The 56,348-nt window shown below is 71.8% G+C and carries 54 protein-coding genes and 2 pseudogenes; 26 read left to right on the top strand and 30 right to left on the bottom strand.

Annotated features, from left to right (window positions below; genetic code table 11):
* Positions 1-96: 96 nt before the first annotated feature.
* From A6R01_RS05695 to A6R01_RS05680, 4 genes are all read left to right on the top strand, one after another.
* Positions 97-342, top strand: coding sequence for a DUF6458 family protein (locus tag A6R01_RS05695; RefSeq protein ID WP_292604397.1), 246 nt, complete (start codon positions 97-99; stop codon positions 340-342).
* Positions 343-521: 179 nt separating this feature from the next.
* A complete protein-coding gene (gene rpsO, locus A6R01_RS05690; protein WP_292604395.1) occupies positions 522-797 on the top strand; it encodes a 30S ribosomal protein S15 in 276 nt (91 codons plus the stop codon).
* Positions 798-1,057: 260 nt separating this feature from the next.
* Positions 1,058-3,301 carry a polyribonucleotide nucleotidyltransferase gene (locus tag A6R01_RS05685; RefSeq protein WP_292604393.1) on the top strand — a complete coding sequence of 748 codons (2,244 nt, stop codon included), beginning with the start codon at positions 1,058-1,060 and terminating at the stop codon, positions 3,299-3,301.
* 90 nt (positions 3,302-3,391) lie between these two features.
* Positions 3,392-4,753, top strand: coding sequence for a pitrilysin family protein (locus A6R01_RS05680; RefSeq protein WP_292604391.1), 1,362 nt, complete (start codon positions 3,392-3,394; stop codon positions 4,751-4,753).
* A gap of 50 nt (positions 4,754-4,803) precedes the next feature.
* Here A6R01_RS05680 and A6R01_RS05675 read toward each other — a convergent pair whose 3' ends face one another.
* The 3 genes from A6R01_RS05675 to A6R01_RS05665 form a co-directional block, all read right to left on the bottom strand.
* The gene (locus A6R01_RS05675) at positions 4,804-5,427 is read right to left on the bottom strand and encodes a hypothetical protein (protein ID WP_292604389.1); all 624 of its coding nucleotides are present in this window, start codon (positions 5,425-5,427) and stop codon (positions 4,804-4,806) included.
* On the bottom strand, positions 5,424-6,068 hold the full coding sequence (locus tag A6R01_RS05670; RefSeq protein ID WP_292604387.1) for a transposase: 645 nt from the start codon (positions 6,066-6,068) through the stop codon (positions 5,424-5,426). The genes A6R01_RS05675 and A6R01_RS05670 overlap by 4 nt, the downstream gene beginning before the upstream one ends.
* Before the next feature lie 64 nt (positions 6,069-6,132).
* Positions 6,133-6,648, bottom strand: coding sequence for a trans-aconitate 2-methyltransferase (locus A6R01_RS05665; RefSeq protein ID WP_292604385.1), 516 nt, complete (start codon positions 6,646-6,648; stop codon positions 6,133-6,135).
* Between the two features lie 136 nt (positions 6,649-6,784).
* Between A6R01_RS05665 and A6R01_RS05660 the strand changes: the two are divergent.
* A pseudogene (locus A6R01_RS05660) lies at positions 6,785-7,412 on the top strand (dihydrodipicolinate reductase C-terminal domain-containing protein).
* 306 nt (positions 7,413-7,718) lie between these two features.
* Here the strand turns inward: A6R01_RS05660 and A6R01_RS05655 are convergent.
* Genes A6R01_RS05655 through A6R01_RS05640 form a run of 4 tightly spaced genes read right to left on the bottom strand, consistent with a single transcriptional unit; the run spans position 7,719 to position 9,887 of the window.
* Complete coding sequence (locus tag A6R01_RS05655; protein WP_292604383.1) at positions 7,719-8,033, bottom strand: AzlD domain-containing protein; 315 nt, start codon at positions 8,031-8,033, stop codon at positions 7,719-7,721.
* On the bottom strand, positions 8,030-8,728 hold the full coding sequence (locus A6R01_RS05650) for an AzlC family ABC transporter permease (RefSeq protein ID WP_292604381.1): 699 nt from the start codon (positions 8,726-8,728) through the stop codon (positions 8,030-8,032). The genes A6R01_RS05655 and A6R01_RS05650 overlap by 4 nt, the downstream gene beginning before the upstream one ends.
* The gene (locus tag A6R01_RS05645; RefSeq protein ID WP_292604379.1) at positions 8,725-9,279 is read right to left on the bottom strand and encodes a GNAT family N-acetyltransferase; all 555 of its coding nucleotides are present in this window, start codon (positions 9,277-9,279) and stop codon (positions 8,725-8,727) included. The genes A6R01_RS05650 and A6R01_RS05645 overlap by 4 nt, the downstream gene beginning before the upstream one ends.
* Positions 9,276-9,887 carry a DUF3043 domain-containing protein gene (locus A6R01_RS05640; protein WP_292604377.1) on the bottom strand — a complete coding sequence of 204 codons (612 nt, stop codon included), beginning with the start codon at positions 9,885-9,887 and terminating at the stop codon, positions 9,276-9,278. Before A6R01_RS05640 ends, A6R01_RS05645 begins: the two co-directional genes overlap by 4 nt.
* 180 nt (positions 9,888-10,067) lie before the next feature.
* On the opposite strand from A6R01_RS05640, the gene A6R01_RS05635 reads away from it, so the two are divergent.
* The 4 genes from A6R01_RS05635 to A6R01_RS05620 all read left to right on the top strand — a co-directional run bounded on the left by A6R01_RS05635 (position 10,068) and on the right by A6R01_RS05620 (position 13,752).
* On the top strand, positions 10,068-10,862 hold the full coding sequence (locus A6R01_RS05635; protein ID WP_292604375.1) for a PspA/IM30 family protein: 795 nt from the start codon (positions 10,068-10,070) through the stop codon (positions 10,860-10,862).
* Between the two features lie 42 nt (positions 10,863-10,904).
* The gene (gene htpX / locus A6R01_RS05630; RefSeq protein WP_292604373.1) at positions 10,905-11,831 is read left to right on the top strand and encodes a zinc metalloprotease HtpX; all 927 of its coding nucleotides are present in this window, start codon (positions 10,905-10,907) and stop codon (positions 11,829-11,831) included.
* Between the two features lie 13 nt (positions 11,832-11,844).
* On the top strand, positions 11,845-12,423 hold the full coding sequence (locus A6R01_RS05625) for a hypothetical protein (protein ID WP_292604371.1): 579 nt from the start codon (positions 11,845-11,847) through the stop codon (positions 12,421-12,423).
* A 126-nt stretch (positions 12,424-12,549) separates the two neighbouring features.
* Positions 12,550-13,752, top strand: a complete 1,203-nt coding sequence (locus tag A6R01_RS05620) for a GAF domain-containing sensor histidine kinase (protein ID WP_292604369.1) — start codon at positions 12,550-12,552, stop codon at positions 13,750-13,752.
* A gap of 40 nt (positions 13,753-13,792) precedes the next feature.
* On the opposite strand, the gene nadA is transcribed toward A6R01_RS05620, so the two are convergent.
* From nadA to A6R01_RS05605, 3 genes are all read right to left on the bottom strand, one after another.
* Positions 13,793-14,968 (bottom strand): quinolinate synthase NadA, encoded by a 1,176-nt coding sequence (gene nadA / locus A6R01_RS05615; protein WP_292604367.1) that lies wholly within the window; start codon positions 14,966-14,968, stop codon positions 13,793-13,795.
* A gap of 112 nt (positions 14,969-15,080) precedes the next feature.
* Positions 15,081-16,973 (bottom strand): VWA domain-containing protein, encoded by a 1,893-nt coding sequence (locus A6R01_RS05610; RefSeq protein ID WP_292604365.1) that lies wholly within the window; start codon positions 16,971-16,973, stop codon positions 15,081-15,083.
* A 42-nt stretch (positions 16,974-17,015) separates the two neighbouring features.
* Positions 17,016-17,906: a GNAT family N-acetyltransferase gene (locus tag A6R01_RS05605; RefSeq protein ID WP_292604363.1), complete on the bottom strand. Its 891-nt coding sequence runs from the start codon at positions 17,904-17,906 to the stop codon at positions 17,016-17,018.
* 35 nt (positions 17,907-17,941) lie between these two features.
* Between A6R01_RS05605 and A6R01_RS05600 the strand changes: the two genes are divergently transcribed.
* Positions 17,942-19,030, top strand: a complete 1,089-nt coding sequence (locus A6R01_RS05600; RefSeq protein ID WP_292604361.1) for a glycerate kinase — start codon at positions 17,942-17,944, stop codon at positions 19,028-19,030.
* A 93-nt stretch (positions 19,031-19,123) separates the two neighbouring features.
* Positions 19,124-19,480, top strand: coding sequence for an iron-sulfur cluster insertion protein ErpA (gene erpA, locus A6R01_RS05595; RefSeq protein WP_292604359.1), 357 nt, complete (start codon positions 19,124-19,126; stop codon positions 19,478-19,480).
* Between the two features lie 85 nt (positions 19,481-19,565).
* Here the strand turns inward: erpA and A6R01_RS05590 are convergent, their stop codons facing one another.
* Positions 19,566-19,790, bottom strand: a complete 225-nt coding sequence (locus A6R01_RS05590; protein WP_292604357.1) for a hypothetical protein — start codon at positions 19,788-19,790, stop codon at positions 19,566-19,568.
* A 133-nt stretch (positions 19,791-19,923) separates the two neighbouring features.
* Here A6R01_RS05590 and A6R01_RS05585 point away from each other — a divergent pair, with 133 nt between their 5' ends.
* A complete protein-coding gene (locus A6R01_RS05585) occupies positions 19,924-20,856 on the top strand; it encodes a carbohydrate kinase family protein (RefSeq protein WP_292604418.1) in 933 nt (310 codons plus the stop codon).
* 12 nt (positions 20,857-20,868) lie between these two features.
* On the opposite strand, the gene A6R01_RS05580 is transcribed toward A6R01_RS05585, so the two are convergent.
* Both A6R01_RS05580 and A6R01_RS05575 read right to left on the bottom strand, forming a co-directional pair.
* Positions 20,869-21,138 carry a sulfurtransferase TusA family protein gene (locus tag A6R01_RS05580; RefSeq protein ID WP_292604355.1) on the bottom strand — a complete coding sequence of 90 codons (270 nt, stop codon included), beginning with the start codon at positions 21,136-21,138 and terminating at the stop codon, positions 20,869-20,871.
* Positions 21,138-22,265, bottom strand: coding sequence for an aminotransferase class V-fold PLP-dependent enzyme (locus A6R01_RS05575; protein ID WP_292604353.1), 1,128 nt, complete (start codon positions 22,263-22,265; stop codon positions 21,138-21,140). Before A6R01_RS05575 ends, A6R01_RS05580 begins: the two co-directional genes overlap by 1 nt.
* Positions 22,266-22,376: 111 nt before the next feature.
* On the opposite strand from A6R01_RS05575, the gene coxB reads away from it, so the two are divergent.
* From coxB to A6R01_RS05555, 4 genes are all read left to right on the top strand, one after another.
* Complete coding sequence (gene coxB / locus A6R01_RS05570; RefSeq protein WP_292604352.1) at positions 22,377-23,309, top strand: cytochrome c oxidase subunit II; 933 nt, start codon at positions 22,377-22,379, stop codon at positions 23,307-23,309.
* Positions 23,306-25,054, top strand: a complete 1,749-nt coding sequence (gene ctaD, locus A6R01_RS05565; RefSeq protein ID WP_292604350.1) for a cytochrome c oxidase subunit I — start codon at positions 23,306-23,308, stop codon at positions 25,052-25,054. The genes coxB and ctaD overlap by 4 nt, the downstream gene beginning before the upstream one ends.
* Positions 25,051-25,467, top strand: coding sequence for a cytochrome c oxidase subunit 4 (locus A6R01_RS05560; protein ID WP_292604348.1), 417 nt, complete (start codon positions 25,051-25,053; stop codon positions 25,465-25,467). Before ctaD ends, A6R01_RS05560 begins: the two co-directional genes overlap by 4 nt.
* A gap of 206 nt (positions 25,468-25,673) precedes the next feature.
* A complete protein-coding gene (locus A6R01_RS05555; protein ID WP_292604346.1) occupies positions 25,674-26,315 on the top strand; it encodes an Ig-like domain-containing protein in 642 nt (213 codons plus the stop codon).
* Positions 26,316-26,415: 100 nt separating this feature from the next.
* Here A6R01_RS05555 and A6R01_RS05550 read toward each other — a convergent pair whose 3' ends face one another.
* The 4 genes from A6R01_RS05550 to A6R01_RS05535 all read right to left on the bottom strand — a co-directional run bounded on the left by A6R01_RS05550 (position 26,416) and on the right by A6R01_RS05535 (position 30,822).
* A complete protein-coding gene (locus tag A6R01_RS05550) occupies positions 26,416-28,059 on the bottom strand; it encodes a ubiquinol-cytochrome c reductase cytochrome b subunit (RefSeq protein ID WP_292604417.1) in 1,644 nt (547 codons plus the stop codon).
* 98 nt (positions 28,060-28,157) lie between these two features.
* Positions 28,158-29,273 carry a ubiquinol-cytochrome c reductase iron-sulfur subunit gene (locus A6R01_RS05545; protein ID WP_292604344.1) on the bottom strand — a complete coding sequence of 372 codons (1,116 nt, stop codon included), beginning with the start codon at positions 29,271-29,273 and terminating at the stop codon, positions 28,158-28,160.
* Entirely contained in the window at positions 29,270-30,067 is a 798-nt protein-coding gene (locus tag A6R01_RS05540; protein ID WP_292604342.1) for a cytochrome c, read from the bottom strand. The genes A6R01_RS05545 and A6R01_RS05540 overlap by 4 nt, the downstream gene beginning before the upstream one ends.
* Positions 30,068-30,201: 134 nt before the next feature.
* Positions 30,202-30,822 carry a heme-copper oxidase subunit III gene (locus tag A6R01_RS05535; RefSeq protein ID WP_292604415.1) on the bottom strand — a complete coding sequence of 207 codons (621 nt, stop codon included), beginning with the start codon at positions 30,820-30,822 and terminating at the stop codon, positions 30,202-30,204.
* Between the two features lie 91 nt (positions 30,823-30,913).
* On the opposite strand from A6R01_RS05535, the gene A6R01_RS05530 reads away from it, so the two are divergent.
* From A6R01_RS05530 to trpD, 3 genes are read left to right on the top strand one after another with little or no spacing between them, the layout of a single operon-like run.
* Complete coding sequence (locus A6R01_RS05530) at positions 30,914-31,861, top strand: cytochrome c oxidase assembly protein (RefSeq protein WP_292604340.1); 948 nt, start codon at positions 30,914-30,916, stop codon at positions 31,859-31,861.
* Positions 31,862-31,887: 26 nt separating this feature from the next.
* Positions 31,888-32,310, top strand: coding sequence for a hypothetical protein (locus A6R01_RS05525; RefSeq protein ID WP_292604338.1), 423 nt, complete (start codon positions 31,888-31,890; stop codon positions 32,308-32,310).
* A gap of 7 nt (positions 32,311-32,317) precedes the next feature.
* The gene (gene trpD, locus A6R01_RS05520; protein WP_292604336.1) at positions 32,318-33,343 is read left to right on the top strand and encodes an anthranilate phosphoribosyltransferase; all 1,026 of its coding nucleotides are present in this window, start codon (positions 32,318-32,320) and stop codon (positions 33,341-33,343) included.
* A 22-nt stretch (positions 33,344-33,365) separates the two neighbouring features.
* Here the strand turns inward: trpD and A6R01_RS05515 are convergent, their stop codons facing one another.
* The 3 genes and pseudogenes from A6R01_RS05515 to A6R01_RS05505 form a co-directional block, all read right to left on the bottom strand.
* A complete protein-coding gene (locus tag A6R01_RS05515) occupies positions 33,366-34,754 on the bottom strand; it encodes a hypothetical protein (protein WP_292604334.1) in 1,389 nt (462 codons plus the stop codon).
* Positions 34,755-34,761: 7 nt separating this feature from the next.
* Entirely contained in the window at positions 34,762-35,040 is a 279-nt protein-coding gene (locus tag A6R01_RS05510; protein ID WP_292604332.1) for an Lrp/AsnC ligand binding domain-containing protein, read from the bottom strand.
* Positions 35,041-35,066: 26 nt separating this feature from the next.
* Positions 35,067-36,779 (bottom strand): annotated as a pseudogene (locus A6R01_RS05505) (DEDD exonuclease domain-containing protein); the annotation flags it as partial.
* 141 nt (positions 36,780-36,920) lie between these two features.
* Between A6R01_RS05505 and A6R01_RS05500 the strand changes: the two are divergent.
* The gene (locus A6R01_RS05500) at positions 36,921-38,207 is read left to right on the top strand and encodes an NYN domain-containing protein (RefSeq protein WP_292604330.1); all 1,287 of its coding nucleotides are present in this window, start codon (positions 36,921-36,923) and stop codon (positions 38,205-38,207) included.
* Here A6R01_RS05500 and A6R01_RS05495 read toward each other — a convergent pair.
* Positions 38,175-39,497, bottom strand: coding sequence for a hypothetical protein (locus tag A6R01_RS05495; RefSeq protein WP_292604328.1), 1,323 nt, complete (start codon positions 39,495-39,497; stop codon positions 38,175-38,177). The genes A6R01_RS05500 and A6R01_RS05495 overlap by 33 nt on opposite strands.
* Positions 39,498-39,621: 124 nt before the next feature.
* Here A6R01_RS05495 and A6R01_RS05490 point away from each other — a divergent pair, with 124 nt between their 5' ends.
* From A6R01_RS05490 to A6R01_RS05475, 4 genes are all read left to right on the top strand, one after another.
* On the top strand, positions 39,622-39,864 hold the full coding sequence (locus A6R01_RS05490; RefSeq protein WP_292604326.1) for a hypothetical protein: 243 nt from the start codon (positions 39,622-39,624) through the stop codon (positions 39,862-39,864).
* A gap of 191 nt (positions 39,865-40,055) precedes the next feature.
* Positions 40,056-41,075: an NlpC/P60 family protein gene (locus tag A6R01_RS05485; protein WP_292604324.1), complete on the top strand. Its 1,020-nt coding sequence runs from the start codon at positions 40,056-40,058 to the stop codon at positions 41,073-41,075.
* 151 nt (positions 41,076-41,226) lie between these two features.
* Positions 41,227-42,324 carry a hypothetical protein gene (locus A6R01_RS05480; protein ID WP_292604322.1) on the top strand — a complete coding sequence of 366 codons (1,098 nt, stop codon included), beginning with the start codon at positions 41,227-41,229 and terminating at the stop codon, positions 42,322-42,324.
* Positions 42,321-43,523 carry a M48 family metallopeptidase gene (locus tag A6R01_RS05475; RefSeq protein WP_292604320.1) on the top strand — a complete coding sequence of 401 codons (1,203 nt, stop codon included), beginning with the start codon at positions 42,321-42,323 and terminating at the stop codon, positions 43,521-43,523. The genes A6R01_RS05480 and A6R01_RS05475 overlap by 4 nt, the downstream gene beginning before the upstream one ends.
* A gap of 38 nt (positions 43,524-43,561) precedes the next feature.
* Here A6R01_RS05475 and A6R01_RS05470 read toward each other — a convergent pair whose 3' ends face one another.
* From A6R01_RS05470 to A6R01_RS05430, 9 genes are all read right to left on the bottom strand, one after another.
* Positions 43,562-43,786, bottom strand: coding sequence for a Flp family type IVb pilin (locus A6R01_RS05470; RefSeq protein WP_292604318.1), 225 nt, complete (start codon positions 43,784-43,786; stop codon positions 43,562-43,564).
* 166 nt (positions 43,787-43,952) lie between these two features.
* Positions 43,953-44,609: a response regulator transcription factor gene (locus tag A6R01_RS05465; RefSeq protein WP_292604316.1), complete on the bottom strand. Its 657-nt coding sequence runs from the start codon at positions 44,607-44,609 to the stop codon at positions 43,953-43,955.
* On the bottom strand, positions 44,606-46,186 hold the full coding sequence (locus A6R01_RS05460) for a sensor histidine kinase (protein WP_292604314.1): 1,581 nt from the start codon (positions 46,184-46,186) through the stop codon (positions 44,606-44,608). Before A6R01_RS05460 ends, A6R01_RS05465 begins: the two co-directional genes overlap by 4 nt.
* A gap of 23 nt (positions 46,187-46,209) precedes the next feature.
* Entirely contained in the window at positions 46,210-47,130 is a 921-nt protein-coding gene (locus A6R01_RS05455; RefSeq protein WP_292604312.1) for a type II secretion system F family protein, read from the bottom strand.
* Position 47,131: 1 nt separating this feature from the next.
* Positions 47,132-49,075, bottom strand: a complete 1,944-nt coding sequence (locus A6R01_RS05450) for a type II secretion system F family protein (RefSeq protein ID WP_292604310.1) — start codon at positions 49,073-49,075, stop codon at positions 47,132-47,134.
* Complete coding sequence (locus tag A6R01_RS05445) at positions 49,075-50,571, bottom strand: CpaF family protein (RefSeq protein ID WP_292604308.1); 1,497 nt, start codon at positions 50,569-50,571, stop codon at positions 49,075-49,077. The genes A6R01_RS05450 and A6R01_RS05445 overlap by 1 nt, the downstream gene beginning before the upstream one ends.
* A gap of 3 nt (positions 50,572-50,574) precedes the next feature.
* On the bottom strand, positions 50,575-51,780 hold the full coding sequence (locus A6R01_RS05440; protein ID WP_292604306.1) for an AAA family ATPase: 1,206 nt from the start codon (positions 51,778-51,780) through the stop codon (positions 50,575-50,577).
* A 9-nt stretch (positions 51,781-51,789) separates the two neighbouring features.
* A complete protein-coding gene (cpaB, locus tag A6R01_RS05435) occupies positions 51,790-52,527 on the bottom strand; it encodes a Flp pilus assembly protein CpaB (RefSeq protein WP_292604304.1) in 738 nt (245 codons plus the stop codon).
* 216 nt (positions 52,528-52,743) lie between these two features.
* Complete coding sequence (locus tag A6R01_RS05430; RefSeq protein ID WP_292604302.1) at positions 52,744-54,534, bottom strand: long-chain fatty acid--CoA ligase; 1,791 nt, start codon at positions 54,532-54,534, stop codon at positions 52,744-52,746.
* A gap of 161 nt (positions 54,535-54,695) precedes the next feature.
* Between A6R01_RS05430 and A6R01_RS05425 the strand changes: the two genes are divergently transcribed.
* Together A6R01_RS05425 and A6R01_RS05420 are read left to right on the top strand one after the other, a co-directional pair.
* Positions 54,696-55,133 carry an SRPBCC family protein gene (locus tag A6R01_RS05425; protein WP_292604300.1) on the top strand — a complete coding sequence of 146 codons (438 nt, stop codon included), beginning with the start codon at positions 54,696-54,698 and terminating at the stop codon, positions 55,131-55,133.
* 10 nt (positions 55,134-55,143) lie between these two features.
* A partial coding sequence (locus tag A6R01_RS05420; RefSeq protein WP_292604298.1) for an ArsA family ATPase occupies positions 55,144-56,348 on the top strand: 1,205 nt, incomplete at its 3' end.

Raw genomic sequence — 56,348 nt, 5'->3', positions numbered from 1 at the left:
TGAGAGATCCGTCGGCCGCACCGGGCACAAGAGTCGAAGGCATCACCCCACACGCCTGACGGGCGCACGCCGCGCCCGCACCGAGAGGAGAACACCATGGGTTACGGAGCCGGAGGCTTCCTCGTCGTCGTCGGACTGATCCTGGCGTTGGCCGTCCAGGACGCCGTCGAGGGCGTGGACCTGCAGATGATCGGCTGGATCATGACCATCGTCGGCGTCGCCCTGCTGGTGCTGACCGCCGTCACGCTCAACCGCCGTCGCGAGTCGGGCACGGTCGCCACGACCACGCACCCCGACGGGTCGGTCACCGAGCGCCGCACCTCCTCGCACCACGACGTCTGACCCGCAGCGCGGGCCATGGGCCCCGTGCGGGCGAGGATTTCCACCCTCGCCCGTGCGGGGCCTATTCTCGTCCGGTTGCCGTCCAACGGCCGCGGATCGAGAGTGCCCGGGTGAACAGGCCCCGGCGCGCCGCGCAGCGAACAGGCCCAGGGGAGACCCGGAGCCGGAAGGAGACCCGTATGTCGATCGGTACCGACGCGGAGACCAAGAAGAAGATCATCGCCGAGTACGCCACGACCGAGGGCGACACCGGCTCGCCGGAGGTGCAGATCGCTCTGCTCTCGCACCGCATCTCCCACCTGACCGAGCACCTCAAGCAGCACAAGCACGACCACCACAGCCGTCGTGGCCTGCTGCTGCTGGTCGGCCAGCGCCGCCGCCTGCTGAACTACCTGAACAAGAGCGACATCGAGCGCTACCGCTCGATCATCGAGCGTCTCGGCCTGCGCCGCTGACGCACCCCTCAGACCTCGAGGGCGGAGCGGTCGCCCGAACGCGGGCGGCCGCTCCGACGCATTTCCGGCCCCGACCACTAGGCTCGGCGTCGTACAACTGAACAACCATCCACACCAGGAGTGACCCGCTCGCCCGGCTCGGTCCTCGGTAGTGGCTCTCAGAGCTCGCACCCGTGCGACGCGACTGCGGGCCTCGATCGAAGACCGGCACCTCTTCGCGGGACGCAGCGGGATGCTCTGCAACCTCAGAAGGAACACTCTTGACCGAGTCCCACACGGCTGAGCCCGTGATCTCCGCCGTCGAGACCGTCATCGACAACGGCTCGTTCGGCACCCGTACCGTCAAGTTCGAGACCGGCCTCCTGGCCCGCCAGGCCGCCGGCTCCGTCACGGCCTACCTCGACGACGAGACGATGCTGCTCTCGGCGACGACGGCCGGGAAGCACCCGAAGGACCAGTTCGACTTCTTCCCCCTCACCATCGACGTCGAGGAGCGGATGTACGCCGCGGGCAAGATCCCCGGCTCGTTCTTCCGCTCCGAGGGCCGCCCGGGCGAGGACGCGATCCTCACCTGCCGCCTCATCGACCGTCCGCTGCGCCCGACCTTCAAGAAGGGCCTGCGCAACGAGGTCCAGGTCGTCATCACCGTCCTGGCCCTCGAGCCCGACACCCCCTACGACGTCCTCGCGATCAACGCCGCGTCGATGTCCACCCAGCTCTCCGGCCTGCCGTTCTCCGGCCCGGTCGGCGGCGTGCGCGTCGCCCTCATCGACGGCCAGTGGGTCGCGTTCCCGACCCACTCCCAGCTCGAGGACGCCGTCTTCGACATGGTCGTGGCCGGTCGCGTCACCGACGCCGGCGACGTCGCCATCATGATGGTCGAGGCCGAGGCCACCGAGACCGCCTTCGGCAAGATCTCCTCCGGTGCTCAGGCGCCCGACGAGACCGTCGTGGCCCAGGGCCTCGACGCCGCGAAGCCCTTCATCAAGCAGCTCTGCGAGGCCCAGTCCGAGCTCGCCGCCGCCGCGGCCAAGCCGGTCCAGGACTTCCCGGTCTTCCTCGACTACGAGGACGACGTCTACGCCGCGGTCGAGTCCGCTGCCCGCGAGGACCTCGCGGCCGCGATGAAGATCGCGGACAAGCAGGAGCGCCAGGACCGCACCGACGAGATCAAGGACGCGCTGCTCGACCGCCTCGCCGGCCAGTTCGAGGGTCGCGAGAAGGAGCTCGGCGCGGCGTTCCGCTCGCTGAACAAGGCGCTGGTGCGCGAGTCGATCCTGCGCGACAAGGTCCGCATCGACGGCCGCGGCCTGGCCGACATCCGTCCGCTGCACGCCGAGGTCGGCCTGATCCCGCGGGTGCACGGCTCGGCGCTGTTCGAGCGCGGCGAGACCCAGATCCTGGGTGTCACCACGCTGGACATGCTCAAGATGGAGCAGCAGCTCGACACGCTCTCCCCGGAGAAGCACCGCCGCTACATGCACAAGTACGTCTTCCCGCCGTTCTCCACCGGTGAGACCGGTCGCGTGGGCTCGCCCAAGCGCCGCGAGGTCGGCCACGGCGCCCTGGCGCGCCGCGCGCTGCTGCCGGTGCTGCCCGACCGCGAGGAGTTCCCCTACGCGATCCGTCAGCTCTCCGAGGCCATGGGCTCCAACGGCTCGACCTCGATGGGCTCGGTCTGCGCCTCGACCCTGTCGCTGCTGCAGGCCGGTGTGCCGCTCAAGGCGCCGGTCGCCGGCATCGCGATGGGCCTGGTCTCCGGTGAGATCGACGGCCAGACCACCTACGTGGCCCTCACCGACATCCTCGGTGCCGAGGACGCGTTCGGCGACATGGACTTCAAGGTCGCCGGCACCCGTGAGTTCGTGACCGCGCTGCAGCTCGACACCAAGCTCGACGGCATCCCCGCCGAGGTCCTCGGTGCCGCGCTCAAGCAGGCCCGGGACGCCCGCCTGACCATCCTCGACGTCATGGCCGAGGCCATCGACGCCCCCGAGGAGATGTCGCAGACCGCGCCTCGGATCATCACCATCAAGATCCCGGTCGACAAGATCGGCGAGGTGATCGGTCCCAAGGGCAAGGTCATCAACCAGATCCAGGACGACACCGAGGCCTCGATCTCCATCGAGGACGACGGCACCATCTACATCGGTGCCACCAACGGTGCCGCCGCCGAGGCCGCTCGGTCGGCGATCAACGCGATCGCCAACCCGACGATGCCCGAGGTCGGCGAGCGCTACCTCGGCACCGTCGTCAAGACGACGAACTTCGGTGCGTTCGTCTCGCTGATGCCCGGGAAGGACGGCCTGCTGCACATCAGCAAGCTGCGTTCGCTCGCCGGCGGCAAGCGTGTCGACGCCGTCGAGGACGTCGTCTCGGTCGGCCAGAAGATCCAGGTCCAGATCGCCGAGATCGACGACCGCGGCAAGCTCTCCCTGACCCCCGTGGTCGAGGAGGAGGGCGCCGAGGGCGAGGCCGCCGAGGAGGCCGCCTCCGAGGAGTGATCCTCACCAGCACGCCGTGACCGACCCGCCCGAGCCACCGGCTCGGGCGGGTCGGTCGCTTCACCGCCACGGACAGACCGGAGCGACCCGATGAGCACCAGCACGAGCACCCCCGCCGGCACCCCCGGCACCCCTGGCAGCCCCGAGAGCACAGCGCACCTGACCAGCACGCTGTCGGAGACGACCGACGACGACGGGCTGGTCACCTCCGTCGTACGCCGCACGCTGCTCCCCTCGGGGCTGCGCATCGTCACCGAGCAGATGGCCGGGGTGCGCTCGGCCAGCATCGGGGTCTGGGTCGGGGTCGGGTCCGCCGACGAGGACGAGACGCTGCACGGCTGCTCCCACTTCCTCGAGCACGTGCTGTTCAAGGGCACGGGGAGCCGCTCGGCGATGGACATCTCGGTGGCCCTGGACGCCGTCGGGGGCGAGTTCAACGCCTTCACCGCCAAGGAGTACACCTGCTTCCACGCACGGGTCCTCGACGTGGACCTCGACCTGGCGGTGGACGTGCTCGGCGACATGATCACCGACTCCCTGATCACCCCCGAGGACGTCGCCGCCGAGCGCGACGTCATCCTCGACGAGATCGCGATGCACGACGACGACCCCGACGACGTGGTGCACAACCTGTTCGCGGCCCAGGCCTTCGGGGAGCACACCGCGCTCGGACGTCCGATCGCCGGGACCGTCGAGTCCATCACCGCCATGACCCGTGACCAGGTGGCGCAGTTCCACCGCACGCACTACCGACCCGCGACGATCGTGGTGTCGGTGGCCGGCAACGTCGAGCACGACCACGTGGTCGCGCAGGTCGAGGCCGCCTTCGGTCGCAACGGGTTCCTGGACCGCACCGAGGCGCCGGTCTCGCGCCTGGGGGAGGGCGCGCCCGCGCCCGTCCACCCCGGCACCGCCTCGACGATCCGTCCCTTCGAGCAGGTCAACCTCGTGCTCGGGATGGAGGGCATCGCCCGCAACGACCCCCGCCGCTTCGCGCTGTCGATCCTCAGCACCGCCCTCGGGGGCGGGACCTCGTCGCGGCTGTTCCAGGAGGTCCGGGAACGTCGTGGCCTGGCCTACTCGGTCTACGCGTTCGCCTCCCACCACGCCGACTCCGGGCTGGTCGGCGTCTCCGTCGGGTGCCTGCCCGCCAAGCAGGACGAGGTGCTCTCGGTCGTCCGCGAGCAGCTGGGGCTGGTCGCCCGGGAGGGGATCAGCGCCGAAGAGCTCGAGCGCGGCAAGGGCCAGCTGCGGGGCGGGCTGGTGCTCGGCCTGGAGGACTCGGGGTCGCGCATGGCCAGGCTGGGGAAGTCCGAGCTCGTGCACGACCGGTTGCTCACCCTCGACGAGGTGCTGACCCACATCGACGAGGTGAGCATCGAGGACGTGCGCGCGGTGGCGGCGGAGATCTTCTCGCGACCCGAGGTGCTCGCGGTGGTCGGCCCGGCCTGACCGCCAGCCCGACGTACCGGCCCGCTCGCCGGCTGCGCGCGGCTGCGCCGTCAGGCAAGCACCACGCAGGCTGCGCAGGATGCGGCCCACAACACGCTGGTGAAGGTGCCGATGATGAAGCGCTCGGCCACCGCGCCGGTGCCGGCGTTGCGCAGCTCGGGGTAGCGCCCCAGCCCCTTGAGGGCCAGCACGACGGCCAGTCCCTCGGGCCAGCCCGCGACCAGCGCGGCCACGACGCCGGCACGCTCCAGGACACCGATCCACGCGCCGCCGCGCAGCAGCTGACCGGCCCGCTCGAGGGTGTCGGCGTCCTGGGCGGAGTCGGAGTCAGGGCCGGTCCCTGTGTCATGTTCGGCGTCTCCCTCGACGTCACCCTCGAGGTCACCCCGGGCATGACCCTCGGCATCGACCAGGGCGAACAACGAGGTGGTCACCGGTCCGCCCCCGAGGACCGCGAGGGCGCCGGCGAGCGCGACCAGCAGCGAGCGTGGCGCGTCCCCGGCCAGCGTCAGGTCGGCGGCCCCGGACCAGGCGAGGGCCGCAGCCAGCAGGCCCAGCGCGGCAGGTGCCCACACCCGACGGCCCCGCGGCGCCCAGGCCCAGGACGCGGCGACCAGCGCGGCCGTCAGCAGCACCAGCAGCATCGCCCCGCCGGCGTCGACCTCCCACGTCATCGGACGTCCTCCCTCGCGCGTGCGAGGGCCGTGCCGGCCAGGTGCGCCACCAGCTCGCGGGCCCGCTCGCCCTCGACCACGCCGGCTGCCCGTGCCCGCTGGGTGACCGCGCTCTGGGAGATCCCGAGATGACGCGCTGCCTGCTCGTGGGTGCGCCCGGCGTCGAGCAGGTCGACGACCTCCCAGCCACGGTCGGTACGCCGGTCCAGCAGCGCGGCCCACAGCCAGATCGCTGCCTCGAGGGCCCGCGCGCTCGCGACCTCCTCGGGCGTGGCGCCACCGACGACGCGCACCCGACCGGGAGCCTGACGTGCGGCGTCGACCCCCTCGCGGGCGTGGACGAACGCGGCACCTCGTGCCTCGCGCACGTCCCCGGGCAGGGGGAGCTCGACCGCACCGATGCCGATGCCGACCCGCCACCGCCCGTCCCGCAGCACGGCCTCCACCAGGCTCGGCAGGTGCTCGGCCTCGTGCACGAGCCCCTGGACCTCGTCGCCGGCGGTCCGGCGGAAGGCGAGCCGTGTCGGTCGCGGGTCGAGCGTGGCGAGGAGGTCCGCGACGGCGTCGGGGGCCGTGCGACTGCCGCGCTGGTCCACGGTCAGCACGATGCCGACCGGCGGATCCGTGCCCCGTGCAGCCACAGCGCCCTCCTCACGACCCTTCATCAGGCTGAAACCTAATATAGGGTCATCATCAGGTTGAGACCTAACGTCTACCGATGATCCCCACGCAGGCCGGCACCTTGCGCTGGACGACCGAGACCCGGAAGCCGGCGCTGGACAGGGCGGCGGAGGTCTTCTCGACGATCTCGGCCACCTGGTCGGGACGCGTGGCCTCGAAGAAGATGTAGACGGCCCCGCCGGGCAGCACGCGCTCGTGCAGCAGGGCGACCTCGTCACTGCAGTCGCGGACCCAGAAGAGGTTGACGTTGAAGGCGTAGACCTTGTGCAGGCGCTTGACGGGCACCCGCAGGGTCGCGAGGTCGATCTGGCGCACCGTCAGCCGGCCGGACTCGAGGTACTTCGCGCAGCGACGCTTGGTGCGGTCGACCCCGGACTCCGACCGGTCGATCGCGAAGAGCTTGCCGGTCTCCAGGCGACTGCAGATCAGCTCCGCGCCGTAGCCGGGGCCACACCCGATCTCCAGCACGTGGTCTCCCGGCTGGACGTCCATGAGGTCGACCGACCAACGGATCCGGGCGGGGATCGTCTGCAGCACCATGGGGCCAAGATTGCCAGAAGCGTCGGTGAACCGGTGGCGGGGTCGACCACGGGTGTCGCGACCGGGCGGTCTGCGTCACGTGCGAGGTGCCCCATGTGGAACGCTGGCCCGCGTGGAGAACGCAGTCAGCGCAACCGTGAGCAGGGTCGGTGTCCTGGGCGCCCGGGGCAAGGTCGGCAGCGAGGTGTGCCGTGCCGTGGAGTCGGCGGAGGACCTGGAGCTCGTGGCCTCGGTGGACGCAGGGGACGACATCGCCGCCCTGGTCGATGCGGGAGCCGAGGCCGTCGTGGACTTCACCCACCCCGACGTCGTCATGGATGTATGTCCGCACCGGCGACCTCGAGGAACGGCGGCTGGTGCTGAGCTGCGACCTCGCCGACTTGGGCCCGGCGCCGGTGGAGATCGTCGAGCTGCACCACCCCGACAAGGCGGACGCACCCTCGGGCACGGCCCGCCGTACCGCCGAGCTGGTGGCCGCCGCGCGGCGCGAGGCCGGCCTCGGCGCCGCGCCGGACGCGACGAGCACCGCGCTCGAGGGGGCCCGCGGCGCCGACGTCGACGGTGTCCGTGTCCACGGCCTGCGCATCCGCGGGATGGTCGCCCACCAGGAGGTCGTGCTCGGCGGGGTGGGGGAGACCCTCACGATCCGCCACGACTCGATGGACCGCGCGTCCTTCACCCCCGGCGTGCTGGCCTCGCTGCGTGCCATCGCCGACCGGCCCGGCCTCACCGTCGGACTGGAGAAGCTGCTCGACCTGGACTGAGCGGGTGGCTGCTGGTCGCTGCGCCGGTCGTCGCCCACCGGTGCTCGGCCCCAGCAACTCGCACTGCAGAACCTCGGACTGCAGGAACTCGCACTGCAGGAACCTGAGGCGACCCACGGGTTCCCAGGTGGTCTGGACCTCTGCCAGGCTGCTCGCGTCGACCCCGCCCATCTCGGGCCGGGACGCCCCCCGCGGGTCCGCACCGAACGGAAACGGTGCGGCCCCAGCGGTGCCGACGCCCTCCGTGGGGGAGGGGCCATCGGTGCTGTGCGGATCCCGCCCCGGAGTGATCCGGGGCGGGTTCCGTCACGACATCAGGCCCACGTGGCGCAGCACGGCTGCCGTGAGTGCCGATCCCACGACCACGACCAGGAACGGCGCCCGGAGCAGCAGCAGCACCAGCGCGGCGAGCAGTCCGGCCGCCCGGGCGTCGAGCACCACGCCCCGGTCGCCGGCGAGGACCTGCACGGCTATCAGTCCGGCCAGGAGGGCGATCGGGAGCCGGTCGGCGACGGCACGCACGAGGGGGCGGTCCAGCACCGAGGCAGGGACCGAGAGGCCGGCCAGCTTCAGCAGGTAGCAGGCCGCCGCTCCGCCCAGCACCGCCCACCACGCGCTCACGGTGCCTCCCGCCGGGCGTGCAGCACGCCGACCACGAGCGCGACACCACCGGCGACCAGCACCGGGAGGCCGGAGGGCACCAGGGGGCCCGCGAGCAGGGCGACGGCCGCGGCGGTGAGCGCCAGCCGGCGGCCGTCACGGTCCTGCAGCCGTGGCCACAGCAGGGCCAGGAACGCACCCCCGACCGCCGCGTCCAGACCGTAGGTCCGCGGATCGCCGAGCACCGCGCCGCCGATCGCGCCGAGCAGCGTGAAGAGGTTCCACAGGACGAAGACGCTCCAGCCGGTGGTGAGGAAGCCGGTGCGCGCCAGCGCGCGGCTGGGACGCGTGATCGACATGGCGGTCGACTCGTCGATGACCAGGTGGGCCGCACCGAAGCGGCGGGCGCCGCGCCAGCCCAGCAAGGGTGCGAGCCGCAGGCCGTACAGGGTGTTGCGGGTGCCGAGCAGGGCTGCGGTCAGGGCGCCGGTGACGGCCGAGCCGCCGGAGCCCAGCACCCCGACGAGGGCGAACTGCGAGGCACCGGTGAACATCAGCAGCGACAGCGCACAGGTCTGGACGACGTCGAGCCCGGAGGCCACCGACACCGCGCCGAAGGAGGCGCCGTACAGGCCGGTGGCGATCCCGACGCCGAGGCTGTCGCGGACGACGCGTCGCTGCGCCTCGGCGTGCGACTCGAGTGGCCGGTCGCTCACTGGCGCAGGTCGGTGTGCAGCCGCACCTGCTTGACGCGGACCGTCCCGGCGCCGTCGAGGTCGAGCTCGCGGTGCGCGCCGTCGGGTGCCCATCCCGCACCGTCGAGGAAGCCGCGCAGCGCATCGTCGGAGGCCACCAGCCAGGTGACGGCCCGCTCGAACCGGTCCGCGCGCAGCGTGTCGACCGCAGCCTGGAGCAGCCGGCTTCCGTGCCCCTGACGGCGCTCGTCAGGGTCGAGGACGATCTCGGAGAGCTCGCCGTCGGCGACCGAGTCGCAGTCGGGGTCGGTGGCCGGCCCGGTCAGCGCGAAGCCGACCACGCGGTTGCGCTCGAGGGCGACCAGCACCCGCTGCCGGGCGTCGGTCGGGCGGGCGAGCGACTGCTCCCAGGTGCGGGTCGCGGCGTCGAGCGCCTCCGGACCGGTGGGGAACGCCTCGGGCGGCAGCACGTCGGCGTACATCTGCGGCCAGGCGCGCAGCTGGAGCGCGGCGATCGCCGCGGCGTCCTCGGCCCAGGCGACGCGGACCGAGACGTCGGCCGAGGGGCTCACCGGTAGTGCTCGGGGAGCTGCTGGCCGATCTTGACCTGCGCCTTGGGCATCCGCATGAACTTCATCTGCATCGCCCGGCTGATGGCGTACCAGGTGGTGCCCTTGGTGCTCTCGCCCGGGAAGCGCTGGGCCAGCTGACGGCGGACCCGGAACCGGAGCTGGATCATGTCGACGATCACCAGGAGCACCGTGAGCATGAGGACGGTGCTGCCGATCCCGGCGAGGGTCTGGTTGCCGGAGTAGCTGAGGATCATCGTGACGATCAGCACCGGCACGATCACGTCGATGAAGGAGAACCGCGAGTCGACGTAGTCGCGGATGAACCGGCGCACCGGGCCCTTGTCGCGGGGCAGCAGGAAGCGCTCGTCACCGGCCTTCATGCCTTCGCGGACCTTGGCGGAGTTCTCGGCGCGCGCGACCCGCGCGGCGGCGGCCTGCTCCTTGCGGGTGCGCGGGACCTTGGCGCGGGCCTTCGCGGCGGCCTCGGCCTCCTTGCGCGACGGGGTCGGGCGCCCCTTGCCCGGCGTGGTGCGCGCCGACGCGCCGGTCGTCGCGGACGTGGTCTCGGGGGTCTCGGGGGCCGACTCGGACTTCGAACGACGGAACAACGTGGGCCTGTCTGCTGCGGGGACTGGTGCGGGCCGCGGGGTCCGTCGTGGACGCCGCGGACGAGTCCCCAGACTACCGGTGGCGACCGGACCCCTGCCCGCGCGTTGCCGCGGAGCCGTAGGGTGAGGGGCGACCCCGAGACACACCGACCACGACCTCGTGCGAGAAGGACCGTCACCATGAGCCTCTGGAAGCGCTTCACCCTGATCTTCAAGTCGAAGGCCAGCAAGGCGCTCGACCGTGCCGAGGACCCGCGCGAGACGCTGGACTACAGCTACCAGCGGCAGCTGGAGCTCCTGACGAAGGTGCGCCGTGGCGTCGCCGACGTCGCCACCAGCCGCAAGCGGGTCGAGCTGCAGATCAACCAGCTCGAGCAGCAGGCCGCCAAGCTGACCGACCAGGCCCAGAAGGCCATCGACATGGGCCGCGAGGACCTCGCCCGCGAGGCGCTGACCCGCAAGTCGGGTCTCACCGGCCAGATCAACGACCTCAAGGTGCAGCTCGCGCAGCTCCAGGGCGAGGAGGAGAAGCTCACGCTGGCCCAGCAGCGACTGCAGGCCAAGGTCGAGAGCTTCCGCACCCGCAAGGAGACCATCAAGGCGACCTACACCGCGGCCGAGGCCCAGACGCGCATCAACGAGGCGGTCTCCGGCATCGGTGACGAGTTCGGTGACGTGGGCGCCGCGATCGCCCGCGCCGAGGACAAGACCGCCCAGATGCAGGCCCGTGCCGGCGCCATCGACGAGCTGATCGCCTCCGGTGCCCTCGATGACGCCTCCTCGCTCAACGCCGGCGACGACATCGCCCGTGAGCTGGAGTCGATGAGCAGCCAGGCCGACGTCGAGGCCGAGTTGGCCGCGATGAAGGGCGGCAAGCCCGCGCCCGACGCGATCACCTCGGGCGAGTCGGCGGGCTCGGGTCCGATCCTCGAAGCCGCCGAGGAGAAGGTCGAGCAGCCCGAGGACCGCGCCTGAGCCGCTCAGGTTGCTCTTGGGACGGCCAGGGAGACTGGGGGCATGGCGCGTACTCGTTTCGTCGGTGACGCCGGGCTGACCGCCCGGATGACGACGGTCATGTTCCTGCTCGGCGGGCTCTTCGTCCTGCTCGTCGTCGGCCTGATGGCCGTGGCGGCCGGGTCCGGGTACGGAACCCTGGTCCCCTTCATCGGCCTCGTCGGCATCGGCATCGCGCTCTACCAGTGGTGGAGCAGCGACACCGTGGCCATGAAGGCGATGCGGGCCCGTGAGGTCACCCCGCAGCAGGCGCCCGAGCTGCACGCGATGATCGACCGGCTCTGCGTGCTCGCCGACATGCCCAAACCGCGCGTCGGCGTGGCCGACACCAGCATGCCCAACGCCTTCGCCACCGGTCGCTCGCCGGACCGCTCGGTGGTCGTCGTGACGACCGGCATCCTTCAGCTGCTGACCGTCGAGGAGCTCGAGGGTGTGCTCGCCCACGAGCTGGCGCACGTCGCGCACCGCGACGTCCTGGTGATGACCGTGGCGTCCTCGGCGGGCATCGTGGCCGGGATGGTCACCCAGGGGGCGCAGTACGGCGCGATGTTCGGCGGTAACCGCCGCGACGGGAACTCCGCGCTGCCGGTGTGGCTGCTGATGCTGCTCGTCAGCATGGTCGTGTACGCCGTCAGCTTCCTGCTCCTCAAGCTTCTCTCGCGCTACCGCGAGCTCTCGGCCGACCGGGCCGGCGCCTACCTGACGATGAAGCCGGCGGCCCTGGCCTCGGCGCTGCAGAAGATCAGCGGGGGGATGAACGCCATCCCCGACCGCGACCTGCGTGCCAGCCAGGCCATGAACGCGTTCTTCATCGCCCCGGCCATCAAGGGCGTCTCGCTGCGGACCCTCACCTCCACCCACCCCACTCTCGAGCAGCGGCTCGAGCAGCTGGCCCGGATCCAGGCCGAGCTCGGCAGGCCGACCCCGTGAGCGGTCGACGCTGATGGGACTGCTCGACTCGATCCTGGGCCGCAGCCGCCCCAAGCAGGCCAACCTCGACGCGCTGTTCGCGGTGCCCTCGGCCGCGATCACCCTGCGGGCTGCCGTCGGCCTCGCGCCCACCGGCCTCGGGGCGGTCTGCTACCGCCCCGCGGGCGGTGCCGCCTTCGCGCAGGCCGAGCAGGAGATCGTCGAGCTCCTGCGGGGTGCGGCCGACGCGCCCGACGTACGCCTCGAGCACGACGAGTTCGGCTTCACCTGGCTGGTGGTCGACGACGACCCCGACGACGTGGAGGGCCTGGTCACCGACCTGCACGCGGTCAACACCACCCTGGAGTCCCACGGCTTCGGACCGGGGCTGCTGTGCTCGCTGGTCCCGTTCGCGGACGCGACCGGCCGACGGGCCGGGCTGGTCTACCTCTACAAGCAGGGCACCTTCTACCCCTTCGCGCCACAGGCCGGCGCGGCACGGACGCGCGACAACCTGCTGGAGATCCAGCTGAGGGACCTGCTGGCCGGCGAGCTGCCCGTCGAGCGGGAGATGTCGCGGTGGCTGGCGATCTGGGGCGCGCCGGGCCTGTGAGGCGTCCTGCAGTGTGATTTCTCCGTCGCCGCGGTACTTTCGCCGGCGTTCGGCTCCCTGACCAGGGGAGGGGTCCCTACCCTGTGCCGGACGGATCGTGGGACATGGGGGCAGGACAGGACGGTCATGAGGTTGCTGAGCGACACCGAGCGCGTGCTGGAGATCGACCGCTACCAGGTGCTCCTCGAGCCGCCGCGCGCCGACCTGATGGCGTTGGTGGACGTGGCTGCCCAGGTGGCGCAGGTCCCGCTGGCCACCATCAACCTGATCACCGACACCGAGCAGCACCAGATCGCGACGGCGGGTTTCGACGCCTCGATCTGCGCGCGCGAGGACTCCATGTGCAACCTGGTGCTGCACGAGAAGGAGCCGGTCATCGTGCCGGACGCCTCCCAGGACCCGCGGTTCAGGGACAACCCGTTCGTGACCGGTGAGATCGGCGACGTCCGGTTCTACGCCACCCACCAGCTGCGCACTCCGGCCGGCGTGGTGATCGGCACGCTGTGCGTCTTCGACACCGAGCCCCGCGAGCTCGGCGACGACCAGGAGGAGGCGCTGGTCAAGCTCGCCGACCGGGTCGTCGACCTGCTCGAGCTCGAGCTGCGCACCCGGGAGCTGACCAGCGCGGTGAAGGCGCTGGAGGCCACCCAGGCCGAGCTCGAGCGCTCCAACCAGGTGCTCACGGCCTTCGCCGGCCAGGTCGCCCACGACCTGCGCAACCCGTTGTCGGCGGTCCGGATGTCGCTGGAGCTGCTCGAGGAGCAGATGGAGGCCCCGGAGCCGGACGCCGACACGCTGGCCTACGTCGCGACCCGCGCCAACAGGGGTGCCGAGCGGATGCAGAGCCTCATCGACGACCTGCTCGCCTACGCGCGCATCGGCGGGCAGATGCGGCGCAGCCAGGTCGACCTGACGGCCGTGATGGCCGAGGTCCGGGCCGACCTGGCCGTCCCGCTGCTGGGTGCCGACCTCACCGTGGGCGACCTGCCGACGGTCGAGGGCGACCCGGTCCAGCTGCGCGCGGTCCTGCAGAACCTCGTGGCCAACAGTGCGAAGTTCGCCGCGCCGGGGGAGAAGGCCCGCATCGAGGTCAGCGGTCGCGCGGACGGCGACCTGTGGCGGATCGAGGTCGTCGACCACGGGCTCGGGGTGCCCGAGGCCGACCGCGAGCGCGTCTTCGCCCCGCTGGCGCGCGCGCACGAGGACGTTGAGGGCCATGGCATCGGCCTGGCGACCGTGCGCCGCATCGTCGACGCCCACCGTGGCCGCATCGGGATCACCGAGACGCCCGGCGGCGGTGCCACGGTCTGGATCGAGCTGCCCCGCTGACGAGGCGGCCGGCGGACGACGCGCCGCCGGCCGGCTCCGGTCAGTCCTTGGCGGTCTTCCCCGGCAGGGACAGCATCCGCTCGAGCGCGACCAGGGCCTGGGCCTCGGTCTCGGGGTCGACCTCGATCCGGTTGACCACGACCCCCTCGACCAGGGACTCCAGGGCCCAGACCAGGTGGGGCAGGTCGATGCGGTTCATCGTCGAGCAGTAGCAGACGTTGCGGTCGAGGAAGGCGATCTTCTTGTCCGGGTGGGAGTCGGCCAACCGCTTGACGAGGTTGAGCTCGGTGCCGATGGCCCACGAGGAGCCGGCAGGAGCAGCCTCGATCGTCTGGATGATGAACTCGGTGGAGCCGATCAGGTCGGCCTTCAGCACGACCTCGTGCTTGCACTCCGGGTGCACCAGGATGTTGATGTCGGGGTTCGCGGCACGCAGCTCGTCGACGACGTCCTCGGAGAACCGGCCGTGGACCGAGCAGTGGCCCTTCCACAGGATCATTCGGGCGTCGCGCAGCTGCTGCTCGGTCAGACCGCCGTTCGGGCGGTGCGGGTCCCAGACGACGCAGTCGTCGAGGGACAGGCCCAGCTGCAGCACGGCGGTGTTGCGGCCCAGGTGCTGGTCGGGCAGGAACAGGACCTTGGTGTCCGGGCCCTGCTGCTCATACGCCCACTCCAGGGCGGTCTGGGCGTTGCTGGAGGTGCACACCACGCCGCCGTTGCGCCCGCAGAACGCCTTGATGTCGGCGCTGGAGTTCATGTACGTCACGGGCACGACCTGCTGCTGCACGCCGGCGGCGGCCATCGCGTCCCACGCGGCCTCGACCTGGGTCAGCCGGGCCATGTCGGCCATCGAGCACCCGGCGGCCAGGTCCGGCAGCACGACCTGCTGCTCGGGCTTGGTCAGGATGTCGGCGGACTCGGCCATGAAGTGCACGCCGCAGAAGACGATGAACTCGGCCTCGGGACGCGCGGCGGCGTCGCGGGCCAACTTGAAGGAGTCGCCGGTGACGTCGGCGAACTGGATGACCTCGTCGCGCTGGTAGTGGTGGCCCAGCACGAAGACACGGTCCCCCAGCGCCTCCTTGGCCTTGCGTGCGCGCTCGACGAGGTCGGGGTCGGAGGCGGCGGGCAGGTCACCCGGGCACTCGACGCCCCGCTCAGCGGAGAGGTCGCGCCCGCGTCCGAGCGGCAGCAGCGGCAGGTCCACGGTGGTCATGGCTCCAGCGTAGGCCGCCCGCGGCGGCAGTCGAGCACCGGCGGGTGAAGGCGCCCGACCGGTGCGGTCGGCGGCGGGGCGTCCGGGCGCCCGAGCCGGCGGCGGTCCCGCGTCAGGACGCGCGTCGACGGCGTACGACGAGGGCGAGGGCGGTTACCAGCACCAGGGCGCCGACGACGGCTGCCACGGGGACAAGCCAGCCCGGATCACCCGACGTCCCGTCGTCCGCGGCCTCGGCCTCCCCGGCCGGGGCCGGCGTCGTGCCTCCGGCGGCCTCGTCGGCCTCGTCGGACGGGCTGACCTCGGTGGCGGTGAGGGACTCGCCGCTGGTGACGAGCTCCCCTGGGCTCGCGTAGACCGGCTGGCCGGACTCCTCGCCCTGCACCTCGACGGTGATCGTGTAAGGCAGCTCCGCCGACGATGCGGCGTCCACGTCCGCGCCGTAGAGGACGTAGTAGTCGCCGGCGAGGAAGTGCGCGTCGTCCCGCTCCCGGTTGCTCCAGGCAACGGGGGAGATGCCGGTCATCTGGACCGTCGTGCTCGTGTCGATGCGGTTCGTGCTCGCGTCGGCGTCGAGGTCGTCGCCGAGCGAGGCGCGCAGCGGGCTCATCAGCTGGAGGTCGAAGAACGAGCCGGAGCTGGAGATCGTCTCGTCCTGGGCAGGCGTCAGGCCCGGGCGGTCGACCCGGACCGCCAGGCTCTGCCCCCAACCCACCTGCACGCGGAACGCGTTGACCTCCCCCGGCACGACGGTGGCGGCGTACGTGGTGCCGGGCTCGAGCGGCGGCGCGTCCTCGAAGGAGGTGCCGGCGACGATGGGGCGGGCGCGCTCCCCGGCCCGCTCCGGCTCCTCGAGGACGGAGGTGTCGACGTCGGTGGGCAGGGAGTCGAGGTTCTCGACCGGCGGCTCCTCGACGAGCGAGAGGCCGAAGGGCAGCGGGCTCGTGTCGTCCCCGAGCCGCCTGACCCGGACGTGCACGGGGTCCCCGCACGAGTACATGCCCTCGGCGGGAGCCAGGTCGCTCTTGCCGGTGAACAGCGGCACGATCGTCGAGAAGGTGCTGGTGCCGCAGCCGCCGCCGTCCGGCTCGACCACGTCGACCTGGAGGTCGCTGAGCCCGCCGGGCTGGAGCTCGTAGGAGCTGGCGACCACCGTGGAGCCCGGCACCGTGCGCTCGTAGACGTACCAACGCTCCTGCTCACGGCCGACGAGACGGTCCGCGTAGCGCCCGGCGGCCAGGGGCAGGGCCTCGTCCTGGCTTGCGCCGCCGACGACTGGCTCGCCATCGATCTCGAAGGGACGCAGGGCACGCTCGCTGGCGGTCGAGAGACTGCTCACGATCTCCTCGGCGGACGAGGCGTCGTAGTAGCGACCCTCGGCGACGGCCGCGATGCACCGAAGCTGGGCCCGGGCCGCTCCATCCACTCCCAGCCCGACCACGTCCACGCGCAGGGCCACCCCCTGGGCGGAGAGCTCCTTCGCCACCTCGCAGGGGTCCGGGTCGCAGGTGGCGACGCCGTCGGAGACGAGGACGATGCTGCGAGCCGTGTCGGGGTCGAGGTCCTGCGCGGCCTGGCGCAGCGCGAATCCGATCGGCGTCTCGCCGAAGGGTCGGTAGCGCTCGACCTCGCGCAGCAGCGCGTCCCGGTTGTCGGTGCCGGGCGCGACGACCTGCTGGCTGTCGGTGCAGGCGCCCGGCTGGTCGCGGTCGAAGACCTCGGCGCCGAAGACGCGCATCCCGACCACCGCGTCGTCGGGGAGGGCCGCCACGACGTCGCGGAGCGCCTGCTTCGCCGCTTGGATCTTGGTGGCGCCGCCGCCCGCGGGCTCGGCCATCGAGCCGCTGGAGTCCAGCACCAGCATCGTCGAGGTCTCCGGGGCCGTGGTCGTGGGTTGGTCCTGCACGGCGAAGGCCTGCACCAGGAAGGCTGGCACGGAGGTCAGTGCCAGGAGGACTGAGGTGAGCAGGCAGGCCGGCCGGAGGCGGGAGAGGAGCGGGAGCACGCGCCGTTCCTACCCCGTGAGACCCGGAGTCATGCTCTCGACCTACAGCAGCGCGCCGTGGTGGAGGTACGGCGCGGGCGGCTTCATCCCGCGCACCCCGAGGTAGCCCTCGGTGCGGACGGTCAGTCCCGCGTCGAGCCCGACCCGCAGCGCCCACTGGTTGGCACCCGTCACGTGCGGGACCTCGACCTCCCCGTCGGAACGGGAGATCGCCGCCCACAGCAGCCGGCTCGCCGTGCGACGGTCGGTCGCGGCCAGGGCAAGGACGCTGCCGGTGTCGCCGACGTAGACGTAGCCGCTGCTCGCGCGGTCGGTGACCACCATCGCTCGGCCGGTCTGCGCCAGGAGCAGGTGGTCGTGGCCGCGTCCAGCGCCGCGGACGCGGCGGTCCAGCGAGTCGAGCTCGTCGAGGTCACCGGGGGTCGCCTCGCGGACGCCGCGGAGCGAGGGCGCTGCGCTCCGGTCGACCTGACCGGTCATCACCATCTGCGGGTGCAGGTCGAAGCCGGCCGCCAGGTAGCGCCGCACCGCCCGCGGGTCGGAGGAGCTGGAGAGCATGCCGCGCAGGCAGCCGACCGAGTGCTGCAGCGCGGCCTCGAGCAGCGGCCGCCCGATGCCGCCCTGGGCGTCGGGCAGCACCGCGAAGGTCGCCAGCGCCCACAGCGTCTCGCGGCGCAGCGAGGTGGCCATCCCGACGGTGCGGCCGTCGAGGTCCGCGACCCAGCAGCCGGGCCCGTCGGTCGCCAGCAGGCTGGACGTCCGGTCGATCCACCGCTGCGAGCGCGCGGCAGGACGACGCTCCGGCTCGGGGTCGGTGGCCCGCCGGGTGGCCCGGTCGACCTGCAGGAACGCCTCGGCGCTGATCTGCTCGGCCACCTCGACGTCCTCGAGCCGCATCGGCCGCACCACCAGGCCCTCTCGCGACTCCGCCACGAGGCCCGAACCTACCCGTGCGTGAGGATGGGGGCATGCGAGTCCTCGTGGCACCCGACAAGTTCGCGGGCACCCTCACGGCCGTCGAGGCCGCGGAGGCCATCGCCGAGGGCTGGCGACGGCGCTCCCCGGGCGACGAGCTCGACCTCGCCCCGATGTCCGACGGCGGCCCGGGCTTCGTCGACGTCCTGCACGCCGCGACCGGCGGGGACCTCGTCGTCGTCACGGTGACCGGCCCGCTGGGCGAGGCGACGCCGGCGACGCTCCTGCTGGACGGCCCGACGGCGTACGTCGAGAGCGCGCAGGCCTGCGGGCTGCAGCTCACGGGCGGGGAGGGGGTCGAGGTCGCGAGCACCGTCGGCGTGGGTCAGCTGGTGGCCGCCGCGGTCGACGCCGGGGCGACGACCGTCGTGGTCGGCCTGGGCGGCAGCGGCACCAACGACGGCGGCGCCGGCCTGCTGCACGCCCTCGGGGCCACCGCCGACGGCCGGCTCGACGCCGGACCGCTGCGCCTGTCCGACGTCACCTCGGTGGAGCTGGGGCCCGCCAGGGAGCGTCTGGCCGGGGTCACCCTGATCGCGGCCAGCGACGTCGACAGCCCCCTGACCGGCCTGTTCGGCGCCACCAAGACCTTCGGCCCGCAGAAGGGGCTGGACGAGGGCCGCATCGCGCTCGTCGACGGCCTGCTGGAGCAGCTCGCCGTCGCCACCGACCGCCGGCTCTCGCTGGAGAAGGGCGCCGGCGCCGCCGGTGGACTGGGGTTCGCGCTGATGCTGCTCGGGGCGACCCGGGAGCCCGGGATCGACCTGGTGGCCGCCGCTGTGGACCTCGAGGCCCGCGCCCGAGCGGCCGACGTCGTGGTCACGGGCGAGGGGGCCTTCGACTTCTCCAGCCGCTCCGGCAAGGTGCCGTACGGCGTTGCCGAGATCTCCGCACGGGCGCTGCGGCCCTGCCTGGCGCTGGCCGGCCAGGTGCTGGTGGGCTCACGGGAGATGCGCGCACTGGGTGTCGAGGCGGCGTACTCGCTCGTCGAGCTGGTGGGGGAGGAGCGTGCCCTCGGCCAGCCCGCGCAGGCGCTGAGCGAGCTCTCGGAGCGGGTGGCCCGGACGTGGTCGAGGGAATAGCCGAGCCTCGCCTACCATTGACCCTGGTGGACACCGGTCCGGGACCGGACCACCCACCCAGACCCCCGCACCTCTAGTTGGGAGCACCACGACATGACCGAGCAGGTCGAGACCGAGCGTCGTACCGACAGCATCAACCTGAGCTCCGTCGCGGCGGCGAAGGTGAAGAGCCTGCTGGAGCAGGAGGGTCGTGACGACCTCCAGCTGCGGATCTCCGTGCAGCCCGGTGGCTGCTCGGGCCTGCGCTACCAGCTGTTCTTCGACGAGCGCACCCTCGACGGTGACGTCGTCACCGACTTCGACGGTGTGTCCGTCGTCGTCGACCGGATGAGCGTCCCCTACCTCAACGGCGCGATGATCGACTTCGTCGACAGCATCGAGAAGCAGGGCTTCACCATCGACAACCCGAACGCCACGGGCTCGTGCGCGTGCGGCGACAGCTTCCACTGAGCTGAGGCCGCCGAGCCGACGTACGACGAAGCCCCCGACCGGATCGGTCGGGGGCTTCGTCGTACGTCGCCGTGGACGGGTGCCGTCAGTCCAGGTGCAGCGAGAGCGCGTTGGCGATGCGCTGGGCGGCCTCGCCGACCTCGATGTCGCGCTTCTGGACCTCGCGCGGGTAGTCGGCGAAGAGGATGGAGGGCGCGGGGCGGGTGGCGCGGCCGGCTGCCCGGGCCAGGTGACGCTCCAGCGTGGAGCGGGTCGCGGTGCAGTCGTCGTGCATCTGGGACACGGTGCTGAGGTCGTCGTAGGAGGCCATGTCCTCGACGCTATTGGCTACTGGGGGGTACTCCCAGCAGTACCGATCGGTAGTGTTCGGCCACGTGTCTGAGACCACTGGAACCACTGCCGGGGCGCTGCTCATCGCCGGCTCCATCGCCACCGACCACCTGATGAGCTTCGCGGGGAAGTTCGAGGACTCCCTGGTCGTCGAGCAGCTGCACAAGCTGTCGGTCTCGTTCCTGGTCGACGACCTCGAGATCCGCCGCGGCGGCGTCGCGCCGAACATGTGCTTCGGCCTGGCCGCGCTCGGGCTGCGCCCGGTGCTGGTCGGCTCGGCCGGCGAGGACTTCTCCGACTACCGCTCCTGGCTGGAGCGCCACGGCGTGGACTGCGACAGCGTGCGGATATCGGAGTCCAAGCACACCGCCCGCTTCGTGTGCACCACCGACTCCACGATGGCCCAGTTCGCCTCGTTCTACCCCGGAGCGATGAGCGAGGCCCGCCTCATCGAGCTGGCCCCGATCGTCTCCCGGGTCGGCGAGCCGGCCTACGTGCTGATCGGTGCCGACGACCCCGACGGCATGCTGCGCCACACCGAGGAGTGCCGCCAGCGCGGCTACCCCTTCATCGCCGACCCCAGCCAGCAGCTGGCCTTCGGCGAGGGCGGGCTGATCCGCGAGCTCATCGACGGCGCCGCGATCCTGTTCTCCAACGAGTACGAGTCGCACATGATCGAGCAGAAGACCGGCTGGTCGGCCGACGAGGTCCTGGCGAAGGTCGGGCTGCAGGTCACGACGCTCGGCGCCGACGGGGTGCGCATCAAGCGCGCCCGCGAGGAGGACATCGTGGTGCCCGCGGCCAAGGACGTCGCGGCCGTCGAGCCGACCGGTGTCGGCGACGCGTTCCGCGCCGGCTACCTCGCCGCCACCGCGTGGGGCGTCGGGCTCGAGCGGGCCGCCCAGGTCGGCTGCGTGCTCGCGGCGTACGTCGTGGAGACGGTCGGCACCCAGGAGTACCACTTCACCGGGTCGGACTTCGTGGCCCGCCTCGAGGCGTCGTACGGCGCAGAGGCCGCGGCCGAGGTCCGCCCGTTCGTCGGCTGACCCGACCGGCCCTCAGGTGAGTCGACGCACCCGGTAGCGGGGGACGCCGTCCGGGGCAGTGTCCTCGCCGAGGTACTCCTGCCCGCGCATCCGGCACCACGCCGGGACGTCCGTGCGGGCCGCGACGTCCTCGACGACGACCGCGACCACCGCTCCCACGGGCACCTCGGTGTGGCGGCGCCCCAGCTCGATCACCGGTTGGGGGCAGAGCATGCCCCGGCAGTCCAGCTCGAGGTCCGGCTCGGGATGGCCGCCGAAGGTCACGGTGAGGCTGCTGTCCACTACAGGCCCACCTCCGACCGCAGCCGGCCCACGATCTCGGGCAGCACCGCGAGGAGCGCCTCGACCTGCTGCTCGGTGACGTCTCGACCCAGCGAGATGCGCACGTTGCCGTGCGTGAGGGCGCCCATGGCGGCGAGCACGTGGCTGGGCTCGAGGGTCGAGGCGGTGCAGGCCGAGCCGCTCGCGACGCCGAAGCCGGCCCGGTCCAGCTCGCGCACCAGCGCCTCGCCGCTGAGGTAGAGGCAGGAGAAGGTGACCAGGTGGGGGAGTCGCTCCACCGGGTCGCCGACGACCTCGGTGTCGGGGAGGGCCGCTGCGACCTCACGGATGCGGTCCACGAGACGCCGGCGTCGGCCGTCGACCTCCGCGCGCTCGGCGAGCGTGGCCTGCAGCGCGGCCGCCGCCGCGAGGCTGCCGGCGACGTCAGGCAGCGCGCCACCGAAGTCCTGGGGCTCGGGGTCCCCGGGGAAGGGGTTCGACCATCGCGTCCCGCGGCGGACCACCAGGACGCCGACGGAGCCAGGCCCGCCCCACGAGGTCGCGTGACCGGCAGCGGCCGACCACCCGGTCTCGGGCAGGTCGATCATCCCCAGGGAGGCGGAGCCGTCCACGAAGAGGGGGACGCCGTCGGGCAGCTCGACCTGACCGGCCGGCTGGATGGTGCCGACCTCGTGGTTCGCGAGCTGGCAGGCGACCGCGGCCACGTCGCCACCGATCGCGCTCTCGACCAGGTCGCCGTCGTAGGCCCGGCCCCAGGAGTCCACGCCCACCTCGTGCACCTGGCCGCCGTGTCGGTCGGCCCACCAGCGGGCCGCGTGCCGGACGTGCGCGTGCTCGACCGACGGAACGACGAGCCGGGCACCGCGGTGGAGCCGCGCCTCGGCCAGGCCCAGGAGCCCGCGCTGCACGGCGTCGAGCGGGCCGGTGAACCACACCTCGTCACGGCGCACGGCCAGGGCGTCTGCCACCGCCTCGCGGGCGTTGTCGAGCAGCAGCCGGGCGTCCCGCCCGAGACCGTGCAGGGCGCGGGGGTCGGCGTACCCCCGCGCGAGGGCGGCGTCCAAGACCTCGCGGGCGGCCGGGTGCAGGGGAGCGCCCGCCGCCGCGTCGAGGTGTGCGTGTGCCACGAGCCGACCCTACGGCCGGCGCGTCCGAACCCCCACCCTGGTCCCGACACCGCCGCCCGATCACGGTAGTGTGACCAGCACTCCTGATCGTTTGAGAGGAAGGCTCCACCGTTGAGTCTGCAGCACCCCTTCGGAGCGCCCTTGCGCCGCCGCGGTCGGGCCGCTCGCGCGGGCCTCGCCGTCGCCCTCAGCGCCCCCGTCCTGCTGCTCGCCGGCTGCTCGTCGGAGTCGCGCGGTGAGTGGGAGCGGCTGGCCATGCCCGAGCCCGTCACCGAGCAGGGGGAGAGCACCCTCGCGCTGTGGCAGGGGGCCTGGATCGCCGCCCTCGTGACCGGCGTCATCGTGTGGGGCCTCATCGGCTACGCCGTGATCGCCTACCGCCGCCGCAGCGACGACGAGATCCCCGTGCAGACGCGCTACAACCTGCCGCTGGAGATCTTCTACACCGTCGCGCCGGTGATGATGGTGGTGGTCTTCTTCGTCCACACGGTGCGCGTGCAGAACATCGCGCTGGCCGACGACCCGGTGCCGGACAACATCGTGGAGGTGACCGCCCAGCAGTGGTCATGGACCTTCAACCACGGTGTCGGCGCCCTGGACGTCGAGGCCAACGAGGACAACACCGACGAGGAGTTCCCCTACTCCGAGTACGCCTACGAGGTCGGCACGGCCTCCTACATCCCGACGCTGTGGCTGCCGGTGGACGAGACCACGCGCTTCAACCTCCACAGTCCCGATGTCATCCACGACTTCGGCGTCCCCGGCTTCCTCATGAAGATGGACGTCATCCCGGGCCGGGTGAACTCCTTCCAGCTCAAGCCCACCGAGGAGGGTGACTACCTCGGCAAGTGCTACGAGCTGTGCGGGGTCTACCACTCCCGGATGCTCTTCAAGGTCAAGGTCGTCAGCCGCGAGGAGTACGACGAGTACGTCGCCGGCCTCGTGGCCGAGGGCAACGACTCCGACCTGCCGCTGATCGGCAGCGACGACGCCCGCACCCAGGCGGGCCTGGACACCGACGAGACCGAGGGAGAGGGCGAATGACCGCCACCGCGGCCCACCCCACGCAGCAGAGCGGGCGCAAGCCCCTCGGCGAGCTCGTGGTCCGGATGCTGACCACGACCGATCACAAGCTGATCGGCAAGATGTACCTCGTCACGTCTTTCGCATGGTTCCTCATCGGTGGCGTCATGGCACTGCTGATCCGCGCCGAGCTGTTCGCACCCGGCTCGCAGGTGGTCAACGACGAGGTCTACAACCAGCTCTTCACCATGCACGGCACGATCATGCTGCTGCTCTTCGCGACGCCGCTGTTCTTCGGCTTCGCGAACGTCATCATGCCGATCCAGATCGGCTCCCCGGACGTGGCTTTCCCGCGCCTGAACATGTTCAGCTACTGGCTGTTCCTGTTCGGCGGCCTCATTGCCGCCTCCGGTTTCCTCACGCCCCAGGGCGCGGCCGACTTCGGCTGGTTCGCCTACACCCCGCTCTCCGACGCGGTCCGCTCGCCGGGCGTCGGCGGTGACCTGTGGATCATGGGCCTGTGGATGGCCGGCCTCGGCTCGATCCTCGGTGCGGTCAACTTCATCACCACGATCATCTGCATGCGCGCGCCCGGCATGACGATGTTCCGGATGCCGATGTTCGTCTGGAACGTGCTGATCACCAGCCTGCTGGTGCTCATCGCCTTCCCGATCCTCGCGGGCGCCCTGCTGATGCTGGAGGCCGACCGGAGCCTCGGTGCCCACGTCTTCGACACCGCCCACGGCGGGGCGATCCTGTGGCAGCACCTGTTCTGGTTCTTCGGGCACCCGGAGGTCTACATCATCGCGCTGCCGTTCTTCGGCATCGTGACCGAGATCCTCCCCGTCTTCAGCCGCAAGCCGATCTTCGGCTACGTCGGCCTGGTCGGGGCGACCCTCGGCATCGCGATCCTCTCGGTCGCGGTGTGGGCCCACCACATGTTCGTCACCGGTGCGGTCGACCTGCCCTTCTTCTCCGGCATGACCTTCCTCATCGCGGTGCCGACCGGCGTGAAGTTCTTCAACTGGATCGGCACGATGTGGGGCGGCTCGCTGTCCTTCGACACCCCGATGCTGTGGTCGATCGGCTTCCTCACGACCTTCCTCTTCGGTGGCCTGACCGGTGTCATCCTGGCCAGCCCGCCGCTGGACTTCGTCGTCTCCGACTCCTACTTCGTGGTGGCGCACTTCCACTACGTCGTCTTCGGCACCGTGGTCTTCGCGATGTTCGCCGGCTTCTACTTCTGGTGGCCCAAGTTCACCGGCCGGATGCTCGACGAGCGCCTCGGCAAGCTGCACTTCTGGATGCTCTTCGTCAGCTTCCACCTGACCTTCCTCGTCCAGCACTGGCTGGGCGTGGAGGGCATGCCGCGGCGCTACGCCGACTACCTGCCCGAGGACGGCTTCACCTTCCTCAACCAGGTCTCGACCGTCGGTGCCTTCCTGCTCTCGCTGTCGATGCTGCCGTTCTTCTACAACCTCTACGTCTCGCGCAACGCTCCGCTCGTGGAGGTCGACGACCCGTGGGGTTGGGGCCGGTCGCTGGAGTGGGCCACCTCGTGCCCGCCGCCGCGCCACAACTTCCACACCATCCCGCGCATCCGCTCGGAGTCGCCGGCCTTCGACCTGCACCACCCGGAGATCGCGGCGCTCGACCTGGACCAGAACCAGGCTGCCGCCAACGGTGACTTCGCCGATGCTCCGGACATGACGGGCCGCGAGGACATCGTGCGGGGCGAGCACACGAAGGGGGATGAGTCCCGATGAAGGCCGAAGCCTGGATCTTCGCGATCGCCACCATCTTCCTGGTGCTGGTGACCCCGGCCTACTGGTTCATCACGGGCGCCGGCGAGACCGGAGCCGACTGGACCGGGACCTCCGCGCTCACGATGACGGCGCTGCTGACCCTCATGGTCACCATCTACCTCGGCTTCCACGCCCGGAAGATGGAGCCCCGTCCCGAGGACCGCCACGACGCCGAGATCGCGGACGGCGCCGGTGAGCTGGGTTTCTTCCCGCCCTACTCCTGGTGGCCGCTGTGGGCGGCCCTCACGCTCGGCGTCATGGTCTTCGCCCTGGCGATGACCGCCTGGTGGCTCTTCATCATCGGCTCCGTGCTGGGCGCGCTGGCCACCTGTGGCCTGGTCTTCGAGTACTACCGGGGTGAGCACGCCCACTGAGGGTCACCGCAACCTTTTCGCCGCACTCCGCGTCCTCCCTGCACAGGGACGGCGCGGAGTGCGTCGTCGTGGGCACCCCGTGCCTACCCTGGGACGGTCCACGCACCCCGCGTCCGGACTGTCACCGCCACTGAGCCACCTGCTGGGAGGAGTTGACGGTGACCGGCTACCGCTGCCCGCGGACCCTGCTGGCCTAGGTCAGCCTCGTGGCCCTGGTCGCCACGGGGCTGAGCGCCTGTGAGGGTGCTCCGCTGCCCGGTGAAGGGGGCGACGGCGGTCAGGACTCCGCACAGACGCCTGGCGAGGGACCGGCCCGCCTGGTCCTCAACGAGGGGCGCGGTGAGCGCGACGTCACCGTCGACACCCTCCTGGACGTGCAGGCCGAGTCCGCGGTGCTGGAGAGGGTCACCGTCAGCTCGCCCGCCGGCGACGTCCCCGGCGAGGTCTCCGTGGACGGCACGCAGTGGGTGGCCGGCGAGCGGCTGGAGCCCGGGGCGGCGTACACGGTCCGCGCCGTGGGGCGCGACGCCGACGGCGCCGCGGTGCGGTCGGTGACCCGCTTCCGGACCCAGGACCTCTCGCTCGCCGAGCAGACCTACGCGTCCGTCGCGCCGCTGGACGGCAAGACGGTGGGGGTCGGCATGCCGGTCGTGGTGTCCTTCGACGTGCCGGTGACCGACCGTGCCTCGATGGAGCGCCAGATGCGGGTCGAGTCGGTGCCGCAGCAGCCCGGCACCTGGCACTGGCTCAGCAACACCGAGGCTCACTGGCGTCCGCGGCGCTACTGGCAGGCCGGCACCGAGGTGCGCGTCGACCTCGACGTCAACGGCGTCTCGGCGCTGTCTTGACGCCGCCTCCCGCCTGCCCACGCCCTGGGCTGCTGTCCCACCGAGGCCGAAGGCCCGGCCCCCGCTCGGGGGACCGGGCCTTCGGCGTCGTACGTGTCGGTCAGTGACCGCGGAGCGACTCACCCTCGACGGCGTGGTGGCCGTCGAACTGGTGCCCGTCGGCGGCGACGCCGTCGAGCGCTGCGGTGAGCGCGTGCTCGTGCTCGGCGTGGTGCCGGGCCTCCTCGAGCTCCTGCGCGGTCGGCTTCTGCACGTTGTCGGCGAACCAGAGCTCGGAGAGCTTGGCGCGTAGACCGTTGAGCCGGCCACCCGGGGCCGCCACGCCGCTCTCGTCGGTCTCCGACCCGGGGGTGTAGACGACGTCGCGGTCGCGAGCGGTGAGGGTGTAGGCGGCGTTCTCGCTGATCGGCAGGTGCCGCTCGGAGTAGCCACCCTCGGGCGAGCGCATGATGACGCCCGTCTCGTAGCCGTGCAGCAGCTTCGCCTCGTCGTGGCGCTGGAGCGAGATGCACCAGCGACGCGTGACCCAGAACGCGATCGCAGGTCCGACGAAGACCGCCACCCGCATGAAGTAGGTGATCTGGTTGATGTCGGAGTTCAACGTGATCGCGATGATGTCGTTGCCGCCCGCGGCCCACATCAGGCCGTAGAAGGTCATCAGCGAGACCATCAGCGCGGTCCGGGTCGGGGCGTTGCGCGGGCGCTCCAGCAGGTGGTGCTCACGCTTGTCCCCGGTGATCCAGGACTCGATGAAGGGCAGCAGCAGCAGGATCGTGAACATCAGACCCGGCAGCACGATGATCGGCAGGAAGACGTTCAGCGCGAAGGAGTAGCCACCGAGGTGGAACTCCCAGCCGGGCATGATCCGCAGCGCGCCGTCGGGCCAACCCATGTACCAGTCGGGCTGGGAGCCGGCCGTGACCTTGGTCGGGTCGTAGGGGCCGTACTTCCAGATCGGGTTGATGCCCAGGAGGCCACCCATGATCGCGGTGACACCGAAGACGATGAAGAAGAAACCACCGGCCTTGGCGGCGTACACCGGGAGCATCGGGAAGCCGACGACGTTCTCCTCGGTGCGGCCGGGGCCAGGCCACTGGGTGTGCTTGTGGTAGACGAGCAGCAGCATGTGGGCCGCGATCAGCGCCAGCAGCAGGCCCGGGATCAGCAGCACGTGGATCATGTAGAGCCGCGGGATGATCTGGTCGCCGGGGAACTCGCCGCCGAAGAGGAAGAAGCTGACGTAGGTGCCCACAACTGGGATCGACTTCATGAAGCCGTCCGCGGCGCGGATGCCGGTGCCCGACAGCAGGTCGTCGGGCAGCGAGTAGCCCGTGAAACCCTCGAGCGTGCCCAGCAGCAGCAACAGGCAGCCGATGACCCAGTTGAGCTCCCGGGGCTTGCGGTAGGCGCCGGTGAAGTACACGCGCAGCAGGTGGATCATCATGGACGCGATGAAGATCATGGCAGCCCAGTGGTGGGCCTGCCGGATCATCAGTCCGCCCCGGACGTCGAAGGAGATGTCCAGCGTCGAGGCCATCGCGTCGGACATGAGCACGCCCCGCAGCGGGTCGTAGGAGCCCTCGTAGACCACCTCGGCCATGCTCGGGTGGTACCACAGCGTCAGGAAGACGCCGGTGAGCAGGAGGACCACGAAGCTCCACAGGGCGATCTCGCCCAGCATGAAGGACCAGTGGTCGGGGAAGACCTTGCGCAGGTTCTTCTTCATGGCCGTGCCCAGGCCCAGGCGCTCGTCGGCCCAGTTGGCGACGGCGCCGGCCTTGCCCGGCTTCTTGGCAGTGGCCGCTGACGAGTTGCTCGTCGCGACCCTGCTGGTGTCGATGCTCACAGGTCAGCCTCACCCTGGTCGCCGATGTCCTTGTGATCGCGCTCCCAGTACGTCGGCCCCACCGGCTCGGTGAAGTCGGACTGGGCCACGAGGAACCCCTCCTCGTCAACGGCGAGGGGGAGCTGTGGGAGGTGTCGACCAGCCGGCCCGAAGACCACCCGACCGGAGTCGGAGAGGTCGAAGGTGGACTGGTGGCACGGGCACAGGAGGTGGTGGGTGGTCCGCTCGTAGAGGGAGATCGGGCACCCCACATGGGTACAGATCTTGGAGTAGCAGACGATGCCGTCGACCGACCAGTTGTCCCGGCCCTCGCCGGGGATGATCGTGTCGGGCTCCATGCGCACGACGATGACCGCGGCCTTCGACTTGGCGATCAGCAGCTCGGCCCCCTCGAGCTCGGGCAGGCCGCTCTCCTCGGAGGGGAAGATCGCCTCGGGCTGGGCGTTGACCAGGTCACCGATCTCGAGGTCGGACGCCCGGATCGGGGTGCCCACGACGTCGCGCACGACGCGCATTCCGGGGGTCCACACGGTCTTCTCGAGCCCGGCGCCGGGGTAGTCGGCCTCGGCGGCCTGGCCCGGCGTGGGACCGAGGTCGCGCAGCAGCACCACGGCCGGGACGCCGAGCATGCCGACAGAGGCCAGGAGCGTGTTGCGGATGAGGGGACGACGGGCGATGCCGGAGTCCTCGGCGCCGGAGGACAGCGCCTGGAGGGTGGCCTCGCGGTCCTCGTCGGAGGAGCGCGCGGGGTGGCGCATCTCGACCATCTCGACATCGCTCATGAGCTTGCGGGCCCACTGGATGGTCGCGGCGCCGATCAGCAGCAGCGCGAGACCGAGGAAGACGCCCAGGCCGACGGTGGAGGCACCGAGGCCGAGGAAGGTCGTCCAGTTGTCACCGACGTCAGCGACGAAGTAGGTGACGCAGAAGAGCACCACGCAGACCATCGAGAGCAGGTACATCGAGGCGATCTGGCGCTCGGCGCGCCGGGCGGCGTCCTCGTCGATGTCCGTGGGACGCCACGTGTGGCTGGGCAGACCCGGGTTGGGGATCGGCTCCTCCGCCGGCAGGTTGTCTGCGCTCGTCCCGGGGCCGGTCAGCTCGTTGCTCACGCCTGCACCTTCTTCTTGCTCGAGCGCGTGGTGTGCGCGGCGATCCAGACTGCGAAGCCGACGAGACCACCGATGCCCACGATCCAGGCGAACAGGCCCTCGGCCACCGGGCCCAGGCTGCCCATGCCGAAGCCGCCGACGCCGGCGGAGTCGTTGAGGTTGTTGAGGTAGGCGATGATGTCGCGCTTCTGGTCGGGGGTGAGGTTGCCGTTGCTGAAGGTCGGCATGGTCTGCGGACCGGTCAGCAGCGCCTCGTAGATGTACTTGGAGTCCACGCCGCGCACCGTCGGGGCGTAGCCACCGTTGGGCATGGCGCCTCCGGACCCCTCGAAGTTGTGGCAGGCCGTGCAGTTGGTGAGGAAGAGCTGGCCACCGCGGACGATGGCAGCCTCCTGGGCCTCGCTATCCAGGCCGTCGATGCTGTAGTCGCTCTCGGCCGGGATCGCCGGGCCGGGGCCGAGGGTGGCGACGTACGCGGCGAGGGCGGCCGTCTCCTCGTCGCTGTAGGCGACGTCCTTGCGGGGCGCCTGCGCGCCGGGTTGGGCCATGGGCATCCGGCCGGTGCCGACCTGGAAGTCGACCGCGGCGGCACCGACGCCGACCAGGGACGGGCCGAGATTGTTGCCGCGGTCGGTGAGGATGCCCTCGCCATTGGTGCCGTGGCAGGTCGAGCAGCCCACGAGGAAGAGCTTGCGACCCTCCTCGACCTGGCTGGCCAGGTCCTGGGTCTTCTCGGCCGAGGCCGGGGTCATCACCGCGGTCCACAGGCCGCCTGCGGCGAGGAGGCCGACCATGAGCAGGAGGGCGCCTGCGAGCCGCCCGCGACGGAGGCGTGACAGGCGGCCGGCAGCTGAGTTCAGGATTCGCACGTCAAAGAGTCCTTGTTCCGGTGTCAGTCTAGGAGGCGCTCAAAAGCGGTACTGGGTCGTCACTGGACGAGGTAGATGGTCGCGAACAGACCGATCCACACGACGTCGACGAAGTGCCAGTAGTAGGAGACGACGATCGCGCTGACCGCCTGCTCGTGGGTGAACTTGCGTGCGAGGTAGGTGCGTCCCAGCACCAGCAGGAACGCGAGCAGTCCGCCCGCGACGTGGATGCCGTGGAAGCCCGTGGTGAGGTAGAACATCGAGCCGTACGCGGAGTCCTGGATGGTCACACCTTCCTGGATGAGCGTGGCGTACTCCACCGCCTGGCCGCCGATGAAGATGGCGCCCATGACGAAGGTGAGGATGAACCACTCGCGCAGCCCCCAGCCCTTGATCTGGAGGACTGACCCGGTGCGACCCACCTGGCCGCGCTCGGCGGCGAAGACGCCGAGCTGGCAGGTGAGCGAGGAGAGCACCAGGATCGTGGTGTTGACCGCCGCGAACGGCACGTCGAGCAGCTCGGTGTTCTGGGCCCACAGCTCCGGGCTGACCGAGCGGATCGTGAAGTACGCCGCGAACAGTGCCGCGAAGAACATCAGCTCGCTGGAGAGCCAGATGATCGTCCCGACGCTGACCATGCTGGGTCGGTCGTGGTGCCCGTGGAGCCGGGATGCTGGGATCGTTGCCGCTGTCGCCACGCGAGCATTATGTCGTGACCTGCCCGAAGGGCCACCCCGACCCCCCGATCGTGGTCGACCTAGACTCGAGGGCGTGCTCGTGACCCCCCTGGTGGACGCCTCGGCGACCTCGGCGTACCTGCCTCCCTTCGACCTGGCGCGGGTGTTCACGGCCTGGTCGTTCGAGCCCGTCCCGATCGTCCTCGTGGCCTGGTTCGGGGGGCTCTACCTTCTCGGGGTGCGCCGCCTGAGGGCCCGCGGTGACGTCTGGTCGCCCGCGCGCACGGTGTCCTTCGTGGGGGTGGGGCTCGGGTCGTTCCTCGTGGCCACCTCGTCGGGGCTCGGGACCTACGACACGACGCTGATCAGCGTCCACATGGTCCAGCACATGATCCTGTCGATGCTGGTGCCGCTGGCGCTCGCGCTGGGCGCGCCGGTGACCCTCGCGCTACGCACGCTGCCCCGGACCCCGCGCGGCTGGCTGCTCGCCGTGCTGCACTCGCGCCTGGCGAGGGTCCTGACCTTCCCGCCGCTGGTGCTGGCGGCGTACGTCGTCTCGCCCTGGGCGCTCTACTACTCCGGCTGGTACCCCGCGACCCTGGAGTCGACGTTCTGGCACGAGACGATGCACCTGCACCTGGTGCTCGTCGGAGCGATGTTCTTCTGGCCGCTGATGGGCATCGACCCCGTGCCCGGGCGGGTCGGCTACCCGTTCCGGGTGCTCATCACGGTGCTGACCCTGCCCTTCCACGCCTTCCTGGGCGTCACGATCATGGGGCAGGAGACCCTCATCGCCGGCGAGCACTACCTGGCGCTGCGCGAGGGGCCGATGGGGGCGTGGCTGCCCGACGCGCTCGACGACCAGCACCTGGCCGGCGGCATCCTGTGGGGCTCGGGGGACCTGATCGGGTTGGTCTTCTTCGGCGTGCTGTTCACCCAGTGGGTCCGCTCCTCGATGGCCGAGGCTCGCCGTGAGGACCGGCGTCTGGACCGGCTCGAGGCGCAGGAGGCGGCTCGTGTGGCGAGGGTCTCGGCGGAGTGAGCCGGGTGGGGCCTACGATGGCCCGCGTGAGCGACTCCACTGCCTCCCGCAAGCCGCTGAAGGTCCTCGTCTACTCCGACGACGTCACCACGCGTCAGCAGGTCATCCTGGCGCTCGGGCGGCGCCCGCACCCCGACCTGCCCGAGGTGGAGTACGTCGAGGTGGCCACGGAGCCGGTGGTCATCCAGAACATGGACGCGGGACACATCGACCTCGCGATCCTCGACGGCGAGGCCGTCCCGGCCGGCGGCATGGGCATCGCCAAGCAGCTCAAGGACGAGATCTTCCAGTGCCCGCCCGTCGTGGTGCTGACCGGCCGGCCGCAGGACGCCTGGCTGGCGACCTGGTCGCGGGCCGAGGCCGCCGTGCCGCACCCCCTCGACCCGATCGCGCTGGCCGAGACCGTCGTGGGCCTGCTGCGCTCGCGGGTCCCCGCCCCCACCAGCTGAGCCCCGCGTGAGCACCTGGCCCGAGGTCCTCGGCGACCTCGTCGCCGGCCGCGACCTCACCGCGGGACAGACCTCCTGGGCGATGGCCGAGCTCCTCGAGGGCAACGCCACCCCAGCGCAGGTCGCGGGCTTCGCGGTCGCGCTGCGCGCCAAGGGCGAGACCAGCGAGGAGCTGACCGGCCTGGTCGCCGCGATGTACGAACGAGCGACGCCGATCTCGGTGCCCGGCCGCCTGCTCGACGTCGTCGGGACCGGCGGCGACCGGTCGATGTCGGTCAACATCTCCACGATGTCGGCGATCGTGGCGGCCGGTGCCGGGTCGACCGTGGTCAAGCACGGCAACCGCTCGGCCTCCTCGAAGTCCGGCTCCGCCGACGTGCTGGAGGCGCTGGGCATCCGGCTCGACCTCCCGGCCGACCGGGTCGCCGAGGTGGCCTCCGAGGCCGGGATCACCTTCTGCTTCGCCGCGACCTTCCACCCGGCGATGCGGCACGCGGCTGTGGCCCGCCGCGAGCTGGGCATCGCCACGGCCTTCAACCTGCTCGGTCCGCTGAGCAACCCGGCACGGCCGGCGGCCCAGGCCATCGGCTGTGCCGACGCGCGGATGGCGCCCGTCATGGCCGGGGTCTACGCCGCCCGGGGTGTCGACGCGTGGGTGTTCCGGGGCGACGACGGCCTCGACGAGCTCACTACGACCACGACCTCGTCGGTGTGGGTCGTCCACGACGGCCAGGTCCGCGAGGACCGCGTCGACCCCGCGTCGCTCGGTCTCGCGCCGGCCACGACCGAGGACCTGCGCGGCGGGGACGCCGCCCACAACGCCGAGGTCGTTCGCCGTCTGCTGGCCGGCGACAGCGGCCCGGTGCGTGACGCGGTGGTCCTCAACGCCGGTGCCGCGCTGGCCGTCCACGACGAGCCCGGTGCTCCGGTCCAGGAGTCCCTCGAGCGTGGGATGGCGAAGGCCGCCGGTGCCATCGACAGCGGTGCGGCCGGGGCGCTGCTCGAGCGCTGGGTCGCCGCGACCGCACGCTGAGACGGTCCGGCAGGGGAGGCCCTCACCAGCCCGAGGGAGCCTCCAGCAGCTCGACCTCGTCGGAGGTGGCCACGACCCGCCAGCCGGCATCCTCCAGAGCGGCCGTCAGGCGGTGGTCGGTGCGCAGGAAGGCGACCTCGGCGCCGGTCTCGCGCACGAGGTCCTGCCAGCCCCGGTCCAGGCCGAGGATGGAGGTGTTGCGCTCGAGCTCCTCGGTGGTGAACGTGTCGCCGTAGCCGTGCATCACCAGGTCGAGCTGGGAGTGGGCCCACATCACGTAGCCCCCGTCACCCCAGTCGTTGAGCACCGTCGTCCCAGCCGGCAGCGCGCTCAGGCGGTCGTCGACCCACGCGGCACGCACGGGTGTCTCCGCGGACGAGCGCGGCACCAGCACGGCCAGGACCGCCAGTGCCGCGACCGCGGCGCCCAGCCCCCACCGCGTCTCCCTGCGCGACGGTGCGGTCGGTTCGCCCGGGATCAGCGACTGCAGGGCCAGGGCCGTGACCGGGGCGAGGGTGACCGCGGCCAGCGGGAGCGTGCGGTTGGAGTAGAGCGCCAAGCCGAGGCCCAGCCCCAGGAACAGGACCGTCGGCCACGGGGCCCCGCGGCGCAGGACGACGAGCAACGCAGGAGCGGCGAGCAGGATGAGGGCCGTGCCCGTCGGACTGGTGAAGTCGGGGGCCGCCCACTCGCCGAAGAACCGTCCTCGCCCCGCGACCGTCAGCACCGCGGCGTACAACGCGGGCCCGACCGGGGTGAGCGCGGCGGCCGCGGCACAGGCGAGGAGCACGGCGGCCTGGCGCGGGAGCTCGCGCGCCCGGACCCCACGGTGCAGCGCCGCGGCCAGGAGGCCGACCGCACCCACGACCAGTGCGAAGGGCCACATGCCGTGCCACATCGCCCAGACCCAGGTCAGTGGGACCAGCAGCCAGGGGCGTGCGCCGGTCAGTGCGGCCTGCCACCACGCGTGCACCGCGAGTGCCATGAAGGCGTAGCTCAACACCTGGGGACGCATCGACAGCGCCGGCCAGCACGCCCAGAGGACGAGCGCGGTGAGCACGGCGACGACGACGGGGTCGGCGCGACGACGGCACACCCAGGCGAGCGCGAGGACGAGGACGACCAGCTGCAGGCCCGAGAGCCAGGCGACGCCGGGGAGGCCGGCCCGGTCCTCGATCGCCGCCATCAGGACCTGGGGGAGCCACTGGGTCGGCAACCAGTCACGGGTCGCCGAGGAGGAGACGCTGCCGGGGTCGCGCAGCGACCAGCCCGCGAGGAACTCCGCACCGAAGCGGAGGTGGAAGTAGGTGTCGGGATTCGTCAGTGGGCGGGCTGCACGCGTGACCGCGACGACCAGGACGCCCAGCAGCGTCAGCGAGGGCAGCCACACCCGCGCGGCGCGCGACACCACGACGCGATCAGTCCAGGCCGAGCGAGAACGCGGCCTCGAGGTCGTGACGGGAGTGGGTGCGGAAGGCGATGTGGGTCTCGGTGTCGGTGACCCCGGGGACCTTGTTGATGCGGTCGGCCACCACCCCTGCGACGTCCTCGTGGTGGCGCACCCGCACCAAGACGATCAGGTCGATCTGGCCGGTCACGGAGTAGACCTCCGAGACGCCCTCGATCGAGGCGATCTCCTCGGCGACCTCGGGGATCCGGGCGACGTCGGCGTTCACGAAGACGATGGCGGTGATCACGGGCTCACCGTACCTGCGAGCTCGTCCCGTGACCGGCGTACGCGCTCGTGCACCGCGAGCTCCTTCGTCGCTCCCGCCACCGGGCACACCCACTCGCCGAGGACGTCGACGAGTCGGATGCCGGGCTGCTCGAGCCAGGCGAGGATCTTCTCGGTCTCCTCCACCGTGGCCGCCGGTGCCGACCCCGGAGCCGTGCGGACGGTCTCGGCGCCCGCGCGCAGCTGCTCGACGTAGGCGACGGCATCGGCGCCGGAGGGGATGACGCCCGCGGCGGCGAGCCGGCCGAAGCGCACCACGTGGACGGCCCACCGGCCGTCGTCCTCACGGCGTGCGGCCACGACCTCCGGGCAACCGCTCAGTGCCCCGACCCGTTGGGTGCGTGCAGCGGCGCGGACGAAGGCGGCGAGCCGGTCGCGGTGCACCCCGGCCTCCTCGAACCGCTCGTCCTCGGCCAGGGCACTCATCCGGCGGTTGATCTGCTCGACGACCGCATCGGGGCGCCGCAGCAGGGTGTCGCGCAGCTGCCGGACGACCGCGGCGTACGTCGCCTCGTCGGCCGACCCGTCGCAGGGGGAGAGGCAGCGCCCCATCTCGGCCAGCACGCACGGCGTCCGGCGGGTACGCGGGCCGAGTCGGTCGGAGCACTGGCGGACGGGGAAGGTCTCGTGCAGCACGTCGAGACCCGACTGGGCCGCCCGCCGGGAGGCGAAGGGACCGAGGTAGTCGGCGCCGTCGTCGAGGACCTTGGAGACCAGTGACAGCCGTGGCCAGGGCTCGCGGGTGAGCTTGACGAAGTGGGTCTTCTCGGGGTGCTTGGAGCGTCGGTTGTAGCGGGGCTTGTGCTCGGCGATCAGCCGGAGCTCGCGCACCGCGGCCTCCAGCGGCGTCGCGCACTCGATGCCGGTCACCGAGGTCGCCAACCCGACCATCTCGCCCATCCGGGAACGGGTCTCGGAGGCGGTGAAGTAGGACCGGACCCGGGTGCGGAGGTCCTTGCTGGTGCCGACGTAGAGGATGCGCTGGGTCTGGTCCCGGAAGAGATAGACGCCGGGAGAGTGCGGCAGGCCCTCGGCAAGGTGGCGCTTCTTGCGCTGCGCCGCGGTGACCCGCGAGGTGAAGGTCTGCAGCTCCTCGAGGGTGTGCACTCCCTGGCCCCCGAGGCGCCCCATCAGGCCGTGCAGCACGTCGACGGTGGCGCGGGCGTCGGCCAGTGCCCGGTGGTTGGGCGCGGTGGTGGCACCGAACAGGCGGGCCAACGAGGAGAGCTTGCAGTTGGGGGCGTCGTCGCGCGTGACCACCTTGCGTGCCAGCCGGGCGGTGTCGACCACCTCGAAGCGCGGCCACGGACGCTGCTGCAGCGCCGCGAAGTGCTGGAGGAACCCCACGTCGAAGGGCGCGTTGTGCGCGACCAGCACGCTGCCGGCCGCGAACTCCAGGAAGGCGGGTAGGGCGGACTCGATGCGCGGAGCGTCGGCGACCATGGCGTTGGTGATGCCGGTGAGCACGGCGATGAACGGGGGGATCTCGGTCCCCGGGTCGACCAGGGTCTGGAACTCCCCGAGGACCTCGCCGCCCCGGACCTTCACGGCGCCGATCTCGGTGATCATCGAGCCCGAGGTGGGCGAGCCACCGGTCGTCTCGAGGTCCACGACGCAGAAGGTGAGGTCGCGCAGTGGCCGGCCGAGCTCGTCGAAGCTGCGCTGGCTCTCCCAGAGGGCTCCCGCACGGCTGCTGCTCATGGGCACGACGCTAGAGCGGTGCGCCGACAACCCGGCGGCGACGCGCGGCCGGGGCCCACCGCCGCACTAGGCTGGGGACAGGTCGAGTGGTCGGTCCAGGTGACGGACGAACGGTCGTCGAGAGGCGCGAGGAGGACGGGCGTGAGCGAGACGGTGCGGCTGGAGGAGCTGCCGGTGGCGGTGCGCACCAGGGTCCTGACCCTGGTCGCGGACGTGCTGCCGGACGTGCCCCAGCTGCCTGCGGCGCTGCGCAAGGTCGCCGGGTTCGCGCCGGCGCGCCGTGCTCGTCTCGGGGGCCAGGCGATCACCGCCGGGCTCGCCGACGAGGACCTGCGCGCGCGGATCGCCCACCAGGTCTCGGTGCGCCGGCAGGACGAGCTCGTCGCGCTGCGTGACGGCACGATGCACGACGCGCTCGAGGCGGCGGCGCTGGACTGGCTGGTCCGCCCTCAGGGGTGGACGCGACGACTCGACACCTCGGTCAGCCAGGTGGAGGAGCACGCGGCCCAGCAGCAGGAGGTCGTCGCGCAGGCGAAGGAGGAGCGCTGGCAGCAGCGCGCGGAGCAGGCCGAGGCCGAGCTGCGCGACCTGCGAGCGTCGTACCGCCAACAGGTCGAGGGGTACAAGGCCGAGGTCTCCCAGCTCCGACGCAAGCTGGGCGAGGCCCGGGCCAAGCGCCGCGACGTCGACGAGGAGACGCTCGCGGCGGCGCACGCCGCCGAGGAGGCCCGCGCTGCGGCCGAGGTCGCACTCGCCGCCCGCGACAAGGAGGTACGCCGGCTGCAGGCCGAGGTCGAGCGGCTCGAGGCGGAGGCGCGGCAGGGACGACGCGGCGGGCGCGCGGAGAAGGAGCAGGCGACGGCACGTACGCGGGTCCTGCTCGACACCATCCTCGACGCGACCGCGGGGCTGCGTCGCGAGCTCGCCCTCCCGCCCGCGACCTCCAGCCCCGGCGAGCGGGTCGAGGAGTCCCTGGCCGCACCGGACGTCCCCGGTCCACGGGCGGTCCCCGACGTGGGTCCGGCGCTGCTGGAGCAGTACCTCGCGCTGCCGCGCGCCCGGCTGGTCGTCGACGGCTACAACGTGTCCATGGGGGCCTGGTCCGCTTCCTCGCTGGAGGCGCAGCGGACCCGGTTGCTGACCGCGATGGCCCCGCTCGTCGCGCGCACCGGTGCCGAGACCACCGTCGTCTTCGACGGCGCCGACGCCGACACCCGGCCGCCGACGTCGCAGCCGCGCGGCGTCAAGGTCCTCTTCAGCCCCAAGGGCGTGATCGCCGACGAGGTGATCGGCCAGCTCGTCGAGGCGGAGCCGCGCGGCAGGGTCGTCCTGGTCGTCAGTGACGACCGGGAGGTGCAGGCCCGCTGCCAGCACGCCGGCGCCCGCGCGGTCGCCTCAGCCTCGTTGGTGGGCCTGCTCGGGGGTTGACGTCGGCGTACGAGACGCGGCCCTCACGAGGAGGAGCCCCAGCACGCCGCACAGGGCCCACGGGACCACCAGGGCGGGTACTTCCATCATCGCCGTGACGAAGGCGTTCCGCGTCCAGGCTGCGTCCAGGGGTAGACCCACGCTGTTGAAGGTGGCGCCCAACGCGATGGCCCCGACCTGCAACCCGGCGACGACCGGTGCAGCCCACCTGGCCCACCGCCCCAGGTGTCCCAGGGAGAACGCGAGAACGGGAACGGAGCACAGAAGGAGCTCGAGCGTCAGGCGGTAGCCGTAGAACGCAGTGCCTCCCGCGAAGTGGTTCATCAGGCTCTGCACGATGGTGTACAGGACACCGCCCAGCAGGAGCATGCGCGCCCAGTCGGGCTGGTGTCGCCACGACCGCACGACCGCGGGGACGAGCACGATGACGATCGGCGTCCACGTCAGGAAGCCTCGATCGGCCGAGACCCACAGCCCGAGGTGGTTGCTCAGGAGGTCGACGGCGGACTGGCTGGTGGCGCGGTCGGCGTACGCGTCGACCTGTGGGTATCCGCCGGCGGGATCCCATTGGCCGTAGAGCCATCTGCTCCATGCCGCGGAGATCAGGAGGAACGGCAGGCTGGTCGCTGCGACCAGAACGGTGATCGAGGGCCTACGTCGGAGGAACCCGACGCCGGTACCGAGAACAGCGATGACCAACGACAGGTGCAGCCTTCCTGTCAGGCCGATGCCGCCCATCAGACCAGCCACGAGCCAACGCTCCCGGCTTGCGGCGAAGGCCATGCCGGCGATACCGAGAGTGGTCAGTGTGTGCGGCCACATCGCGTCAGCAGCCACGCTCCAGACCGGCGTCCCGAGCGCGAGCACGCCGGAGACGGTAAGCGCGCCCTTGTGGGACAGGTGTCGGCGCACCGCGCCGTACACGAGGAGCACGGTCGCCCAGGCCAGCGCGGCTGCCAGGAGGCTCGCCGGCCGGATGCTGAACCTGCTCGGGTGGGGCTCCTGAGCGAGGTAGGCGAGCGTCGAGGCGGCGGTGACCCCCGGGGAGCGGTAAACGACCAAGTGGCCTGACACGTTCTCGCCGGTCCAGAACGGCGGGTCGGTGTATCGGACGGGCAGCTCGTCGAAGTCGAGGTCATCGAGCCACGGGCTGCCCGTCGTGGCGATCCTCCAGCCCTGCAGGCTGGCGGAGGAAGCGTCCACCGAGGGCGTGGAGGACGCGGTGAGCAGGTAGATGAGCAGGAGACCCAGCGCCAGCACGCCGGACCCCACTCGACCCCGAGACGTCATCAGCCCTCCCTCGATGCGGACCACGACGGTCTCATGCGTTGGAGGTGCTCCGCAGGGAGTTGCGACACGCCGCTGTCGTCGCTCCGGGCCCGGAGTGTCGGTGCTCGCTGCGAACGTGCGGCGCATGACGACGAGGATCGACTGCGACACCTGCGTGGTCCGCGGGCTGGCCTGCCACGACTGCGTGGTGACGGTGCTGCTCGGACCACCGCCCGAGATGGGCTTCGACGAGGAGGACCGCGAGCTGCTGGGCGCTCTCGCGGCCGGGGGACTGGTGCCGCCGCTGCGGCTGGTCACCCCCACCGACGGGCCCGGCACCGACCCGACCGGCACGGGCGTGCCGGGCTCGGACATCGCGAGCGCCTGACGGCCTGCCGCACCGGGTCTGTGCGTGTGACGTATGTGACGGCTGTGACCCCAGACTCCTGCTGTGGCAGGAGGTCCGGTCGCCCCGAGTGAAATCGGCGTGCGACATGCCCCGGAGGTTTGGCCGGGCTCCGCTCCAGCGATTACCGTCACGCGGGGCGTTCGTGACCAGCGGGCCGGCCGGGTCCGCGCGTGCGCCGTCGACACAGCAAGGGAGACCACCCGCTCGTGCTGCAGCGTCGCTCTCGACTCGCCACCCTCCTCTCAGCCACCCTGCTGGCGGGACTCGTCGGCCTCGTGCCGTCCACGCCGGCCCAGGCCGAGCCGGACATCGACGACGTCAAGGCGCGGGTCGATCGGCTCTACCACGAGGCGGAGCAGGCCTCCGAGCGCTACAACGACGTCCGACTCGAGCTCGGTGAGCTCAAGCGGGACCTGAAGGCCGTCACGTCGGACCAGGCGCGTCAGGACAAGCAGATGCGGGCGGTGCGCAACCGCGTGCGCGACGCGGTCATCCGCACCTACGAGGGGCACCGGCTCTCGGCCGTCGGCCAGGTCGCCCTCTCCGGCGACCCGTCGGCGTTCCTGTCGCAGATGTCGACCATGTCGGCCTACGACAGCCTGACCGACCAGCTCTTCGACTCCTACGCCTCCGAGGTCAAGGCGCTCGGCATCCGACTGCAGGCCACGACCCGCCGCACCGCCGAGGTCGCCCGGCTCAAGGACCGCCTGGCCAGCGAGAAGTCGACCATCGAGTCCAAGCTCGACGAGGCCGAGAGCCTGCTGGCCCGCCTCGAGGAGGAGGAGCGCGAGGAGGTGCTCTCCCGCGACAGCGACCGGGTGCCTGCCTCGGTGCCCGCCTCCGGCCGCGCCGCCGCGGCGATCCGGTACGCCATGGCCCAGGTCGGGAAGGCCTACGTCTACGGCGCCGCCGGCCCCAGCGCCTTCGACTGCTCCGGGCTGACGATGCGTGCCTACGGCACCGCGGGTGTCGGCCTGCCGCACTCCTCGGGCGCCCAGTTCTCCTCCGGGCCCCGCGTCGCCGCCAGCGCGCTGCAGCCCGGTGACCTGGTCTTCTACTACAGCCCGATCAGCCACGTCGGCATCTACATCGGCAACGGAATGATCGTCCACGCGGCCAACCCCAGCCAGGGCGTCCGGGTCTCCCCGCTGCACTCCATGCCGTACGTCGGCGCGGTCCGTCCTGGCTGACCCGGCAGCACCCTCGCCGATCGACGCTCCGCCCGCACGGCGGCGACGACCTCGGGTCGTCCTGGCGCTGCTCCTCGCGGGCGTCCTCGCTGCGGTCCTGGTCGTCACCCGACTGGCCGACGGGCCCTACGTCGCGGCGCCGCCCGCGGACGTGCCGGCCGCTGCCGACCCCGTCGCAGCCACCACGGCGCTCGACTCCCTCGAGCGTGCCCTCTCGACCGGCGACGGCGCGGCCGCCGCCTCACTCGCGCCCGCCGATGACGCCGCGGCCCGCAGTCTCCTGGAGTCGCTGGCCGGGAACGCCCGGACCCTGCGGGTGCGGGACCTCGACCTCCGTTACGTCGACACCCTCGGTGTCCCTGCCGAGGACGGCAGCTGGGCGGTGCGGGCCGACCTGACCTGGTCGCTGGGTGGGGTCGATCGTGGAGTCGCGCGCACGGAGGTGGAGGTGGGCCTCCGGTCGTCGGCGCAGGCCGTGGGGGTGACCGGGTTCACCGGGGGCCGGGTGCCGCTGTGGCTGCGCGGCCCCGTGCTGGTCGACCGGGGCGAGGACACGCTCGTGATCACCACGGGCGCCGACCCGGCGCCGTACTCCCTCCTGGCGCGGCGTGCGGTGCCGCAGGCCGCGAAGGTGCTCGGCGACAGTGCCGGGCCGCTGGTGGTGGAGGTGCCGCAGGACGCAGCGGGGCTCGACGCCGTGCTGGGTGTGCCCGAGGGGACCTACCGCGAGGTGGCCGCGGTGACCGCGTCCGTGGACGGCCTGCTGTCCACCTCCTCGCCGGTGCACGTCTTCGTCAACCCGGCCGAGCTCGGTCGACTGCGGCGGACCGGCGCCCAGGTGGTGATGACCCACGAGGCCGTCCACGCCGTCACCGGGGCACCCACCAGCCGGGCGCCGGTGTGGCTGGTGGAGGGGTTCGCCGACTACGTCGCCCTCCTCGACGTCGACCTGCCCCTCTCACGGACCGCCGCCCAGGTCCTCGAGCGGGTGCGTGAGGACGGGGTCCCCGACCGGCTGCCCGACGAGTCCGACTTCGACCTCACGGCGCCGCACCTCGGCGCCGCCTACGAGGCGGCCTGGTTGGCCTGCCGCGCCCTGGCGACGCTCGTGGGGGAGGACGGGCTCGTCGAGGTCTACCGACGGACCTCCGACGGTGCGGACCTGGCCGCCGCCCTGGCCGCCGTCGGCACCGACCCGGCCGAGGTGACGCGCACCTGGCAGCGGCTGCTGACCGAGGCTGCCGGATGATCGCGCAGCGGCGCGTCGCGATCGCGGTCACGGTGGTCGCGACGGGTGTCTTCCTGCTCCTGGCCGCGCTGCTCGTGCCGTGGTCGCCGGTGCCCGGAGGGACGCCGGACCCCGTGCCGGTGGAGGACGTGCTGACCAGCGCGGAGGTGGCCCGAGCCGAGCAGTTCACGGGCGTGCTGCGGCGATGGGGGTGGGCGGCGACCGCCGTGAACCTGCTCGTCGTGGTGCTGCTCGCCCTGTCCGCCCGCGTACGCCGCTGGGCGGGCCGGCTCCCCGGCCGCTGGTGGGTCCAGGTGCTCCTCGCCGTGGCGGGGGTCGAGCTGGTCGCGCGGGTGGCGACCCTGACCTTCTCGGTGCTCTCACGCCGGCACGTCAGGGCCGCCGGGCTCTCCGACCAGACATGGACCGGCTTCGCCAGGGACCTGGTGGTCGCCGAGGCGCTGGACATCGTGGTGACGGGCCTGCTCGCGCTGGTGGTCGTCGGTTGTGCCCGCCGGTGGCGACGGGCCTGGCCGGCCGTGGTCGCTGGACTCGCGGCGGGTCTGGTCGTCGCAGGCAGCTTCGCCTACCCGCTGGTGGTGGAGCCGTTGTTCAACGACTTCGCCCCGTTGCCCGACGGCGACCTGCGGACCGGCGTCCTCGAGCTCGCCGAGGCTGAGGGGGTCCCCGTGGACGAGGTCCTGGTCGCTGACGCATCCCGACGGACGACGACCCTCAACGCCTACGTGTCCGGGTTCGCCGACAGCCGCCGCGTGGTCCTCTACGACAACCTGGTCCGCGACGTGCCGCGCGACGAGGCGCTCGCGGTGGTGGCCCACGAGCTCGCGCACGCCAGGCACGACGACGTCCTGGTCGGCACCGTGCTCGGTGCCAGCGGCGCCGCGGCGGCGGTGGGCCTGCTGGGCCTGGTCCTGGGCCGTCGGCGAGCCGACGACCCGGCGACGGTGCCGACGCTGGTGGCGCTGCTCGCGGTCGGGAGCGTGCTCGCCCTGCCGGTCCAGAACGGGATCAGCCGCACCATCGAGCTGCGCGCCGACGTCGAGGCGCTGCGGGTGACCGAGGACCCGGAGGCCTTCGTGGACCTGCAGCGGCGCCTGGCGCTGCGCTCCCTGGCCGACCCCACCCCGCCGGCGTGGTCGCACTGGTGGTTCGGCAGCCACCCGACCCTGCTCGTGCGTGTGGCCCTCGCCCGGTCCTGAGACGGGGCGAGGGCCACACGGCCGCGAGGCGGCTTGCGTCAGGTGGTGGGTCGGTCGGCGCACTGGGTGGTGCCGGCGCTGGTGGCGATCGTGTCGCAGGTGTCATCGAAAATCTCCTCGATGGCGCCGCCGAAGGCGAACACGACGACGACGATCAGCGCGGCGATGCCGGCGATGAGCAGGCCGTACTCGACGGCGGAGGCGCCGCGCTCGTCGCGGTCCTCGGAGCGGGCGTCCAGCATGATGCGCAGGAACTCGAGCATGTGATTTCTCCCTGTGGTCTGCGGCCCCCGACGAGGAGCCTCATGGACTCCATTCTCGGCCGTACCCGGGGGACGGTTCATCCCATGAAGGTCCGGACCGGCATAGTCATTCCGGACTAGTGCGGATCTGCTAGCGGCGTAGAGGCCCCTGCGGAGGGCCAGGTGCTCAGGGGGTGCCGGGCTGGCGCTGCACGCTCGAGAGCAGGCCGATCCGCATCGCGGTGACCAGCGCCTGGGCGCGGTTGGCGGCGCCGAGCTTCTGGTAGATCCGCGCGATGTGGGACTTGGCGGTCGACTCGCTCATGTAGAGCTGTGCCCCGATCTGGGCGGCGCCCAGGCCGTCGGCGAGCAGCACGAGGACCTCGTGCTCTCGGTCGGTGAGCCGGGTGGACTCCGCCGCCCCGCGGCGCATCATGGCGCCGACCAGTCCGCTGCAGATGAACGAGCGGGGGGAGACCGAGGCGTGGCGGGCGGCCTTGACGACCTCGGGGGAGGGGGCGTCCTTGCCGACGAAACCGGAGGCGCCGGCCTCCATGGCGGCGAAGATCTGGTCGTCACCGGAGTGCATGGTCAGCACGATGAGGCCGACGTCCTCGTGGTCGCGTCGCAGGGCCCGGACGATGTCGAGACCGGTGCCGTCGCCCAGCTGCAGGTCAGTGACCACCACGTCGGGCCGCACCTCCTCGAAGCGGGTCAGCGCCTCGGCCACCGAGCCGGCCTGGCCCACGACCGTCATGTCGGGCTGGAGGTCGAAGACCCCGGCCAGCCCCGTGCGGATCAGCTCGTGGTCGTCGACCAGCATGACGGAGATGTTCTCGCTCATCGGGGGGTGCTCACCTGCTTCGTCTCGGGGGTGGGTGCGGCCGGCGGCCGCTGCTCCGCGGGCAGGCGGACGCTGACGCTCAGCCCGCCGCCGGGTGGCTCCTCGATCGCCAGGTCGGCGTCGATGAGGTGGGCTCGCTCTCGCATGATTCCCATACCGTAGGAGTCCGAGCGTGCCTCGCCCAGACCCTTGCCGTCATCGATCACGGTGATGGCAGCCGTGGGTGCGGCCACCTGGCAGTGCACCCGGATGGTGCGGCACTCGGCGTGCTTGACGGCGTTGTTGAGCGCCTCCTGAGTGATGCGGAACAGCTCGGCCTCCACCTCGGGCCGCAGCCGCTGCGCCTGCTCGTCGAGGGTGACCTCGATGGGGATGCCCGAGGTCTGGCTCAGGTTGCGGGTGACTCCGACGATGGCGGTGCCGAGCGACTCGCTGGTGCCCACGGTCGTGCGCAGGGTGGTGACCGAGCGGCGTACCTCCGAGACGATCGCGGTGACGCGCTCGCGGAGCATGCCCAGCTGGGCCTCGGCCTCCGGGGTCGGGGCCTGGGCAGCGAGTGCGTCGACGAGGTAGCCGAGGGAGGCGATGTCCTGCGCCACGCCGTCGTGCATCTCCCGCGAGAGCCGCTGCCGCTCGTCGGCTGTCGCGGTGTCGCGGAAGGCCTCGAAGAGCAGCCCCGTCTCGAGCTGCACCGCCTGCTCCTCTAGGGCCACCTGCAACCGGGTCACGCGGTGGCGCAGCTCGTCGGGTCCGACGCTGGAGCCCGGGGGGAGCGAGCCGCTCACCACGGCGACCGTCGAGCGGTGCCCCTCGAGGGGGAAGGCGAAGATGCCGTCCTCGACCACGACCTGGTCGCGCGCCCAGGCCGCGGTGGCGAAGTCCGCGCACCGGTCGAGGTCGCCACCGGGCAGCGACTTGGCGGTGAGGGTGGCGAGGTGGTCGTCCAGCGGGACGTGGATGCTGACCGCCGACGCCGGGACCTCGTCGAGCACGGTGCTGAGGATGACCCCGCCGAGGCTGCGCGGCTCCAGGCCCGACGACAGGCCGACGCTGAGTTGGTTGAGCTCGCGCAGCAGGTCGGATGCGTGCCGGTACGGCGCCATCGGGTCGTCGTCGCGCAGTGCGCCGCGCACGAAGGTGGCGACCATGCCGAGCGCGAGACCCATCGCCGCCCAGGTGAAGATCGCGAAGGACTGGTCCGCGCTGAGCGGTCCGCCCGAGGCGATGCCGACCACCACCACCGCGATCAGCTCCGCGGACAGGGCCAGCAGCACACCGCGCAGGCCCTGCCACAGGCCGGCGATGAACGGTGGCACGGCCAGGGCGCCCAGCACCGCCTGGGAGGTGAGCTCGGTGCCTGCGACCAGGCCGACGAACCCCGCGTCGAGGACGACCAGGGGCACGCGCAGCCGGGGGGCCCGCAGCTCGAGATTCAGGGCCAGCAGCCAGCCGGTGCCCAGGGCGGCCAGGGCGATCACGGAGGACACGTCACGTCCCCACAGGATCGGCCCCCCGAGCGCGAGCAGCACGAAGCCGCGCGCGGCGGCCGCGATGCGCAGGTCGGGGGCGTTCCTCATCGTCGTCGGATCGGCGCCGTGTCTCAGAAGCTGTCCATGATGCTGATGACGGCAGGCCCCATGACCGCCACGAACAGGCAGGGCAGGATGCAGAAGATCAGCGGGACGGTGATCTTGACCGGCACCTGCTGGGCCTTCTCCTCGGCCCGCTGGCGGCGCTTGACGCGCATCTCGCTGGACTGCACGCGCAGCACCTGGCCGACGGGCACGCCGAAGGAGTCGGCCTGGACCATCGAGCTCACGAAGCTCTTCAGGTCCGCGACGTTGGTGCGATCGGACATGGCGCGTAGCGCGGCGGCGCGTCCCTGCCCGATCTGCATCTCGCGCAGCACCCGGGAGAACTCCTCGGCCAACGGGCCGTCGGTGTTGCGGGACACCTGCTGCACCGCAGCGTCGAAGCCGAGACCCGACTCCACGCTGATCGTCATCAGGTCGATGGCGTCGGGCAGGTCGCGCTGGATCTGCAGGGAGCGGTCGTAGGCCTTCTGGTAGAGGTAAAGGTTGGGGCCGAAGAACCCGACGACCAGACCGCCGAGGACCACGGCGATCCGGACCGGGGTGCCGGCACCGAGCATCAGGCTGAACAGCAGCGCGACCACGAGACCCGCCACGGCGCCGACGATCTTGCCGGAGGTGACCCGGTCGACGGTCCAGCCCGGCGGGTTGCCCGCGAGGTCCAGCTTGCGCCGGATCCGTTCCGCGGAGTCGGCCCCGGACAGTCGGCGACCCAGGCCCAGGGTCCTGGCCTGCAGCGGCTCCCAGACCCGCTCGGAGAACGGACGGTCGATCTCGTCGGTCAGCTCCTTGGGTGCGCTGGTCATCGCCTGCAGGACCGCCAGCGACTTGCCGACCCCGGAGGCCTCGGCGTCGCTGGTGGTGGCCGAGGCCACCAGCAGGATGGCGACGAGGACCAGGAGCACCCCAAGCACGAGCAGCAGGGTCATCTCACACCTCCACCTTCACCAGACGGCTCATCCAGAACACGCCGACCGCGAGCCACAGGGCCGCTCCCACCATCATGACGATGCCGAGAGGCTCGGTGAACATCACGCTGACGTAGTCGTAGTTGGTCAGCAGCAGGTAGACCATGAACAGGGGCGGGAGCAGGCCGAGCACCCAGGCCGAGAGCTTGCCCTCGGCGGCCAGAGCGTTGACCTGTCGGCGGACGTACTCGCGCTCGCGCATGGTGCCCGCCACGGTGTCCAGCAGCTCGGCGAGGTTGCCACCGACCTGGCGCTGGATGCGGATCGCCATGACGACCCACTCGAAGTCCTTGCTGTCGAAGCGCTCGGCCAGGCCCTCGAGGGCGTCCTCGATCGTCACGCCGAGCCGGGTCTCCACCAGGACGCGGCGGAACTCGGTCGAGATCGGCTCGGGGCCCTCGCGGACCACGGTGTCGACCGACTGGGCCAGCGAGAGCCCGGCGGACAGCGAGCCGCTGATCAGCTGCAGGGTGTCGGGCAGGCCCGCGTTGAAGGCCTTGCGGCGCCGGGAACGGCGCAGCCCGAGGTAGACCCAGGGGCCGGCCACGCCGAGCAGGATGAACACCAGCCCGAGGATGATGTTGCCCGCCCCCAGGAGCAGTCCGAAGATGCCGGAGACGACGACGATCCCGGCGTGGACGAGCAGCCACTCGGCGGGCTTGAGCTCGCTGCCCGCGCCTTCGAGACGGTGCGCGATCCTCGCCTCGAGGCCCTTGGTGCGGCGCAGCACCTGGGCGGCGGCGTCCTTGGCCTGGGCGATGGCCTGCTCGGTGTCGAGCCGCGGCGTCTCGTGCTCCGGGGCGCCACCGGTACGGGCGGTGTAGGAGACGACGCGGTCAGCGGCGCTGGGCGCCGGCGCCGGACGGGGGACGAGAGCGACCAGCAGGACCACCAGCCCCACCCCGATCGCCAGCACGCCGGCGTACATCGCCCAGCTGGGCACGACCCAGCCGCCCGAGCGCAGCAGCTGGTCGTCGACACCGGTGCCACCGGCGACGGACTCCGCGACCGCGGCGAACGCCTCCGCGGACACCGTCCCGGAGCTGGTGTCCATGCTGACGGCGATGGTCTGGTCGACGGAGTCGAGGTCGCCGGGGACCTGGGCGGTGACCAGCACCTGGCGGTCCAGCACGTCCGCCTCGGCGGCGAAGGTGCGCGTCAGCGCCTCGCTCGTCGCGGGGATGACCTCGCCGTCCCCGGCCGCGGAGAGGGCCGTGAGGTCGTCGGCAGGGTCCTGGACCAGCGAGACGACGTCGAGGCGGACCCCGGCGCCCTCGACCGCCGCCGTCACCGTCTCCAACGTGGTGTCGGTGGTGTCGGCCCCGTCGGACAGCACCACCAGCGTGCGCTGACCCTCCGTGCCCGCGACATCGACGGCGCTGAGCACGCCGTCGTAGAGCGCGGTCTGCGCGGAGAGCTCCAGGCCGTCGATGACCGAGCGGGCAGCCGCGCGGTCCTGGGTGGGGGCGAGGGGTTGGGCGACCGAGCGGGCGAAGGTCACGATGCCCAGCGACACGTCGTCGGGCAGGCCGTCGACGTAGGCGAGCGCAGCCGACTTCGCGGCCGCGATCTTCTCGCCCCGCATCGAGTTGCTGGTGTCCATCACCAGGACGGCGGTGCGCCGGACGGCACCGGACGTGCCGGCGGGCTCGGCCTCCGCGTCGACCCGGTCGCCGCCGATGCGGAGCTCGACGCTGCCGAGGTCCGGCGCGGCGTCGGGTGGCAGGGACACGATGACCTGCACCGTGCCGTCGGCGGTCGGCTCGACGTAGGAGATCGAGGCCGCCTCGCCGGCGGCGCCGGCGCTCGCCGGCCACACCACCCAGGCCAGGGCGAGCAGCGCGGCGAGCAGCCGTCCGAGGTGGCCCGTGCGCCGCCTCGTGGAGGGTCCGAGAAGGCGGGGCATCACATGCGGTCCGTGGCGAAGACCATCGGGTCGACGGTGACGTTGGCGTAGGCCATCTTCTCCAGGAACTTCGGGCGCAGGCCGGTGGGACGCAGCCGCCCGAGCGAGCGCCCGTCGGCGTCGAAGCCCAGCGAGGCGTCGTACACGAAGATGTCCTGGAGGGTGATCACGTCGCCTTCCATCCGCTCGACCTCGGTGATGTGCGTGATGCGGCGCGAGCCGTCCTTGAGCCGGGACTGGTGGACGATCAGGTCCACGGCGCTGGCGACCTGCTCGCGGATCGCGCGCATCGGCAGGTCCATGCCCGCCATCAGGACCATGGTCTCCATGCGGGAGAGCGTGTCGCGGGGACCGTTGGAGTGCAGGGTGCAGATGGAGCCGTCGTGGCCGGTGTTCATCGCCTGCAGCATGTCCAGCGCCGAGGCGTCGCGGACCTCGCCGACGATCACGCGGTCGGGTCGCATGCGCAGGCTGTTCTTGACCAGGTCGCGGATCGTGACCGCGCCCTTGCCCTCGATGTTGGCCGGGCGCGACTCCAGGCGCACGACGTGGTCCTGCTTGAGCTGGAGCTCGGCGGCGTCCTCGATGGTCACGATGCGCTCGTCGCCGGGGATGAAGGAGGACAGCACGTTGAGGGTGGTCGTCTTTCCGGCGCCGGTGCCGCCGGAGACGATGACGTTGAGGCGGCCACGGACGCAGGCCTCGAGGAAGTCGCAGGTCTGGGGGGTCAGGGAGCCGAACGAGATCAGGTCGAGCGCGGTGAGCGGGTCGGCGGCGAACTTCCGGATCGTCAGCGCGGAGCCGTCGACCGCCAGCGGCGGGACCACGGCGTTGACGCGGCTGCCGTCGGGGAGGCGGGCGTCGACCATCGGGGAGGACTCGTCGACGCGTCGACCGATGCGGGAGACGATCTTGTCGATGGTGCGACGCAGGTGCGCCTCGTCGGCGAAGGTCGCCTCCGCCGGGACCAGCTTGCCCTTGCGCTCGAGCCAGATGTCCTTGTGCCCGTTGACCATGACCTCGGAGACATCGGGGTCGCGCAGGTAGGGCTCGATGGGGCCGTAGCCGAGGATGTCGTCGCTGATCTCCTGGGTGACGCGCTGGCGGTCGCTGCTGGAGAGGGGACGGTCCTGCGCGCTGAGCACGTCGGCGAGGACGGCGCGGACCCGCTGGTCGAGCTGGTCCTGGTCCATGTCGGCGTCGTAGAGCTGCGGACCGAGCTGCTTGAGCAGCTCGGTGTGCACGCTCTGCTTCAGCTCCTCGATCCGGTCGCCCTGCTGCGACGTGAGCCGGGTCTTCCGCGGCGGCTCGGGAGCGGTACGCCGGGCGGCGGCTGCCACCGCGCTCGAGCCCGCGGCCGGTGCGGCCGCGGGGGTGGTAGACGCGGCGTCGGCGGTCGGGGGAGCGCCGGCATCGGGGCCCTGGGGGGCGTCGGCGTCCGCGGCGGCCTGCTCGGCCTGACGGGCGGCCGCAAGGCGGTCGGCGAGGCTGCTCATGGGTTACCTCCTGAACCGGAAGCGGGACCGGCCGCGCTCCGCGGCGTCGTGCTCGTCGCTGTCGGTGGGGGCCGGGTCGGAGTCGTCGTGCTCGGGACCGGCGAGGGGGACCCCCGCGATCTCCGAGGCGAGGGCGCGCACGGCCTGGCTGGACTGGTGTGAGGGTGTGGACACGACGATGGGCGTGCCCGCGTTGGTGGCGGCGGCCACCTCGACCGCGGAGGACACCGAGGCCGAGACGGGGATGCCGAGGATCTGTTCGACCTTGTCACCGGTGATGCCGACCGCGTCGTCGGCGCGGTTGAGCAGCAGGTGGCGGTGGCCCCGGGCGATGTCGAGCATGTCCAGGGTCTCGAGGGCGACCTTGACGTTCTTCAGGGTGGGCACGTCCAGGGTGGCCACGATGACGCACTCGTCGGTCTCGTCGAGCGCGGTCAGGACCTGCTCGTCGAACGACGGCGCGGTGTCGACGACGACGAAGTCGAAGGTCTCGCGCAGCGTGCGCAGGACCTTGGCCACCAGCATGGGGGAGACCCGCTCGCGGACGTCCGGGTGTGCCGGGGCGGCCAGCACCATCATGGAGTCGGCGTGCCGGGTCAGCAGGGTGTCGAGATGGGCGGCGTCGAGGGAGTCCTCGGAGCCGATGGCGTGCTCGATGGAGTGCGTGGGGAACAGCTGCATGGTGATGGCGACGTCGCCGAAGGCGAGGTCGAGGTCGACCAGGCAGACCCGGCGCGCGCCACGCTCGGTGAGTGCCAGCGCGAGGTTGACCGCCATCGTGGTCTTGCCCACCCCGCCCTTGGGCGAGAAGACGGTCACGACGCGCCCGAGCTGCTGGGCGCCACTGGGGCCGCGCAGCGCAGTCCACAACTCCCGGGCCCGGTCGACCGCGCCGCGGACGGCCTCGGTGTCCTCGACGGCCACGACGTCGCGGGCGCCGGCCTTCATGGCGCTGCCCAGCACCCCGGTGTCCAGCTTGTCGCGCACCAGCACGACGCTGACGGTGGGCCGGCTGACCCGCAGGTCCTCGCAGACCTTCAGGCAGTCGTCCAGGTCGAGGTGGGGACCGAGCACGACGACGTACTCGTCGAGGTGTTGGCCGAGCCAGGCGCGCATCCGGTCCACGGAGTCGACGCCCTGGCTGCCCGGCGGCATGCCGGCCAGCAGCGCGGTGACCGCACTGGTCTCGGTGTCGACGGCGACGGGCATCGGATCAGCTCACTGGAAGAGGGAGTCGGTGGTGGTGGGCGGGGCGAGGGTGACCTTGGAGTCCTCGGTGAGCAGCGCGAAGGAGAGCTCGCCCTGCTGCTGGCCGAGCAGCACCCGCTGCATCTGGACCTGGCTGACCGAGAGCGTGATGAGGGTGCGGGGCAGCGACTCGACGACTTGCTGGCCGCCCTCGCCGCCCTGGCCGTTGGTCGTGGTCGTAGTGGTGACGGGCGTCGTCGAGCCGACCGCGATGACCTTGACCCGGGTGAGCAGCACGCGGGAGTAGGGCTGTCCGGTGGTGGCGTCGCTGCCGTTGATGAAGATCGCCACCTCGGAACCGGGGTTCACGAAGCCCGCCACGCGGGCGGGGTCGGTGAGGTTGATCGACATCGCCATGTCGCCCTGGTCGGGGATCTGCAGGCGCGGCTCGTCCACGGCGGTGTCGCCGAGCTTCTGCGGCACGATCTGCTCGCCGGGGTAGATGACGGTCAGCGCGAGCTGCTGGTCGACGCCCTCGGTGGTGACCAGGGCGCCGGGCAGGACCTGGCCCTGGGGGACGGCCTGACGGGCGAGCTTGCCGGCCGCGGCGGCGTCGGCGATGCGCTCACCGCGCTCGATCTGCACGGTGGCGACCAGCACGTCGGTGGTCTCGAACTTCTCCTCGGCCCGGTTGTCGGCGCCGCGGACGTAGAGGAACACCAGCGCGGTCCCCAGCGCGGCCACCACGGCGGCGGCGACAAGCAGCATCCTGCGACGGTCCATCACGAACCTTTCGTTGCAGGGACGTGGGGCCCCATTCCCCATGTCCGCACGTCATGACAGAGGCGCGGCAGCGCCTCCCTCCGAGTTCATGCTAGGAGCGTCGGTAGGGCCGTTGGGCCCTTTTCGCGCAATTGCGGACCGCCGTGAGCCTGAGCGGATTCCAGAGATGTCGTTCGTCCGCTGGTGGGGTGGCGCCCGGGATCAGCGGTAGAGCGCCTCCACGTGGGCCCGCGACTCGCGCATGACCACGGAGCGACGCAGCTTCAGGCTGGGCGTGAGCTGCCCGCCCTCCTCGGTCCACTCGTCGGCGATCACCACGAACTTGCGGATCGACTCGGCCTTGGAGACCGCCTTGTTGGCGTCCTCGACCGCCTCCTCCACCGCGGCCCGGACGTCGGCGTGGTCGAGCAGGTCCTCGGCCGAGCCGGACAGACCACGGGCCTCGGCCCAGACGGTCAGCGCCTCGCGGTCCAGGGTGACGAGCGCACCGATGAAGGGCTGGCCGTCGCCGACCACGAGGCACTGGTCGACCAGGGCGTGGGCACGGACCCGGTCCTCCAGGACGGCGGGGGCGACGTTCTTGCCGCCGGCGGTCACCAGGATCTCCTTCTTGCGGCCGGTGATGCGCACGAAGCCCTCGTCGTCGACCTCGCCGACGTCGCCGCTGTGGAACCACCCGTCGCGCTCGAGGGTCTCGGCCGTGGCCGACTCGTTGCCCCAGTAGCCGGCGAACACCTGGCCGCCGCGGAAGAGCAGCTCGCCGTCGTCGGCCACGCGCACGGCCGTGCCCGGCAAGGGACGCCCGACCGTGCCGATCTTGTGCGCGCCCGGCAGGTTGACGGTGAGGGCGGCGGTGGTCTCGGTCAGGCCGTAGCCCTCGAGGATGGTCAGCCCGACGCCGCGGTAGAAGTGGCCCAGCCGCTCCCCGAGGGGCGCGCCGCCGGAGACCGCGAACGTGCAGCTGCCGCCGAGCGCGGCGAGGAGCTTGCCGTAGACGAGCCGGCTGAAGACGGCGTGCTCGGCCCGGACCCTCAGCGGGACCCGCCCCCGGTCCTGTGCGCGCGACCAGGCGATGGCGGTCTCGGTGGCCCGGTCGAAGACCTTGCCGCGGCCCTCGGCGGCCGCCTTCTGGGAGGCGGTGTTGAAGACCTTCTCGAAGACCCGCGGCACGGCGAGCACGAAGGTCGGGCGGAAGGACTGCAGGTCCGGCAGGAGGTTCTTGATGTCGGGGCTGTGGCCCAGGCGGGTGCGCGACATGACGCAGCCCACCTGGATGATCCGGGCGAAGACGTGCGCCAGCGGGAGGAAGAGCACCGTGGAGGCGCCCTCGGTCTCGAAGAGGGACTCGAGCTCCTCGGTGGCCACGCCCAGCTCGAAGAGGAAGTTGCCGTGCGTGAGCATGCAGCCCTTCGGGCGTCCGGTCGTGCCGGAGGTGTAGATGATCGTCGCCAGGTCCAGCGGTGTCGCCGTCGTACGACGTTGCTCCAGCTGCTCGTCGGCGACGTCGGCACCCAGGCGCGACAGGACGTCGACCGCGTTGTCGGCGAAGGACCACACGTGACGGAGGTCCTCGAGGTCGGCGCGGACCGCGGTGACCCGGGCTGTGTGCTCGGGGCCCTCGGTGACGACGGCACGGGCGCCGGAGTCGGCGAGGATCCAGGCGACCTGCTCCTCCGAGGAGGTCTCGTAGACCGGCACCGTCACAGCACCGGCGAACCAGATGGCGTAGTCCAGCAGCGTCCACTCGAAGCGTGTCTTCGACATCAGCGCCACCCGGTCGCCGGGCTCGATGCCCGCGGCGACCAGGCCCTTGGCGACGGCGCGTACCTGGTCGTGGAACGAGGCTGCGGTCACGTCGGTCCAGTCGCCGGCACCGTCGGGGCGGCTCATCACCACCGCGTCGGGCGCCTCGGCCGCGTTGCGGACGACGGCGTCGGTGAGGTTGCCGGTGGTGGGGACCTCGACGGTCATGGGCGTCGAGTACTCGCGCACGGCTGCTCCTGTCTGGCCTTCGACGAACGTGCCCGGGCACGTTACCGCCGTCGGGCGGAGGGGGCCCCATCCGGTACGCTCGCGCAGCCGGAGGTCCCCCCGCTGACCCCTGACGAACCCGTCACGAACCCCCGCTGTCCAGCGTCGGAAAGAGAGTCGCAGTGGCTGAGCAGACCACCTCGTCGATCGTGATCGACGCCACCCCCTCCGAGGTCATGGCCGTGATCGCCGACTTCGAGAGCTACCCCGCCTGGGCCAAGGGCGTCACCACCGCCGACGTCGTCGCCACCGGGGCCGACGGTCGCGCCGAGCAGGTGTTCTTCGCACTCGACGTCTCGCCGATCAAGGACGAGTACACCCTGGCCTACACCTGGGACGGGGACCGTGAGGTCACCTGGACCCTCGTCGAGGGCAAGATGCTTCGCGCCCTCGACGGCGCCTACGTGCTGCGCGAGAAGGGCGGGTCGACCGAGGTCACCTACCGTCTGGCCCTCGACGTCTCCATCCCCCTCATCGGGATGCTCAAGCGCAAGGGCGAGAAGATCCTCATCGACACCGCGCTCAAGGGGCTCAAGAAGCGCGTCGAGCAGCTGGCCTGAGGGCGGCTGCGTGCGCATCCTCCTGTTCACCGGCAAGGGCGGCGTCGGGAAGTCGACGATCGCGTCGGGCACGGCTGCGCTGGCTGCCGCCGACGGACACCGCACGCTGGTGCTCTCGACGGACGCCGCGCACTCCCTGGCCGACGCGTTCGGTGCCCCCGTCGGCCCCGAGCCCACCGAGGTGGCCCCCCGCCTCTTCGTCCAACAGGTCGACGCCCAGCTGCGGTTCCAGCAGTCCTGGGCCGACATCCAGCGCTACCTGCTCTCGGTCCTCGACGTCGCGGGGGTGGATCCGGTCGCGGCGGAGGAGCTGACGGTGATTCCGGGGGCCGAGGAGGTCCTGGCCCTGCTCGAGCTGCGGCTCCAGGCCATGTCCGGGCGCTGGGACGTCGTGGTCGTCGACTGTGCACCCACCGCCGAGACGCTGCGGCTGCTGGCCCTCCCCGAGGCGCTGGGGTGGTACATGCACCGCGTCCTGCCCGCCGAGCGGCGCATCGTCAAGGCCCTGAAGCCGGTCCTCACGAGGGCGGCCGGCGTCCCCATGCCCGGGGACGACGTCTTCGACGCGATCGAGCGGCTGCACGCCGAGCTCGAGGAGGTCCGGGCACTGCTGTCCGGACCGGAGGCGAGCGTGCGTCTCGTCCTGACCCCCGAGACGGTCGTGCTGGCGGAGGCCCGTCGCAGCTACACCAACCTCTCACTCTTCGGCTACCGCGTGGACGGCGTGGTGGCCAACCGGGTCTTCCCCTCGGGCGGCGACGCCTGGCGCGAGGGCTGGGTCGCGGCCCAGGACGCCGTGCTCGCCCAGGTCTCGCAGTCCTTCGCGGGGCTGCCGGTGTGGCGCTCGGAGTACCGCCCCGTGGAGCCGGTCGGCGTCGAGGCCCTGCACGCCCTGGCGACCGAGGTGTACGACGGATCCGACCCGCTCGCGCCGCCGCAGGGTGAGGGTCCCTTCCAGGTCACCCGCACCGAGCGGGGGGCCGAGCTGCGCCTGGCGCTGCCCTTCGTCACCCGGGCGGAGGTGGACATCGCGCGCAACGACGACGAGCTGGTGGTCACGGTCGGCTCCTACCGCCGCCTGCTCACGCTCCCGTCCGGCCTCTCCCGCCTGCGGGTGGCCGGCGCCCGGGTCGAGGACGGCCGGCTCCAGGTCCGGTTCGCCGAGCCCGCCGGGGACGCCACCGCCCGCGACCAGGACCGACGACCGCAGGAGGC

Source organism: Nocardioides sp. REDSEA-S30_B4 (assembly GCF_001627265.1).
In the GTDB taxonomy this organism is placed as follows: domain Bacteria; phylum Actinomycetota; class Actinomycetes; order Propionibacteriales; family Nocardioidaceae; genus Nocardioides.
Note: the sequence above shows the minus strand (reverse complement) of the source record. Positions and strands in the feature narration are given on the sequence as shown.

Bases quoted from the DNA above. Each gene is read 5' to 3' on its own strand.
- A6R01_RS05695 (WP_292604397.1), top strand. From the start codon at position 97: ATGGGTTACGGAGCCGGAGGCTTCCTCGTCGTCGTCGGACTGATCCTG.
- rpsO (WP_292604395.1), top strand. From the start codon at position 522: ATGTCGATCGGTACCGACGCGGAGACCAAGAAGAAGATCATCGCCGAG.
- A6R01_RS05680 (WP_292604391.1), top strand. From the start codon at position 3,392: ATGAGCACCAGCACGAGCACCCCCGCCGGCACCCCCGGCACCCCTGGC.
- A6R01_RS05675 (WP_292604389.1), bottom strand. From the start codon at position 5,427: ATGACGTGGGAGGTCGACGCCGGCGGGGCGATGCTGCTGGTGCTGCTG.
- A6R01_RS05665 (WP_292604385.1), bottom strand. From the start codon at position 6,648: ATGGTGCTGCAGACGATCCCCGCCCGGATCCGTTGGTCGGTCGACCTC.
- A6R01_RS05635 (WP_292604375.1), top strand. From the start codon at position 10,068: ATGAGCCTCTGGAAGCGCTTCACCCTGATCTTCAAGTCGAAGGCCAGC.
- htpX (WP_292604373.1), top strand. From the start codon at position 10,905: ATGGCGCGTACTCGTTTCGTCGGTGACGCCGGGCTGACCGCCCGGATG.
- A6R01_RS05625 (WP_292604371.1), top strand. From the start codon at position 11,845: ATGGGACTGCTCGACTCGATCCTGGGCCGCAGCCGCCCCAAGCAGGCC.
- A6R01_RS05620 (WP_292604369.1), top strand. From the start codon at position 12,550: ATGAGGTTGCTGAGCGACACCGAGCGCGTGCTGGAGATCGACCGCTAC.
- nadA (WP_292604367.1), bottom strand. From the start codon at position 14,968: ATGACCACCGTGGACCTGCCGCTGCTGCCGCTCGGACGCGGGCGCGAC.
- A6R01_RS05600 (WP_292604361.1), top strand. From the start codon at position 17,942: ATGCGAGTCCTCGTGGCACCCGACAAGTTCGCGGGCACCCTCACGGCC.
- erpA (WP_292604359.1), top strand. From the start codon at position 19,124: ATGACCGAGCAGGTCGAGACCGAGCGTCGTACCGACAGCATCAACCTG.
- A6R01_RS05590 (WP_292604357.1), bottom strand. From the start codon at position 19,790: ATGGCCTCCTACGACGACCTCAGCACCGTGTCCCAGATGCACGACGAC.
- A6R01_RS05585 (WP_292604418.1), top strand. From the start codon at position 19,924: ATGAGCTTCGCGGGGAAGTTCGAGGACTCCCTGGTCGTCGAGCAGCTG.
- ctaD (WP_292604350.1), top strand. From the start codon at position 23,306: ATGACCGCCACCGCGGCCCACCCCACGCAGCAGAGCGGGCGCAAGCCC.
- A6R01_RS05560 (WP_292604348.1), top strand. From the start codon at position 25,051: ATGAAGGCCGAAGCCTGGATCTTCGCGATCGCCACCATCTTCCTGGTG.
- A6R01_RS05540 (WP_292604342.1), bottom strand. From the start codon at position 30,067: ATGGTCGGCCTCCTCGCCGCAGGCGGCCTGTGGACCGCGGTGATGACC.
- A6R01_RS05495 (WP_292604328.1), bottom strand. From the start codon at position 39,497: ATGACGTCTCGGGGTCGAGTGGGGTCCGGCGTGCTGGCGCTGGGTCTC.
- A6R01_RS05490 (WP_292604326.1), top strand. From the start codon at position 39,622: ATGACGACGAGGATCGACTGCGACACCTGCGTGGTCCGCGGGCTGGCC.
- A6R01_RS05475 (WP_292604320.1), top strand. From the start codon at position 42,321: ATGATCGCGCAGCGGCGCGTCGCGATCGCGGTCACGGTGGTCGCGACG.
- A6R01_RS05470 (WP_292604318.1), bottom strand. From the start codon at position 43,786: ATGCTCGAGTTCCTGCGCATCATGCTGGACGCCCGCTCCGAGGACCGC.
- A6R01_RS05465 (WP_292604316.1), bottom strand. From the start codon at position 44,609: ATGAGCGAGAACATCTCCGTCATGCTGGTCGACGACCACGAGCTGATC.
- A6R01_RS05460 (WP_292604314.1), bottom strand. From the start codon at position 46,186: ATGAGGAACGCCCCCGACCTGCGCATCGCGGCCGCCGCGCGCGGCTTC.
- A6R01_RS05455 (WP_292604312.1), bottom strand. From the start codon at position 47,130: ATGACCCTGCTGCTCGTGCTTGGGGTGCTCCTGGTCCTCGTCGCCATC.
- A6R01_RS05450 (WP_292604310.1), bottom strand. From the start codon at position 49,075: ATGCCCCGCCTTCTCGGACCCTCCACGAGGCGGCGCACGGGCCACCTC.
- A6R01_RS05445 (WP_292604308.1), bottom strand. From the start codon at position 50,571: ATGAGCAGCCTCGCCGACCGCCTTGCGGCCGCCCGTCAGGCCGAGCAG.
- A6R01_RS05440 (WP_292604306.1), bottom strand. From the start codon at position 51,780: ATGCCCGTCGCCGTCGACACCGAGACCAGTGCGGTCACCGCGCTGCTG.
- cpaB (WP_292604304.1), bottom strand. From the start codon at position 52,527: ATGCTGCTTGTCGCCGCCGCCGTGGTGGCCGCGCTGGGGACCGCGCTG.